45 protein-coding genes (2 of these 45 cut by a window edge) are annotated in these 57671 nt (G+C 45.1%); 43 read left to right on the top strand and 2 right to left on the bottom strand.

Annotated features, from left to right (window positions below; genetic code table 11):
* The 3 genes in view from cdaA to SCB77_RS12795 are tightly spaced (at most 47 nt apart) and all read left to right on the top strand, a layout consistent with a single transcriptional unit that may run on beyond the window.
* A protein-coding gene (cdaA, locus tag SCB77_RS12785; protein ID WP_320182392.1) for a diadenylate cyclase CdaA crosses the window boundary here: on the top strand, window positions 1-159 show its end. It extends 636 nt beyond the left edge of the window; only the last 159 of its 795 coding nucleotides appear in the window; the start codon falls outside the window, past its left edge; the stop codon is at window positions 157-159.
* A 47-nt stretch (window positions 160-206) separates the two neighbouring features.
* Window positions 207-1118 carry a DUF1338 domain-containing protein gene (locus SCB77_RS12790; RefSeq protein WP_320182393.1) on the top strand — a complete coding sequence of 304 codons (912 nt, stop codon included), beginning with the start codon at window positions 207-209 and terminating at the stop codon, window positions 1116-1118.
* A 10-nt stretch (window positions 1119-1128) separates the two neighbouring features.
* The gene (locus SCB77_RS12795) at window positions 1129-4053 is read left to right on the top strand and encodes an FAD-binding and (Fe-S)-binding domain-containing protein (RefSeq protein WP_320182394.1); all 2925 of its coding nucleotides are present in this window, start codon (window positions 1129-1131) and stop codon (window positions 4051-4053) included.
* Window positions 4054-4111: 58 nt separating this feature from the next.
* On the opposite strand, the gene SCB77_RS12800 is transcribed toward SCB77_RS12795, so the two are convergent.
* The gene (locus tag SCB77_RS12800; RefSeq protein WP_320182395.1) at window positions 4112-4960 is read right to left on the bottom strand and encodes a DUF2911 domain-containing protein; all 849 of its coding nucleotides are present in this window, start codon (window positions 4958-4960) and stop codon (window positions 4112-4114) included.
* Window positions 4961-5149: 189 nt separating this feature from the next.
* Between SCB77_RS12800 and SCB77_RS12805 the strand changes: the two genes are divergently transcribed.
* The 31 genes from SCB77_RS12805 (at window position 5150) to SCB77_RS12955 (ending at window position 43358) form a co-directional block, all read left to right on the top strand.
* On the top strand, window positions 5150-6430 hold the full coding sequence (locus SCB77_RS12805) for a replication-associated recombination protein A (RefSeq protein ID WP_320182396.1): 1281 nt from the start codon (window positions 5150-5152) through the stop codon (window positions 6428-6430).
* Between the two features lie 72 nt (window positions 6431-6502).
* Window positions 6503-7051, top strand: coding sequence for a 3'-5' exonuclease (locus SCB77_RS12810; protein WP_320182397.1), 549 nt, complete (start codon window positions 6503-6505; stop codon window positions 7049-7051).
* A gap of 479 nt (window positions 7052-7530) precedes the next feature.
* Window positions 7531-8229 carry a tyrosine-protein phosphatase gene (locus SCB77_RS12815; RefSeq protein WP_320182398.1) on the top strand — a complete coding sequence of 233 codons (699 nt, stop codon included), beginning with the start codon at window positions 7531-7533 and terminating at the stop codon, window positions 8227-8229.
* Between the two features lie 30 nt (window positions 8230-8259).
* Complete coding sequence (rfbB, locus tag SCB77_RS12820; protein ID WP_320182399.1) at window positions 8260-9312, top strand: dTDP-glucose 4,6-dehydratase; 1053 nt, start codon at window positions 8260-8262, stop codon at window positions 9310-9312.
* Window positions 9312-9860 (top strand): dTDP-4-dehydrorhamnose 3,5-epimerase, encoded by a 549-nt coding sequence (gene rfbC, locus SCB77_RS12825; RefSeq protein WP_320182400.1) that lies wholly within the window; start codon window positions 9312-9314, stop codon window positions 9858-9860. Before rfbB ends, rfbC begins: the two co-directional genes overlap by 1 nt.
* A gap of 112 nt (window positions 9861-9972) precedes the next feature.
* Window positions 9973-10821 (top strand): dTDP-4-dehydrorhamnose reductase, encoded by an 849-nt coding sequence (gene rfbD, locus SCB77_RS12830; protein WP_320182401.1) that lies wholly within the window; start codon window positions 9973-9975, stop codon window positions 10819-10821.
* Window positions 10822-10938: 117 nt separating this feature from the next.
* Window positions 10939-11805, top strand: coding sequence for a glucose-1-phosphate thymidylyltransferase RfbA (gene rfbA, locus SCB77_RS12835; RefSeq protein WP_320182402.1), 867 nt, complete (start codon window positions 10939-10941; stop codon window positions 11803-11805).
* Window positions 11806-12203: 398 nt separating this feature from the next.
* Window positions 12204-12680, top strand: a complete 477-nt coding sequence (locus tag SCB77_RS12840; protein ID WP_320182403.1) for a hypothetical protein — start codon at window positions 12204-12206, stop codon at window positions 12678-12680.
* 98 nt (window positions 12681-12778) lie between these two features.
* A complete protein-coding gene (locus SCB77_RS12845) occupies window positions 12779-13288 on the top strand; it encodes an ArsR family transcriptional regulator (protein ID WP_320182404.1) in 510 nt (169 codons plus the stop codon).
* Between the two features lie 5 nt (window positions 13289-13293).
* Window positions 13294-13770 carry an adenylyltransferase/cytidyltransferase family protein gene (locus tag SCB77_RS12850; protein ID WP_320182405.1) on the top strand — a complete coding sequence of 159 codons (477 nt, stop codon included), beginning with the start codon at window positions 13294-13296 and terminating at the stop codon, window positions 13768-13770.
* 110 nt (window positions 13771-13880) lie between these two features.
* A complete protein-coding gene (locus tag SCB77_RS12855; protein WP_320182406.1) occupies window positions 13881-15167 on the top strand; it encodes a nucleotide sugar dehydrogenase in 1287 nt (428 codons plus the stop codon).
* Window positions 15168-15233: 66 nt separating this feature from the next.
* The gene (locus tag SCB77_RS12860; RefSeq protein WP_320182407.1) at window positions 15234-16616 is read left to right on the top strand and encodes a nucleotide sugar dehydrogenase; all 1383 of its coding nucleotides are present in this window, start codon (window positions 15234-15236) and stop codon (window positions 16614-16616) included.
* A 23-nt stretch (window positions 16617-16639) separates the two neighbouring features.
* The gene (locus tag SCB77_RS12865) at window positions 16640-17224 is read left to right on the top strand and encodes an acyltransferase (protein ID WP_320182408.1); all 585 of its coding nucleotides are present in this window, start codon (window positions 16640-16642) and stop codon (window positions 17222-17224) included.
* A complete protein-coding gene (locus SCB77_RS12870) occupies window positions 17205-18650 on the top strand; it encodes an MOP flippase family protein (RefSeq protein ID WP_320182409.1) in 1446 nt (481 codons plus the stop codon). The genes SCB77_RS12865 and SCB77_RS12870 overlap by 20 nt, the downstream gene beginning before the upstream one ends.
* 118 nt (window positions 18651-18768) lie before the next feature.
* Entirely contained in the window at window positions 18769-19881 is a 1113-nt protein-coding gene (locus tag SCB77_RS12875) for a hypothetical protein (RefSeq protein WP_320182410.1), read from the top strand.
* A gap of 106 nt (window positions 19882-19987) precedes the next feature.
* Window positions 19988-20797: a hypothetical protein gene (locus tag SCB77_RS12880; protein ID WP_320182411.1), complete on the top strand. Its 810-nt coding sequence runs from the start codon at window positions 19988-19990 to the stop codon at window positions 20795-20797.
* Window positions 20775-21887, top strand: a complete 1113-nt coding sequence (locus SCB77_RS12885; RefSeq protein ID WP_320182412.1) for a hypothetical protein — start codon at window positions 20775-20777, stop codon at window positions 21885-21887. Before SCB77_RS12880 ends, SCB77_RS12885 begins: the two co-directional genes overlap by 23 nt.
* Entirely contained in the window at window positions 21884-23014 is a 1131-nt protein-coding gene (locus tag SCB77_RS12890) for a glycosyltransferase family 4 protein (protein ID WP_320182413.1), read from the top strand. Before SCB77_RS12885 ends, SCB77_RS12890 begins: the two co-directional genes overlap by 4 nt.
* Complete coding sequence (locus SCB77_RS12895) at window positions 23011-24201, top strand: glycosyltransferase family 4 protein (protein ID WP_320182414.1); 1191 nt, start codon at window positions 23011-23013, stop codon at window positions 24199-24201. The genes SCB77_RS12890 and SCB77_RS12895 overlap by 4 nt, the downstream gene beginning before the upstream one ends.
* Entirely contained in the window at window positions 24194-24799 is a 606-nt protein-coding gene (locus tag SCB77_RS12900; RefSeq protein ID WP_320182415.1) for a sugar transferase, read from the top strand. The genes SCB77_RS12895 and SCB77_RS12900 overlap by 8 nt, the downstream gene beginning before the upstream one ends.
* Window positions 24800-25417 carry an acetyltransferase gene (locus SCB77_RS12905; protein ID WP_320182416.1) on the top strand — a complete coding sequence of 206 codons (618 nt, stop codon included), beginning with the start codon at window positions 24800-24802 and terminating at the stop codon, window positions 25415-25417.
* A 20-nt stretch (window positions 25418-25437) separates the two neighbouring features.
* Window positions 25438-26580: a DegT/DnrJ/EryC1/StrS family aminotransferase gene (locus SCB77_RS12910; RefSeq protein ID WP_320182417.1), complete on the top strand. Its 1143-nt coding sequence runs from the start codon at window positions 25438-25440 to the stop codon at window positions 26578-26580.
* A gap of 143 nt (window positions 26581-26723) precedes the next feature.
* The gene (locus SCB77_RS12915) at window positions 26724-27503 is read left to right on the top strand and encodes a polysaccharide biosynthesis/export family protein (protein ID WP_320182418.1); all 780 of its coding nucleotides are present in this window, start codon (window positions 26724-26726) and stop codon (window positions 27501-27503) included.
* 15 nt (window positions 27504-27518) lie between these two features.
* Entirely contained in the window at window positions 27519-29918 is a 2400-nt protein-coding gene (locus tag SCB77_RS12920; protein WP_320182419.1) for a GumC family protein, read from the top strand.
* Window positions 29919-30174: 256 nt separating this feature from the next.
* The gene (locus SCB77_RS12925) at window positions 30175-31146 is read left to right on the top strand and encodes a nucleotidyltransferase family protein (RefSeq protein ID WP_320182420.1); all 972 of its coding nucleotides are present in this window, start codon (window positions 30175-30177) and stop codon (window positions 31144-31146) included.
* A gap of 210 nt (window positions 31147-31356) precedes the next feature.
* Window positions 31357-31977 (top strand): hypothetical protein, encoded by a 621-nt coding sequence (locus SCB77_RS12930; protein ID WP_320182421.1) that lies wholly within the window; start codon window positions 31357-31359, stop codon window positions 31975-31977.
* 50 nt (window positions 31978-32027) lie between these two features.
* Window positions 32028-32783 (top strand): tyrosine-protein phosphatase, encoded by a 756-nt coding sequence (locus tag SCB77_RS12935; RefSeq protein WP_320182422.1) that lies wholly within the window; start codon window positions 32028-32030, stop codon window positions 32781-32783.
* A gap of 1313 nt (window positions 32784-34096) precedes the next feature.
* Window positions 34097-39922, top strand: coding sequence for a DUF7507 domain-containing protein (locus tag SCB77_RS12940; RefSeq protein ID WP_320182423.1), 5826 nt, complete (start codon window positions 34097-34099; stop codon window positions 39920-39922).
* Between the two features lie 3 nt (window positions 39923-39925).
* On the top strand, window positions 39926-40945 hold the full coding sequence (locus SCB77_RS12945) for a PorP/SprF family type IX secretion system membrane protein (RefSeq protein ID WP_320182424.1): 1020 nt from the start codon (window positions 39926-39928) through the stop codon (window positions 40943-40945).
* 3 nt (window positions 40946-40948) lie between these two features.
* A complete protein-coding gene (locus SCB77_RS12950; RefSeq protein WP_320182425.1) occupies window positions 40949-42880 on the top strand; it encodes an OmpA family protein in 1932 nt (643 codons plus the stop codon).
* Between the two features lie 355 nt (window positions 42881-43235).
* The gene (locus SCB77_RS12955) at window positions 43236-43358 is read left to right on the top strand and encodes a hypothetical protein (protein WP_320182426.1); all 123 of its coding nucleotides are present in this window, start codon (window positions 43236-43238) and stop codon (window positions 43356-43358) included.
* Window positions 43359-43436: 78 nt separating this feature from the next.
* Here SCB77_RS12955 and SCB77_RS12960 read toward each other — a convergent pair whose 3' ends face one another.
* Window positions 43437-43991, bottom strand: a complete 555-nt coding sequence (locus tag SCB77_RS12960; protein WP_320182427.1) for a PD-(D/E)XK nuclease family transposase — start codon at window positions 43989-43991, stop codon at window positions 43437-43439.
* Window positions 43992-46293: 2302 nt separating this feature from the next.
* Here SCB77_RS12960 and SCB77_RS12965 point away from each other — a divergent pair.
* The 9 genes from SCB77_RS12965 to SCB77_RS13005 form a co-directional block, all read left to right on the top strand.
* The gene (locus SCB77_RS12965; RefSeq protein WP_320182428.1) at window positions 46294-47712 is read left to right on the top strand and encodes an exopolysaccharide biosynthesis polyprenyl glycosylphosphotransferase; all 1419 of its coding nucleotides are present in this window, start codon (window positions 46294-46296) and stop codon (window positions 47710-47712) included.
* Between the two features lie 54 nt (window positions 47713-47766).
* On the top strand, window positions 47767-48510 hold the full coding sequence (locus SCB77_RS12970) for a hypothetical protein (RefSeq protein ID WP_320182429.1): 744 nt from the start codon (window positions 47767-47769) through the stop codon (window positions 48508-48510).
* Between the two features lie 24 nt (window positions 48511-48534).
* The gene (locus SCB77_RS12975; protein WP_320182430.1) at window positions 48535-50163 is read left to right on the top strand and encodes a hypothetical protein; all 1629 of its coding nucleotides are present in this window, start codon (window positions 48535-48537) and stop codon (window positions 50161-50163) included.
* Between the two features lie 305 nt (window positions 50164-50468).
* Complete coding sequence (locus SCB77_RS12980; protein ID WP_320182431.1) at window positions 50469-51209, top strand: tyrosine-protein phosphatase; 741 nt, start codon at window positions 50469-50471, stop codon at window positions 51207-51209.
* A 42-nt stretch (window positions 51210-51251) separates the two neighbouring features.
* Window positions 51252-52064 (top strand): polysaccharide biosynthesis/export family protein, encoded by an 813-nt coding sequence (locus SCB77_RS12985; protein ID WP_320182432.1) that lies wholly within the window; start codon window positions 51252-51254, stop codon window positions 52062-52064.
* Between the two features lie 63 nt (window positions 52065-52127).
* Window positions 52128-54491 carry a GumC family protein gene (locus tag SCB77_RS12990; protein ID WP_320182433.1) on the top strand — a complete coding sequence of 788 codons (2364 nt, stop codon included), beginning with the start codon at window positions 52128-52130 and terminating at the stop codon, window positions 54489-54491.
* Between the two features lie 170 nt (window positions 54492-54661).
* Complete coding sequence (locus tag SCB77_RS12995) at window positions 54662-56044, top strand: MATE family efflux transporter (RefSeq protein ID WP_320182434.1); 1383 nt, start codon at window positions 54662-54664, stop codon at window positions 56042-56044.
* Window positions 56041-57027, top strand: a complete 987-nt coding sequence (locus tag SCB77_RS13000) for a nitroreductase family protein (protein WP_320182435.1) — start codon at window positions 56041-56043, stop codon at window positions 57025-57027. The genes SCB77_RS12995 and SCB77_RS13000 overlap by 4 nt, the downstream gene beginning before the upstream one ends.
* Window positions 57027-57671 carry the 5' portion of a polysaccharide pyruvyl transferase family protein gene (locus SCB77_RS13005; protein ID WP_320182436.1) on the top strand. The gene runs 441 nt beyond the window's last position, so the window shows 645 of its 1086 coding nt (coding positions 1-645); the start codon lies at window positions 57027-57029; its stop codon lies beyond the right edge, outside the window. The genes SCB77_RS13000 and SCB77_RS13005 overlap by 1 nt, the downstream gene beginning before the upstream one ends.

The raw sequence follows: 57671 nt of genomic DNA on the forward strand, positions 1-57671 counted from the left end.
TTGCGTCACCGTGCAGCCATTGGTGTTACCGAGGTTTCTGAAGCTATAGCGGTGATTGTTTCCGAAGAGACTGGCGAAATCTCCTTGGCCAAGGATGGCAACGTCAACATGAACCTCAGTTCGGAAGAGCTGGAGAAGTTACTACGGGAAGAGTTGTAAGGATTTTTTCCTTAACTTTATCTATATAAACCTTAAATAGTCGCGTTATGTACTTCGACAAGCAAAAACCTTTGGATATTGTGCTGAATGATCTATTTGCGCATTATCGTGATCATGTAGCGGATGTCAGCAAGATAACCGATGCGCTGTTGGCTAATGCCGTTGTTAGCTCCCAAGATGATATTGTCAACGACCATATCGCATTCCGTACCTTGGGTGTACCGCATTTGGGCATCGCTTCCTTCGAAAAGATTTTTCTGGCCTACGGCTATCAACGGCGAGATCATTATTATTTTGAAGCCAAGAAATTGGATGCCTATTGGTATGCCCCGCCGGAGCCACACTATCCGCGTATTTTTGTGTCGGAGCTTCAGGTTAAGGCCCTCAGCGCAGAAGCGCAAAAGATTATACAGCAATACACCGATCCGATCAATAGTGATCCTGTAGATAGCTTGGCTCTTTCCAATGGCCAGGCTGTTGCGGATTTTCTGCAGCAAGCATTGTGGCCCTTGCCTACGGCCGCCGATTACCAACGGTTGCTGGAAGAAAGCGAGTATGCGGCTTGGGTGATCTACAATCGTTATTACCTGAACCACTACACCATCAGTATTCATGAGCTAAAAGATGGCTATAATACGCTGGAGGAGTTTAATTGCTTCTTGGAAGGCATCGGGGTTAAGCTTAATACCGCTGGCGGGAAGATTAAAACCAGTGCTGATGGCCTTCTTCGGCAAAGCAGCACGGTTTCTGCACTCTATGAGGCCACTTTTTCGGATGGTCGTGCGCTAGAGATTGCGGGAAGCTATGTAGAATTTGCTGAGCGCAGTCCACTACCCGCTTTTCAACATCTGGCAAAGGATGAACTGAAGCCCGAGCACCGTCGTGATGGTTTTGAAACCAATAATGCGGATAAGATTTTCGAGAGCACCTATACCGGGCAGATAAAAGGCGAGCAATAAGCATAGTGGCATGAATGAACAATTGCGCAGCTTGGAAGTAGAGCTGGCGGGCGAGTTGCATGGGGATGCAAAGATGCGTATACTCTATGCCACAGATGCCTCGGCCTATCGCGAGCTTCCCTTAGCGGTTGCCTTTCCGAAGGATGTGCAGGATCTACAATTGCTGATTGCCTTTGCACGGAAGGAAGGTGTTTCGTTGATTCCCCGTGCCGCCGGTACCTCGCTGGCGGGGCAAGTTGTTGGAAAGGGGATCGTTGTGGATGTATCGCGCCATTTTACGGCGATCCAAGAGATTAACAGCGCGGAGAAATGGGTGCGGGTGCAGCCCGGCGTTATACGAGACGAACTTAACCTTGCATTGCAGCCTGTTGGTCTTTATTTCGGTCCGGAGACCTCTACCGCAAATCGTGCCATGATTGGCGGCATGGTGGGCAACAACTCCTGCGGCTCCAATTCCTTGGTCTATGGCAGCACGCGTGAGCATACCCTAGAGATCGAAGCCTTACTTAGTGATGGCTCCGCAGTAACCTTTAAAGCCCTATCCTTTGATGACTTTTGCGATAAATGTAGCCTAACAAGTCTAGAAGGGGATATCTATCGGCATATGCGGTCGCTCTTGGGCGATTACAGCAATCAAGAAGAGATACGTAGGCAATATCCCAAAAAAGAGGTTACCCGTCGGAATACGGGGTATGCCATCGATCTGCTGTTAGCATCTGATCCGTTTACCGCAGGCGCGGATCCGTTTAATTTCTGCAAGTTAATCTGTGGTTCCGAGGGCACTCTGGCTTTCATCACATCGGTTAAGCTTCAGCTCGTGGAAGTTCCACAGCAGCCATCTGTTTTACTTTGCGCGCATTTTAAAACGGTGGATGAGGCGCTCCTAGCGAATTTGGTTGCCCTCCAATATAAACCTTTGGTGAGCGAGTTGATGGATAGCTATATCTTGGACTGCACGAAGAATAATTTGGAGCAACGCGAAAACCGCTTTTTTGTACAAGGCGAGCCGGGAGCCATCTTAGTGCTGGAATATGCAGATGATAGGCTGGAAGCGGTGTATGAAAAAATCGATGTGGTGGAAAAGGCTATGCGCCAGCAAGGCCTGGGGTATCATTTCCCTAAAGTGACGGGCAGCGACAAGAAAAGAGTATGGAACTTGCGCAAGGCGGGGTTAGGGCTCTTGAGCAATACGCCGGGCGATGAGAAGCCGGTGGCGGTGATTGAAGATACGGCCGTTGCCGTGGACGATTTGCCTGCGTATATTGCTGAATTCAACCGTATTTTGAGTGCTCATGGTCTTTATTCCGTGCATTATGCTCATGCGGCCACGGGCGAGCTGCACTTGCGGCCTATCCTCAATCTGAAGACCGAAGAAGGGCGTAGCCAATTTCGTCTGGTTGCTACAGAAATCGCCAAGTTGGTCAAGAAGTATAGGGGTTCGTTAAGCGGTGAGCATGGCGATGGGCGCCTGCGCGGTGAATTTATTCCGTTGATGATCGGTCAACATAATTATGGACTACTGCAATCCATCAAGAAGCAGTGGGATCCTCAGGGGATCTTTAATCCCGGGAAAATTGTGGATACGGCAGCCATGGACAGTTTCTTGCGTTATGATCAGGTAAAACCCTTTCGGCAAGAAATCCCCTCCGTGTTTCGTTATGCTGGTCAGCACATCTTGCAGCATGCCGAGCAGTGCAATGGGTCTGGCGATTGCCGTAAGACCGAGCTTTCCGGAGGAACGATGTGCCCTTCCTACATGGCAACCCGAAGGGAGGAAGATACCACGCGTGCGCGTGCAAATATATTGCGGGAGATGTTGTCCCGATCCGAGAAAGCAAATCCCTTTGATCATCAGGAGATCAAAGAGGTGATGGATCTTTGTCTCAGTTGCAAGGGCTGTAAGGCAGAATGTCCATCGAGCGTGGATATGGCCAAACTCAAAGCTGATTTTCAGCAGGCCTATTACGATGCGAATGGTGTGCCGATGCGCAATTGGTTGATCGGACACGTGGATCGTATGACGCGGCTTGTTGCTCCGGTATCGGGCTTATATAATTGGGCTATTGCACATCCTTTCTTCGGTCGTCAGGTCAAACAGTTCTTGGGTTTTGCGCCGCAGCGCACTTTGCCTGCCATTGCGAAACAGTCACTCTATGCTTGGTTCAGCAAACGCCGACAACAGCCTGCCACGCAACAAAAACAAGTCTATTTCTTTTTTGATGAGTTTACGAACCATCACGAAGTGGAAATCGGGAAGAAAGCTATTTTGCTGCTGGAAGCTTTGGGCTATGGGGTCTTGGCGGTAAAGCACCCTGCTAGTGGACGCGCGCTAATCTCTAAAGGCTTTCTGCGTGAAGCCAAAGAACTTGCAAACGAGCAGGTCGCGCTTTTTGCTCCGCTTCTGCAGGACGACCATTATCTCGTTGGCGTGGAGCCTTCGGCTATCCTCAGCTTTCGCGATGAATATGTGGATCTAGTGGATGAAGAACATATAGGGGATGCCAAGTCGCTAGCTAGACGAGCTTTGACGATCGAGGAGTTTCTGTATCAAGAGCAGGCTGCTGGAGCCTTCACTGTCGATTGCTTTCATGAGGAGCCGAAGCATATGCTGTTACATGCCCACTGTCAACAAAAAGCTTGGGGACTACAGGATAAGCTTGCTGCGCTGTTGCGTTTCCCTAAAAATTATACGGTAGAAGTTGTACCTTCCGGCTGTTGTGGCATGGCCGGTTCTTTTGGCTACGAGCAAGAGCACTATGCGCTTTCGCAGCAAATAGGCGAGTTGGTGCTGTTTCCCAAATTGCGTCAGAAATCAGAAAGTACTGTTGTTGTCGCGCCAGGCACTTCCTGTCGGCAACAAATAAAAGAAGGGCTCGCTCAGCAAGCCCTTCATCCTGTAGAAATTCTATTTGCGGCATTAAAAGCCAAAGGTTAACGGTACGTAACCTAACTTCTTAACGTGTAGATCCTTCAGTATAGGCGTTTTCCGCTTTTTACTTTTTAGCGGCGGTAATCACCTGTGTGTTCAATTTCACATACTCCGCGTTGTTGGCTGCTTTTGCCATCTCTACACCCTCAGTCGCGGTTTGTATAGCTCCAGCTTTATCGCCAGCTTTTAGCTGTATCTGTGCTTTCCAGTATTTGATATGCGGCGCTTTCGTATTGCCTTTGTCAGCCTCATTAGCCCAAGCCAAGGCCTTGTTGATGTCTAGGTTGTTATTAAAGTAGTACTGCGCAGCTTGGAAATAAGGTTTCTTTTCGCCCTTCATCGCTTCGTCGATGGATGCTAAAATTTCCTTCGATTGATCGACCACAATCGGGAAGCTCACTTTAACGTTTTCCCAAGCTAACGACAAATCAGCTCCTTTAGGCGTTACATTTTCAAAAGCCATGGTAAAGGTTTCTACCTTATCGTTCAATTTCTTGGCTTTTGCTGCGAAACGTAAGAAATCTTCCTCTTGTTTGTATTGGTATGCACCCCATTGGTTGGCATTTTTGCTTAATATGATGGTCCAGTCGCCCGTCTTTTTCGGTATGCTGAAGATACCATAGGTACCTGCAGGCACTTTGTTGCCGGCGATGCTTACCTCTTCTTCAAAGGTAATGCTCGGGATGTTGTTGGCTCCTGTTCTCCATACCTCATCATAGGGCTCTAGTCCGCCGAATATCGTGCGTCCGTTTGTGTTTGGACGCTGGTACACCAAGGTTACTTTCTTGATACCGATGCCCTGTTCAATTTTCGTCGTGCTACTGGCTTGTGGTAGTTTGGCTTGTGCCTGTGTTTCCGACAAGCTAACGAAGATGATGCCCGCTGTTAGCAGGGCCAAAAATCTTTTTTTCATGTTGTTCTCTCTATTTTATGTCCCCCAGTCGCTAAGCAGGGTTCCTGTTGCTAAAAATACGTTTTTTTTACACTACTAGTCGCGGCAAGGCAAGTATTGAACAGAAATATGACAGATGCGGATGCTGCGCCATGGCCTTTGCTGCTGCCTGTCAAGAAAAGCACAAATCGAATTGCTTATCTTTGTCTTATGGCAACAGCAATACCTTTAGCAGAACGCATGCGGCCCAAAACCATCGCCGACTATATTGGGCAGCAACATATCATCGGCGAGGGAGCGGTGCTTCGCAATGCGCTGCAGCAGCAGAATATTCCCTCCATGATCTTTTGGGGGCCACCAGGAGTTGGTAAAACGAGTTTGGCCTTCCTGATTGCGGGTGAGCTTAAACGTCCTTTCTTTTCGCTAAGCGCTATACAGTCTGGTGTTAAAGATATTCGGGAGGTTATCGATAAGTCCGAGAAGCTGCGCAACTTCAATCAGGAGCAGCCTATTCTGTTTATCGATGAGATCCACCGCTTTTCCAAGTCGCAGCAAGATTCCTTGTTGGGTGCAGTAGAGCGAGGACTGGTAACGCTGATTGGTGCGACTACCGAAAATCCGTCGTTTGAGGTTATCTCGGCGCTGTTGTCACGCTGCCAAGTTTATGTGTTGGAACATCTCTCCGAGCAGGACTTGCACCAGATTCTCGCGCAAGCTATCGAGCGTGACGACTACCTGAAGCAGCATCCTATCAAAATCGAGGAATACGAGGCGTTGTTTCGCTTGTCGGGGGGAGATGCGCGGAAGTTGTTGAATGTGTTCGAATTGGTGGTACATGCTGCCGTTGCGCAACAGCAGGTAGTGACGAATGATTTTGTGCTGAAGCAGGTGCAGCAGAACATGGCGCGTTACGACAAGACGGGCGAGCAACACTACGATATTATTTCGGCCTTTATCAAATCCATTCGCGGTAGCGATCCCAATGCGGCGGTATATTGGCTGGCTAGGATGATCGAAGGCGGCGAAGACCCGTCCTTTATTGCGCGTCGCCTGCTAATTTTAGCTTCGGAAGATATTGGCAATGCCAACCCCAATGCGCTGCTCTTGGCGAACAATTGTTTTCAGGCGGTCAATGTTATCGGTTGGCCCGAGTCGCGGATTATCCTTTCCCAAACGGTTACGTACCTAGCTTCCTCGGCAAAAAGCAATGCGTCTTACGAGGCGATTAACAAAGCGCAGGCTTTGGTGCGGCAAACGGGCGATCTCTCGGTGCCCCTGCATTTGCGCAATGCGCCTACCAAGTTGATGAAAGATCTAGATTATGGCGCGAAATATAAGTATGCACATGCCTTTCCCGGGAATTTTGTGCAGCAGGAGTTCTTTCCGGATCAGCTTAGCGGCACGCTGTTGTATGATCCCGGTAGTAATGCTGCAGAAATCAAACTGCGGGAGTCGTTAAAGAGTAAATGGAAGGATAAGTACGGCTATTGATCGGGAAGTCAGCAAATAAGGGCAATATCGACATATTCGTTAAATTCACTATATTTGTAGAAATATCACACAATGACCTTTACAGCGATAGATTTTGAACTGGCAACAGCCGTTTATACGAGTGTGTGTGCGGTGGGTATCGTAAAGGTGGTAGATGGCGAGATTGTGGAGCAATTTCATAGCTTGGTGCGTCCACCCGATAACAAGTACATGTGGCAAACAACCCGTGTGCATGGCATTAAGCCGAGAGATACTGCTTCAGCACCCACATTTTTAGAACTTTTTCCGCATATTGAGAATTACCTTCAGAATGCTTATATGGTGGCACACAACGAGAAGTTTGATCGGGAGGTGTTGATGAAAACCATGGCCTATTACGGCTTGGACTATAAAGCGCTAGGGCTAGCTCCAACTTGGGATTGCACGAGTGTCATTTATCGTGCAAAGGGCTTTAAAAAGACCAAGTTGAGCATCTGCTGTCGCATTATGGGGATAGCGCTTAACCATCACGATCCACTATCGGATGCTAAAGCGAGTGCACAATTGTTTCTTTTGCAGGATACCGTGACCAGCGAACTTATTGCCGAGCATTTTCCGGACGACGAGCAACAGGCGAGTTAATTCTTAGGATTTCTCGATCTTGGACAGAAGCTCTATCTCACACTTAGCGTAGCTTCTGAGTGTTTACTTATGAAACAAGCATTGATCTTTTTTAGCTGTTTTTGTCCTATCAAGAGGACGCCGCTAGCGGTCTTGCATCGCTTATATTCGGTAGTAGCAAACAAAATCCCCTGTCAAGTGTTAAAAAAGTAAGTTTGAAAATCCATGGCACAATATGTGGTATAACGCTTATGAATAAGAGATTAACATGTCGGTGCTTTCTATTAGGGCTAGATTGATTAAATAGATAAATGAATTGTAGCGTATTGGTTACATGCTTCGTTTTATTTTTTAGGATAAACGATGTATAATTGCAGTTCAACCTAATTTGAAATAGATACTAACAATAAGAGAGAAAAATGTCATTTTGGAGTAGATTATTTGGAGGAAAACAAAGAAGCAATGAATCGGATGGAAAGTTAGCCTGGATAGGTTGCGATATGCACAATCACATTTTGCCAGGTATTGACGATGGTAGTAAAACGGTGGAAGAATCGTTGTTGTTGCTTCAGGGCTTGAAAGACTTAGGTATATCCAAGTGTATTTCGACACCGCACGTGATGCAGGAAGTCCATAACAATACGCCGGCTAGCATTGCGGCAGCGCATAAGCAGTTGAAAGAAGGGATGGACGCCGCCGGTATGAAGTTCGATATCCAATATTCGGCAGAATATATGATAGACGATCAATTGCAAACGATCATCAGCCAAGACCAAGTTTGTTTGCTGCCCAATCAACATATGCTGATCGAAATGTCTTACCTCGCCGAGTCGAAGGCGCTTTTCAAGACAATTAAAGATATTCAAGAGAAAGGTTATCAACCTATTTTAGCCCATCCCGAGCGCTATAATTACTACCACCAAAATTTTAAGATCTACAAGGAGATAAAAGATGCAGGCTGTCTGCTGCAGCTTAACCTACTTTCTATTTCCCGCTATTATGGCGAGCATGTGAAGTCCGCTGCATTGATGTTAATCAAATCGGGTATGTACGACTTGGTTGGCACGGATATGCACCACGAGCGTCATTTGAATGCACTACGGCAAGTGGCTGTCAGGTATGATAGCTATGCTTTGCTGAAAGACAACCCTATAAAAAATGCGACAATATTTGAAAATAGCCAAAAGCTAGCTATTTAGAATATACTTTCTTTCGGTTATCTTTGGTATATGGAAAAGACCATATGCATTACCGGAGGTGCTGGATTTATCGGATCGCACGTCGTTCGGGAGTTTGTCAAGAAATACCCACACTATCGTATTATCAACATTGACGCATTGACCTACGCGGGCAATCTCGAGAATTTGCGCGATATCGAACAGGAACCCAACTATTCCTTTGTCAAAGCAGATATTACCGATGCGGCCCATATCTTGTCCATCTTTCAGGAATACCAACCAGACGGGGTGATACATCTCGCAGCCGAATCCCATGTTGACCGTTCCATTACCAATCCTACGGCCTTCGTTATGACTAATGTAATTGGAACGGTTAACCTGTTGAATGCGGCGAAAGAGATCTGGAAAGACAACTATGAAGGAAAGCGCTTTCACCATGTTTCTACTGACGAGGTGTTTGGCGCATTGGGCGATACCGGTCTGTTTACCGAAGACACCAAATATGATCCGCATTCGCCCTATTCGGCATCGAAGGCTTCGTCAGATCATTTTGTGCGCGCCTATCACGATACCTACGGTCTTCCTATCGTATTGACAAATTGTTCGAACAATTACGGGCCAAACCATTTTCCTGAAAAACTTATTCCTCTTTGTATACATAATATCTTAAACGAGAAGCCCCTTCCGATCTACGGAGATGGAAAATACACGCGCGATTGGCTGTTTGTGATCGATCATGCCAAGGCTATCGATTTGGTCTATCATCAGGGAAAGAATGGCGACTCCTATAATGTAGGTGGGTTTAATGAATGGCAAAATATTGACCTTGTAAAGGAATTGTGCCGGCAGATGGATGAGAAGCTGGGGCGCGAAGAGGGTACATCGGCCAAGTTGATTGCTTTTGTTAAGGATAGACCTGGCCATGATTTGCGTTACGCGATTGATGCTCGTAAGATCAATCAGGAGCTCGGTTATCAACCTTCGGTTACTTTTGAGCAGGGCTTGTCGATTACAATTGATTGGTTTCTGAATAATGAAGAATGGTTGAATAATGTGACTTCGGGAGATTACCAGGGTTATTATGAAAAGCAATATAAGGGGTAATGAAGATAACGGAGACAAAATTAAAAGGTTGCTTTATCATCGAGCCTACTAAATTTGGCGATAGCCGCGGTTATTTTTTTGAGAGTTTTAACGAACAGACCTTCAATAAGCTTACGAATACACAAACACATTTTGTACAGGATAATCAATCTTATTCTACTCGTGGCGTAATTCGTGGACTGCATGCGCAAGCCGGAGAGCATGCGCAGGCCAAGTTGGTACGTGTGCTAGAAGGTAAAGTAATTGATGTTGCCGTAGATACGCGTCTAGATTCCGAGACCTTCGGGCAGCATGTTGCGGTCGAGCTATCGGCAGAGAACAATTTGCAGCTCTTCGTGCCACGTGGCTTTCTGCACGGCTTTGTGGTGCTCAGCGAAACAGCTACGTTCTTCTATAAATGCGATAATTTTTATAATAAAGCCTCGGAGTGTGGGGTGAAGTTTGATGATCCGGAACTGGGTATTGATTGGGTTGTCCCTGTAGAGGAATTGATTATTTCCGACAAAGATCAAGTGCTTCCGAGCTTTAAAGAGTTGTTCGTTGATTAATGAGTGACGTGGTTACAAAGTGATGAGGTGATGAAGTATAAAGCATCAAGTATTTGTCACGATGTCACCGTATCACTTTGTCACTGCATCACCCTATCACATAAAAAATTACATGAAAATACTAATTACAGGATCTTCAGGGCAGTTGGGGTCGGAATTGCGGGAGCTGTTTGGAGAATCATCGGGGCATGAGCTCTATTTTATGGACAGCAAGCAGCTGCCTTTGGAGCAGACGATGATCATACAAGATATTTTGGGTATGTATCAGCCAGAGCTGATTATCCATGCCGCTGCTTACACCGCGGTGGATAAGGCGGAGTCGGAGCCGCAGCGGGCAGATCAGGTGAATCATCTCGCGAGTGAGGAGATTGCGCAGTATTGCCGCCTCCATGGCGCCAAGCTCTTGGCGATTTCTACGGATTATGTGTTTGATGGCCTTTCGGCCGAGCCTTTGTCTGAGGACGCTCCCGTAGGGCCAATCAGCGTGTATGGTAAAACAAAGTTACTTGGTGAGGCGGCAATCCAGAAATGGGCGCCGGAGTACCTGATCATCCGTACCTCTTGGGTATATTCTACGTATGGAAATAACTTCGTAAAAACGATGATCCGCCTAATGACGGAGCGTGACCGTATATCGGTGGTTGCTGATCAAATTGGTTCACCCACCTATGCCCGAGATCTTGCTACAGCAATTATTCACATTATAGAAACGGGTAACTGGAAAAATGGTATCTTCAACTTTAGCAATGAAGGGGAGATATCTTGGTACGATTTCGCTGTAGCCATTCGTGATTTGAAAGGTTTGGACTGTACAATTAATGCTATTCCTACCGCAGATTATCCCACAGCGGCAGCACGACCAAAGTACTCCTTGCTGGATAAAACAAAAATTAAAGATAGTTTTGGGGTGGAGGTGCCCTATTGGAAAGATAGCTTGGTAGCGATGTTGGGGCGGATGTGAAGTAGTGACAAAGTGATGTAGTGATATGGTAACGAAGTAAAAAAATAGCTTAGTGTTTTAGGCTTTGTCACTTTCATCACCTTGTAACCTCGTCACTATTTTAAAAATAAAACGACAATGAAAGGAATTATTTTAGCCGGTGGATCCGGTACGCGTTTGCATCCCTTAACGCTTGCCGTGAGCAAGCAGCTGATGCCTGTTTACGATAAACCTATGATCTATTATCCCCTGTCAACCTTGATGTTGGCCGGGATAAAAGAGGTCTTGATCATCTCTACGCCGCAGGATCTGCCCAACTTTCAAAAGCTGTTGGGAGATGGTTCGCATTTAGGTTGCCGGTTCTCCTATAAGGAACAGCCCTCGCCTGATGGGCTTGCGCAGGCCTTTATCTTGGGCGAGGAATTTATTGGTGACGACAAGGTAGCGTTGATCTTGGGCGATAATATTTTCTATGGCTCAGGTATGTCGAAGTTATTGCAGTCCTGTGCCTACCCCGATGGAGGGGTGGTGTTTGCCTATCCCGTGCAGGATCCTGAGCGCTATGGGGTGGTCGAGTTTGATGCATCTAAAAATGTGGTATCCATCGAGGAGAAGCCTAAAGAGCCGAAGTCTAATTATGCCGTTCCGGGTATCTATTTCTACGACAATGAGGTGGTGCAGATTGCGAAGGCTATCAAACCCTCACCGCGTGGCGAACTGGAAATTACAGATATCAACAAAGAATATTTAAAACGTGGAAAACTGAAGGTAGGTGTATTCGATCGTGGAACAGCTTGGTTGGATACCGGGACTATAGCTTCTTTGATGCAGGCCGGGCAGTTTATTCAGGTTATCGAAGAGCGCCAAGGCATGAAAATTGGCGCGATTGAAGAAGTGGCTTATCGGATGGGCTACATCGATAAAAGCCAGCTGCTGTCACTCGCTGGGCCATTGATTAAGTCGGGTTACGGGCTTTACCTCAATCGCTTGGTTGAGGGCGCCTAGTAGAAACATCGCTTGAGGCTTAAGGTTTAGCCTTATTAAACCGATTCGAATAATTTTTTAAATACAAATAATAGTGAAGGTTTTTTTGCTTTATTTGTATTTAAATTATTACATATGATAACCAATGTATTAACCGTTTTATTAGCCTTCTCTGCTGTAGTGGTTCTTTTTTTTACCCTACAGCTCCACCTACATCTAAGCCGTTGCCATCGTTTTTCGTCAAAGGACGATTCCCAGTTGCGCATGCAACGGTATCATTATCTAAATCTTAGCCGTCAACGCCAAGTCGGATATGTGCGCTCAAGATCCTTTATTGTCTCCCTTTTGTCCCCTGTTGCGCTATGCGTTTTTAGGGGAAATATTGTTTCTTCGTTGTCTACAATTACACGTTTAGCCCCATGGATGATTTAAACTACGAGATTATTGGCGCACTTGTTCTGCTTGCTGTGCTATTTTTTGGACTCGCTGAATGGATGCGGTATGTTCGATTCAGAAAGTATCTTGCGCTCGATAGCGATGTGCGCTTGCACCAAGCGCCAAATCGCGAGCAGCATGTTGTTACGGGGAGTATCGGCATGGCTATGTCGCGGGCCGATAAAAACGTTAAGGGCTTGCTGGTCTTGTCGTTGTCCTTTCGCAATAGCGCTTTTTCCATTCCATCGGTGGATCAGCTTTATTTTAAAGCCGATAGTGCGCAGTATCTTTCTGTCGGCTTCCGTATACGGCGACATGATTTGCGTCCACTGCGCGGACAACAGGTGAGCATACGCCTGAAAGGTCGGCTGTACCTAAAAAATGGATCGACGAAGCTGATCAAGGCTGTTATTTCGGTCAGCATTCCCAAAGCGGAAGATGCGATAGGAGCCGAAGGATAGTATTTTTCTTTTTCGCTTATACAAAAGCAAGTTTTATTGAATTAATTTGCATAGCTCGAAAAAGTAGAGTACTTTTGTTACTCGCCAATAAGGATACTATGTTAGACGCATTGATAACATCGAAGACCCGCTTAAAGTTGCTGATCAAGTTTTTTGTTTCGGCAAAGAATACCGGCTACCTGCGTGGTATTGCCGAGGAGTTCGATGAATCTACAAATGCGGTTCGTAAAGAGTTGAATCTGTTGACCGATGCCGGTTTTTTAGAGAAGGCGCAGGCCCAACGGAAGATCCTTTACCAAGCGAATACGCAGCATCCTCTTTTTAATCCACTACAGCGCTTGGTGCACTCTTTTCTGGGCATTGATCAGGTAATTGATCAGGTGTTGGAACGCGCAGGTGATGTGGACCGGGTAGTGCTAACAGGCGCTTATGCCAAAGGGCAGGAGTCTGATAGTGTAGATATCGTTATTTTGGGCGATAACTTAAATTCGGCATATTTATTGCAGTTAGCGGAGAAAACTTCGCCCTTGATCAAAAAGAAGGTAACCGTGTCCTTTGTAATGCCGCAGCAGGCAGGCCATATTATCCTATATCAAAAAGCAAGTTGAGTATCATGAAGGAAGAGCAACGAAAACAATCCAATAAGGACTATAATTCAGGTTCGCGTGTCGGTATTACCTTCTCCACTTTTGATCTGCTCCATGCGGGGCATATCATGATGTTGGCAGAGGCAAAGCGGCAATGCGACTATTTGATCTGTGGTTTGCAGATGGATCCTACATTGGATCGTCCAGAGAAAAACAAGCCTACACAGACTGTTGTGGAACGCTATATTCAATTGCGCGGTTGCCAGTATGTGGACGAAATTGTGCCTTACTCTACCGAGCAGGATCTAGAGGATATCCTTCGTTCCTTCAAGCTTGATGTGCGCATCGTGGGCGATGAATATAAGGATAAGAATTTTACGGGCCGTGCGTATTGCGAGGAAAAGGGTATCGAGCTGTATTACAACAGCCGCGATCATCGGTTTTCGAGCTCGGGGCTACGGAGGATTGTGGCGGAGAAAGAGGCGGAACGGAATAGCAAATAGGAATAGGTTTTGTTTGTTAACGACATGTTAACCGTTTTTTTATTTAATAAAAAATTTTTATTTAGACAATCAGTAGAAAGTAATTGCTGAAATTAGAATCATTTATCAATATGAAAAAAATAGCTGTAATAGGTCAAGGTTACGTTGGGCTTCCATTAGCAATAGAATTTTCTCAGCATTTTCCTGTAATCGGATTTGATATCAATGAAGAACGGGTAAATGAATTGAACACAGGTAAAGATCGGACTTTGGAGGCCGATTTGGAAAAGCTGACAAAAGGAATTCAATTAGCGAAAGACACGAAATTCGCGCGAGGTTATGTCAGTTCTAGTTCACTTGATGAACTCAAAACGGCACAAATTTATATTGTAACCGTTCCTACTCCTATTGATCGTTACAATGCACCCGACTTAGGTCCTTTATTAAAGGCCTCTGAGATGTTGGGGAAAGTCATTACTAAAGGTGATATTGTTATTTATGAATCCACCGTCTACCCGGGTTGTACCGAAGAAGATTGTGTGCCTATTTTGGAGAAGTTTTCCGGGTTGAAGTTTAACGAAGATTTCTTTGTAGGATACTCGCCTGAGCGCATCGTGCCTGGTGACAAAGTCAATACGCTGATTACCATTAAAAAGGTTACATCGGGGTCGACACCAGAAATTGCTGAAGAGGTTGACCAATTATATAGAACGATTGTTCTAGCGGGTACACACAAAGCTCCAAATATTAAAGTTGCAGAAGCATCGAAGGCCATTGAGAATGCACAGCGCGATGTTAATATTTCCTTTGTGAACGAACTTGCTTTAATATTTGATCGTATTGGCATAGATACAAATGATGTCCTTGAAGCGGCAGGAACAAAATTCAATTTCTTGAAATACAAACCTGGACTGGTTGGTGGGCATTGCATCTCCGTCGATCCTTACTATTTAGCACATAAGGCTGTTCAACTCGGCTATCATCCAAATGTGATCCTTTCAGGGCGTCGCGTAAACGATTCTGTAGCTGAATTTATAGCATCAAAGGTGGTCAAGTTGATGATCAAAAAAGGTATACAAGTTAGTAATGCAAAGGCGTTGATTTTGGGGGTCACATTTAAGGAAAACTGTCCCGATGTTCGTAACACGAAGGTCGTTGATGTCTATAACGAACTGCGCGAATATGGTGTTGATGTCGATATTTACGATCCTTGGGCAGATGCTGGAGAAGTAAAACATGAATATGCTGTGGATATTTTAACACGATTAGAAAAAGATAAATCATATGATTCCATAATCCTTGCGGTTTCTCACAAAGAATTCTTAAACATGGATTTAGAGTTTGTGAGAAAATCAAATTCCGTTGTGTTTGATATAAAAGCGTGTCTAGATCGAAACTTAGTAGATGCGAGGTTATAAAGATTTCCAAATTTATAACAAAAATATACGGATGTCTTAGATAGGTGAAAAGTTAGTTAGCACTACATGAAAAAAATAAAAAAGATTGCCTGTATCGGCGCAGGATATGTTGGTGGCCCTACGATGTCAGTTATTGCACAAAAAAATGTTGACGTTGAGGTTACTGTAGTAGATTTAAACGTAGCGCGTATCGCAGCTTGGAATGATGGTGATTTAAACCATCTTCCCGTGTATGAACCGGGCTTGGATGATGTTATCAAAGAAGCTCGGGGGCGGAACCTTTTCTTCTCGACAGATGTGGATAAAGCCATTAAAGAGGCGGATATGATTTTTATATCGGTTAATACGCCAACCAAAACCTATGGTAAAGGGAAAGGACAAGCTGCGGATCTTAAATTTATTGAGTTGTGCGCGCGTCAAATTGCTGCTGTAGCCACCTCAGATAAGATTGTTGTCGAAAAGTCGACATTACCTGTTCGCACCGCAGAGGCTTTGAAAAGTATATTGGATAATACGGGTAATGGTGTAAATTTCGATATCCTTTCTAATCCAGAATTTTTAGCCGAGGGTACTGCAGTATCTGATCTCCATAATCCAGATCGCGTACTGATAGGTGGGGAAGATGCTGAAGCAATCGAAGCGTTGGTTCAAGTATATGAGGCTTGGGTGCCGCGTGAGCGCATCCTGACGACTAATCTTTGGTCTTCTGAATTATCGAAACTGGTGGCCAATGCATTTTTAGCACAACGCGTGTCCAGTATCAATGCTATCTCGGAGCTTTGCGAGGTTACAGGTGCAAACGTTGATGAAGTCGCCCGAGCTATTGGACAGGATAGTCGCATAGGTTCAAAGTTCTTGAAGGCTTCGGTTGGTTTTGGTGGATCTTGTTTTCAAAAAGACATCCTCAATTTGGTTTATATTGCGCGTTCTTATAATCTAACAGCTGTCGCCGATTATTGGGAACAGGTTATTTCGTTGAATGATCATCAAAAATCTCGTTTTGCTGAGAAGATTATCCAAACCATGTATAATACGGTCAACGGAAAGCAGATTGCGTTTTTAGGCTGGGCATTTAAAAAAGACACTAATGATACGCGAGAATCTGCAGCCATCTATGTGGCAGATCATTTGTTGGATGAGGAAGCTACCGTTATCATCTACGATCCAAAGGTGTCGGCAGAGCAGATATATAAAGATTTGGATTATCTAGGCACACGATCTGCTGAAGATAATCGTAGACTAGTCAAGGTGGTAGAAAGCCATCATGACGCCGTAAAAGGTGCTCACGCTATTGCCATATTAACGGAATGGGATGAATTTAAAGGGTATGACTGGCAGCAGATTAAAAACGGTATGAAAAAGCCTTCTTTTGTTTTTGACGGAAGGAAAATTTTAAATAAAAAACAATTAGTTAATTTGGGATTTGATTATTACTCAATTGGCGAGTAACTTTATGACATAATCTAAATGTTATGAGGTTTTATAGAGTAATTAGCTCAAAGTTGGGGACTGCGGGCATAGAGAAATTCTTTTTTCTTTTTTTATATCTTATGTTGTTAAAGCATTTGCCTTCATCTACAAATCTATTTTTTGGTGGAGTTTCGAAACAGTTGAGATATTTGTGTTGCAAGCGGATTTTCAAGTACTGTGGTCGTAATGTCAATATAGAAAGTGGTGCTGATTTCGGGAGTGGTTTTGAGTTGGAAATAGGGAATAATTCTGGTATCGGCATTAATTGTAGGGTTCCATCGAATATTCAAATTGGGGATAATGTGATGATGGGACCGCAATGCTACATTTTGGATGCAAATCATAATTTTGATGATTTAGACCAACCGATGATATTTCAAGGACATTCAAAAAAGATGCTCACTGTTATAGAAGATGACGTTTGGATTGGAAGAGAAGTCTTGTTGACACCTGGGCGTGTTATTAGAAAGGGAAGTATAATAGCTGCTCGCTGTGTGCTAACTAAAGACTTTCCTGCGTTTTCTATCGTAGGAGGGAACCCTTCTAGAATTTTAAAAAGCAGACTAAATGAAGGCGAAACAATCTAGAAGTGGATTTGTAGGCGGTACGGTTTGGACTACAATATCTTTTGTGGTTGTAACGATTGTGTATTTATTACGAATATCCATATTAACACGGTACTTAGACAAATCGGATTTTGGCTTAGTTGCGATAGTTTTGATGATTTTAGGTTTCACTAACATTTTCGCAGATCTTGGTGTATCGTCTGCACTGTTGTCGCAAAACAATGTCAACAAAAAAGAATACAGTAGCCTTTATTGGGGAGGAGGGATAATATCTATCCTGCTTTATTTTGTCGTAACTTTATCAACACCGCTGTTTTCGCGGTTCTATAATGAGCCTTTTTTAAATACTTTAATTCCTGTTATGGCCGTTGATTTAATCATTTCGGCAATAGGAAGGCAGTTTGCCGTATTTAAGCAAAAAGATTTTAGATTTAAAGAACTGGCTATTATCAAGATTGTTTCGGAATTATTTTCTCTACTTGTTGCAGCTGTCCTCGCTTACAACGGATATGGAATTTGGAGTTTAGTTGCCTCCATATTAGTCGCTTCTTTTATCAACAGCGTGCTAAATTTTATTTTGGGTATTAAATTGCATCCGCTGAGTTTCAATCTTAATTATTCCCAAACCAAACATCTTTATAAGATTGGCTTTTATCAAGCAGGATCGCAAGTATTGGATTATATATCTTCTCAGATTGATATTTTAATTTTGGGTAAGATGATACCTATGGCAGATATGGGAGTGTATTCAATTATTAAAAATCTTGTTTTAAAAATATACAGTTCAATTAATCAGATTGTTACAAAGGTAGCCGTCCCTATTTTCTCAAAGCTAAAAGATAATACGGTTAAATTTCGTGAAAAATATTTAGAGATTTCATCTGGTATAATGCTGGTTAATACTGTTTGTTATCTCATAATAATGGTGAACAGCTCTGAAACGCTGTCACTTTTTTATGGTAGCCAATACTCTAAATATGCAGACATCTTGCAATTTTTATGCGTTTGGGGAGTGTTTTCATCCATTGTGAATTGCGCTAGTGTGTTGATTGTTATAAGTACTGGAAGAACAGATTTAGGTTTTCGATGGACACAACTTCGATTGTTTTTGAATCCGCTGTTTATTGTTGTTGGCGCCTATTTTGGCGGTATTCTAGGAACTGCAATCGCGCAGGCGATATACTCGTTTATTACCATATTCTTCTATCGAGAGGTGGTTGTGAAAAAAATATTACCCTCTTTAAGTAATCGTGATTTTCTGTTGGTTTTGTATCGCCCTATCCTTCTCGCTGCTACATTTTACTGTGTTTTCTATTTCGCGAGAAATTACGTTCCGTTATATTTGACAATGAATGTTTATTTAAAGTATTCTTTAAGCGCGATAGTAATTGCTGGATGCTATTTTTTAGTTTTTAAAAATAGTATCCGAAATGTTGTTAAACTGTGAACTTCTGATTTCAATTGGAATTTTGTATTAGAATTATCTCCACATGCGATCAATACGATATATAAACGAAAATAAAGTCTCTATACTTCTAGCCCTTATAGTGCTACTTTCCAATCCGATGTGGTTTCTATGGAATGTGAGATTTTTGGTGGTTATCGGCTTATTAGGCTTGCTAATTTTATTGTTGCTGCCTCGGTTGCATGATGACAAGTTTATTACTGGAGTGGCTAGGAGTTCGCCTTTGTCTATTTTGTTCTTTTTATATTTTGGTATCCTCTCCGCATTTATAGGTGGCGTTCAAACATATTTGATAGCAAGTTTTCTAATCCTGTTATTCCACCGCTTATTTACTGAGACTGAAAAAATACGCGCACTAGAAATCCTATCAAATCTTTTAGCGGGAATTATTTTAATGTCATTAGTGCCTTGGCTAGTGCATACTTTTATTTATAAATTGCCCATGTGGGGTGGCTACATCCAGTATTACGATACTAAGGGTATGGATAGCGTAATAGAGAATTATCTCCTTTTCATACAAGTTCAACACGATTTTTTAATCAGATTTTATTCAATTTTTGATGAACCTGGCACATTGGGTACGCTCTGTGCTTTCGTGCTTTACGGTAACCGATATGATTTCCGAAGAAAAACAAATATTATAATCTTAGTTGGAGCGATTACAACATTTTCCATGGCTTTTTATGCCTTATTTTTACTGGGAATTTTTTTGCAAAACCTTACACAAATACGACGTATCGTCATTGCATTAACAAGTTTGGTAGTTCTAACAATCATTGTTTACGCGCTATTTAAGGATAATGAAACATTCCAAACAACCATCATTAATCGATTCACAGATGTTGATTCGTCGGTAGAAAGCCGAGAATCCGGATATTTGGACGAATTTTACAAAGGTTTTCTTCAGAAACCCGAACGAATTTATGGTGCAGGTAGAGGCGTCATGACCGACAATCCTCTGCTATTTAAGGGACAAACATATAAATTTTTCGTTATAGAGTTTGGCTTAGCTGGTGTGGCAATACTTTTGATGTGTTATACTTTTCTACTTAAGAAGTTTGATTTGATGCAGGTGGGGTGCTTAGTTGTTTTTTTGTTATCATTTATGCAACGACCTTTTGCAGCGCAACCTTGGCAAATATTACTTTTTATAATGATTATCGCGGAGTTAGAGAGGCGACGTTTTAAGCAACGAGACGATTTAATAGTTTAGTTTTATGATATTAAAAAAAATTGATAGTTTGTATTCCAAATTGAGGAGAAGAAATAGAATACAGTCTGCATTAAGAGTTATCATCCGTTCTTTAAACAATTTGGTAATGCCAAAGATATTTAAGGCTAGGAGTTCTACAGTTCGACCTTTTGCCCAAAGGCCTGTCGAGAAGGTGATTGTTTCGTTAACAAGCTTTCCGGGTCGCATAAACCGTGTCTGGATTGTAATTGAGTGTCTCTTGCGACAAACATGTATGCCTGATAAAATAATATTGTATCTATCAGTCGAACAATTTCCGAATGGGCTTTCAAGTGTTCCGAAAAATTTACGCAAATATTGTCAAAAGGATATGTTGAAAATAGAGTTTGTATCAGACGATTTAAGATCACACAAAAAATATTTTTACGCACTACAGCAGTTTCCTGAAGATTTGATTATCACTGTAGATGACGATATATATTATCCGGAACATGTCGTCGAAGAGTTGTTAAATCTTCATGTAAGATATCCGGAAGCTATTTGTAGTCTAAGAGCCTATTCTGTTGCTAAATTAGATGGCGAATTACTGCCTTACCGTAATTGGAAAAAGGTTTATAGCTTTCAGGAACCAACTTCTGACCTTTTTCACACGAGTGGTGCCGGCACCCTTTATAAAAAGTCATTTTTTTCTGATGAAGTATTCAACCAAAACGTTTTTAAGAAATTCTGCTTTCATGCTGATGATGTATGGCTTAATATAATGGCTCAAATTCAGGGAACAAAGACAGTTAAAAGCGAATATTTTTCTAATTTGCTCCCAATCAGTTCAAACTCGTTTAAGTTGAGTGAGGGTAATGTGGCTGATGGTGGTAATGACATTCAGCTCAGATCTTTACTTCAGTACTATAATATTAATGATGATGAAATATTTAATTAATTTATGTTGTTCATCCCTATTCGTAGTATACACTATTACGGCATATGCGCAAAGTAAATACAAGATAGCTTTCGATAAACAACTGGCTTCAAATACGATGTATTCAAAAGGTAATATAGGTAAGTTCGCCAGCAGTAAAAATGCCTATAATTTTATGGCGATGGGATACTACCTTGATGCGAATAATATAATGTATACTAAAACCGGAGACATTGAATACCTGAACAATAATTTAAAGATTGTGGAAGCTGTTCTCTTAAACAATAGTGCTTATTCGCAAAATAAATGGTTAGTTAGCGTAAATAAAAACAATCAAAACGTTAATTCAAACGGCCAACAATCCTTAGTTTTTGAGGGTTATTTTTTCAGATATTTAGGTGATTTTTTATTTGTGATAAAGGGTAAAAATCTATTTAAAGAAAAACATAGCAGAATTCAAACAGCCCTCCGTTCAGCATTCGATAAGTGGAATACGAGAAGCCTTAACGGTTATAACGATCAGTCTCGTCTTTTTCACGAACGTCTTCATATCGGCGCTAATTGGGCCGTAGTTGCGATGTACTTGAATATTTTTAATCCAAACAGCTCTTACAAAAAATTTCAGGATGATTTTGATTTTCAACTTAGGAAGGCTTTGAAGATCGTCAACAAGAATGGTCGCGATTGCTATGTTTGGAACAGCACTTACTCGGATAGGTTTACCGGATCATTAAAAAAAATTGCGAAATATACTGCTGAAGTTCAGGATGTTACACATGGTAATCACATTGTTAATTACGTTCTCACGGCAAATCGCCTAAAAAAGGGTGGTTGGGGCGAAGACGATTTAAGAAAATTCTCAAATACCCTAGGTATTTTAATATGGAATGCTTCGACTCAAACATTTTCCGATAACGTTGACGGTAGCAAATCTTCTGCTAGAGAGCTTAGGGGAACCGGTTGGAAGCAATCGGACGGTTGGATGAAGTTGATGGACTTCGATACAGATCTTAGAAAATACTATGAGTCATTTTATAGCAAGAACAAAAATACAATCGATAAATCGTCACTAGGATTACAATTTATAGCAAATTTATACTCTACAAAATGATCTTGCACATATGTAATGACTTTTCAGGCTCAACTGTCTACAAAAATCTTTTTCAGGAGTTAGACGGTCTAGGAATTAGCCAATCGGTTTATCATCCGACAAGGGATAAATACCGCATCAATAAAAATCATATCACTTTTAAAAATGAGGGTTCGCGAATACATTATGATTATGTCTTAAACAAGTCCATAGATCGGATATGGTATCGCCATAAAATCAAGAAAATCGTAAGCGCAATAGAACGGAAAATTGATTTGTCGAAAATCGCGCTTATCCACGCCCACACATGGTATAGTGACGGCGGAGCGGCATATATTCTATCTCAAAAGTATGGAATTCCATATGTCGTTTCCATTAGGAATTCAGATGTTAATATTTTCCATAAGTTCTTATTACATGAACGAGCTTTCGGAAAGAAAATATTGGAAAATGCGAAGGCTGTCGTTACAATATCAGCAGCTTATAGAAAACGTATACTTGCATTGTCGTCGCTTCAAAAAATAAAGGTGGGTCTTAACCTTAAGCTTGATGTTATACCAAATGGTGTAGATCCCTATTGGATAATGAATGCAATGCCATTTTCAAGAAGACAATTAGGTACGGCGATTTCCGCATTATATGTGGGAAAATTTGATTCTGGCAAAAATGTGCTATCCTTGGTGAGGGCAGTTGTAGCACTAAATGCGGTTAGGGCATATAAGATAGTTCTTAACCTTGTCGGCGAAGGCGGCGCGGATCATAAAAAAATTGAAGCGTTTGCAAAACGTTATCCAGACCAGATTATTTTACATGGTAAGATCAGTGAAAAGGAAAAATTAAGAGAACTTTTCAATCACGCAGATTTTTTTGCGATGCCTTCGAAAGGAGAAACTTTTGGACTAGTTTATGTAGAAGCGATGTTATGTGGCTTGCCAGTAATATACACCGAAGGCGAGGGTATTGATGGGTTCTACCCGGATACGATCGGAACAAAAGTTAGGCGTTCCAGTCTGGAGGAAGTTAAGCTGAGACTAGATGAGATGGTTGAAAAATACCAAACTCGATTAATACCAACAAAGGAACTTCAAAACAATCACAATTGGGCGAAAATTTCATTGCTGTATAAAGATCTTTACGAGAAAAAATGAGAATTCTATATATTCATCAATATTTTAAAACACCAGCCGAACCCGGTGGGACAAGATCCTACTGGATTGCGAAAGCCCTTATCGAAAATGGGCATGATGTTACTATGCTTACTTCGTCGGATAGTCAAACAACGGACTTCTACATGAAGACGATAGATAATATAAAAGTAGCATCTTATGCGGTGAAGTACAACCAATCTATGTCTATAAAAGATAGGCTAAAATCGTTTTTAGGCTTCATGTGGCATAGCAGTCGTTATGCACTCCAACATAGCAAACAATATGATGTTATAATTGCAACTTCTACTCCTTTAACGGTCGGCATACCAGCATTATTGGCAAAAAAAATAAAGAAAAAAAAATATTTATTTGAAGTTCGGGATTTATGGCCGGAAGTACCTATACAAATGGGTGCTTTCAAAAATCCGCTGTTGATTAAAGCTATGCGTTTACTGGAAAAAAAGATTTACGTAAATGCTGAACATGTAGTTGCTTTATCTCCGGGTATGCAGGACGGTGTTGTTCAGTATATTGACAAGAGTAAAACGTCGATGATTCCTAACATGTCAAAAAAAGATGCTTTTTGGATCAGGAAAAAAGATATAACCTTATATCCGAAATTGGGGCTAGATCCGGAAAGTTTTAAAGTAATTCATTTTGGCGCTCTTGGTGTTGCTAACGGAGCGGATTATATCATAGAGGCAGCCACGTTGTTAAAAGAAGATCCTTCAATTGAATTCGTGTTTGTTGGAGGAGGTGCTACTGAGGATGATTTGAGAGCGCAATGTAAGATCCGCGAACTCACTAATGTAAAGTTCCTTGGTCGCTATCCAATGGATCGTACATCGGAGATAGTTAACCTTTGCGATGTATCGTTGGTGAGCTTTAAGAACTTACCAATTCTCTATACAAATTCTCCGAACAAATTGTTTGATTCGCTTTCCGCAGGCAAACCCATTATCGTAAATTCTGCTGGTTGGACGAAGGAATTAGTAGAAACATATCGATGTGGTGTTTATGCCGATCCAGAGTCTCCTGCTGATTTAGTATTAAAAATTAAAGCATTGCAAGGAGATTCCGAACTGCTAAAAAAGATGGGAGAGCAATCGCGCTGGTTAGCTGAAAATGTATATGACAAGTCCATCTTAGCTCGAGAATTTGTGAATACCTTTGAGAAATATGTATAAAAATATACTTAAACGACTCGTAGATGTTACGGTTGGACTTGTAACTTTGACATTACTAAGTCCGGTGATAGCTATAGTTGCCATTTTACTTTGGTTCGCTAATTCGGGACAGCCATTTTTCTTTCAATCTAGGCCGGGAAAACATGGTCGTGTTTTTAAGATTATCAAGTTCAAGACAATGAATGACCGAAAAGATGCACAAGGAAATCTGCTTTCTGATGCCGATCGTTTGACGCCAATAGGTGCTTTTGTGCGCAAAACATCGTTGGATGAGATACCGCAATTAATAAATGTATTGAAGGGAGATATGTCGCTAATCGGCCCACGCCCGTTGTTAGTGCAGTATCTACCTTTGTATAATGTTGCTCAAGCACGTCGACACGAGGTTCGTCCCGGGATTACGGGCTGGGCGCAAGTGAATGGCCGAAATGCGATATCTTGGAAGCAAAAATTCGAGTACGATGTATGGTATGTGGATAATATATCATTCGCATTAGATCTAAAGATTATAGGTTTAACCATCAAGAAGGTTTTTGTGCGAGAAGGTATATCGCAAGAAGGGCAAGCGACTACAGAGCCGTTCACAGGCAATGACTAAATGATGGAAAAGCAAGAGTTATTTATTTATGGTGCCAGCGGTCACGGTAAAGTGATTGTCGAAATCGCCGAACGGCTTTCGTATAGTATTATAGGATTGGTGGACGCCAATCCCGAAATAAAAAATTTATTGGGCTATCCCGTTTCTACCTCCGACGATAGTGCAGTCAACGCATTTTGGATTATCGGCATAGGGAACAATGGTATTCGAAAGAAGATTAGTCTTGCAGAGGTCCGTCCTTATATCTCGCTGATACATCCTGCAGCAAATTTGTCAAAACGGACGACAATCGGAGAAGGAACAGTGGTTATGGCAGGTGTATCTATTAACGCTGATGTTTGTGTAGGTAAGCACTGTATTATCAATACCAATGCTTCGGTAGATCACGATTGTAACATAGCGGATTACGTTCATGTGTCACCAAATGCGGCCTTGGCCGGAAATGTTACCGTTGGCGAGGGTACACATATTGGTATTGGAGCGAGCATTATACAAGGGCTAACGATTGGTCGTTGGTGTACTATTGGTGCTGGGGCGGTCATTATTCAGGACGTTCCAGATGGGGCTACCGTTGTGGGAAACCCCGGTCGCGTAATTAAAGTAAATCAAGCAGAATAATTTATAAAGAGGGAGTAATAATGAATGAGAAGATCTGGTTATCCTCGCCGCATATGGGGGGCAACGAATTAAAGTATATACACGAGGCATTCGACGCGAATTGGGTTGCTCCATTAGGACCCAACGTGGATGGTTTTGAACAGGATATTGTTTCTTTTTTAGAGGGAAACGTACAGGTAGCTGCGCTATCTGCGGGTACAGCAGCGTTGCATTTGGCGCTGATTGAGTGTGGTGTTGGATACGGTGACGAGGTCATTTGCCAATCCATGACCTTTTCCGCATCGGCTAATCCCATAGCTTATCAAGGAGCAATTCCAGTATTTATTGATTCCGAGCCCGATACCTGGAATATGTGTCCGCGGCATTTACGCGAAGCTATTCGCGATCGATTTGCGAAGGGCAAGAAACCGAAGGCTATTATTGTTGTGCACCTTTATGGCATGCCCGCAAAGATGGACGAAATTTTACAAGTCGCGAAAGAATTTGATATCCCGGTTATTGAGGATGCCGCAGAGTCTCTCGGATCTTCATATAAAGGGCAAGCCTGCGGTACTTTTGGCCGATTTGGCATCTTAAGTTTCAATGGAAATAAGATCATCACAACCTCTGGCGGAGGAGCATTGGTTTGTCATTCCCAAGAGGATAAAGACAAGGCGGTTTTTTTATCAACGCAGGCACGCGATAATGCGCCACATTATCAACATTCGCACATTGGCTACAATTATCGTATGTCCAATATTTCTGCAGGCATTGGCCGTGGTCAGATGGAAGTATTGACCGAACGAGTAAACGCTCGCCGCGCCATGCATCAGTTTTATACCGAGTTGTTCGAATCTGTAGAAGGCGTAACGGTGTTAAGCGAACCTTCGTCTGATTTTTATTCCAATCATTGGTTGTCTGCTATTGTGCTCGATGCGGAAAAAGTCGGGAAAAATCGAGAAGATTTGCGTTTAGCGTTATTCGAAGATAATATTGAATCGCGACCTTTATGGAAGCCCATGCATATGCAACCTGTGTTCGCAAACAGCCCATATTACGGGACGCAAGTTGCGGAAAAGCTCTTTAAAGATGGTCTATGTTTACCCTCAGGATCTAATTTAAAAGATGAGGAGAAACTACGAATCAGAGAAGCTGTAGACACTTTTTTCCTAACGAAGCCTTAACTATACTTATGGTGGACTCCATAGTTTTCCAACAAAGATTAACTTGTTTCTTTGTTGATAACGCCGTTAAAAAAGTTATTTTTGCTAAGTGTTTATAAATTTGGACGACTTTTTGCTTTTTAACAATCTATAATATAATTTCAATGTGTAAACGTATTATTGGCCTGGGATTATTTTTACTAACCCTGATAACTTCGCTTATTACTTCGTGCGCGAGTCGGCGAGAACTCGTATACTTTCAGCCTGATTCCGTAGATTTGATTTCATCCTATGAATTGAATGCGCCTAAGTTGCAGCCGGGAGACATATTAGCTATTTCAATAACGGCAGATGATATACGTGCTACGCAGCCCTTTAATCAAATATCCCCCTATCAGGGTGTGAACGGGACTATACAGCCGACCAACCCTTTTATTCCTACTTATGCTATTGATGTTAATGGGGATATCGATTTCCCGAAACTCGGCAAAATAAGGATTGCCGGAAAAACTCGTACGCAAGCGATGGATTTTCTGCGTAATGAAGTTAGCAAATATATCATAGATCCTGGTGTGAGCATGGAGGTCCGGAATTTTAGGGTCACGGTGCTAGGCGAAGTCCGTAATCCAGGCACATTCTCCGTAAATAATGACAGAATAACCGTATTAGAGGCGTTAGGATTAGCGGGAGACTTAACAATAAATGGTGTACGAAAAAATGTGCTGGTTATTCGTGAGCAAAATGGTAACAAACGCGAGTTTCGACTAGATTTAACAAAACGAGAATCTTTGAATTCACCAGTGTATTATCTTGCCCAGAATGACGTTATCTACGTAGAGCCCAACGGAGCCCGAGTGCAATCTTCAAAGTACACACAAAATACCTCCGTTTTCGTTTCCATTGGGGGTGTTATAATTTCGGTGATCGCAGTGCTTACCCGTTAACCTAAAATAATCTAAATGAATATAAATTCTACGCAGCAATCCAGAAAGCTTGACTCACAAGAAATTAATGTGAAGCAGTTATTTGAGCAATATACCTACTATTGGAAATGGTTTCTCATAGCAATCATCATCTGTCTGTCTTTGGCATTAATCTATCTCCGGTATGCTGAAAAAATATATAATGTTACTGCGAAGGTTTTGTTACAAGATGATAAACAGGCCTCTGGGGAGTTAGCTGGATTATCCGAGTTGGCTAGTTTGACTGGTGTTGGCTCTGCGTCATCTGCGTTCGTGTCAGACCAAATGGATGTCATGAAATCTAGAAGGATTTTTAGGAAAGTAGTTGAACTAAACCGTCTTAATATAAACTACTTTAGTAAAGGTAATGTCAAGTCTTCCGAACTCTTGGAACCACATTCTCCTTTGAAGTTGGTTATTCTAGAGCCAAGTCATCCTCGTCTTGATTCTGTTTCTTACAATTTTGTTGTGGAGAAAAATGGGAATAAATATAAGTTTAAAGATGATGAGTACGGAAGCCGAGATTATGCACTAGGTAATAAGATTATCACAGCGATTGGTATGATATCGCTAGTCCCACAGATCGGTGATAAATTTGAAAATAGTTTGGAGATTTCATACAGTCCTATCGAAAAGACAGTAGACGATCTTCTGAAAATTATTGAGGTTACGCCAAATAAAGATAAACAGTCTATGATTGTTAATTTTTCTCTTGATTATGCCAATAGAGATAAGGCAACCTTAATATTGAATTCTTTGATAGAGCAGTACAATATTGATGTTTCTTCAGATAAAGCTCAAGTGACTAAAGCAACGTCGTCGTTTATTAATTCGCGTTTAGCTTTAATATCTGATGACTTAGCGTCTGCGGATACTCGGGTGGCGGATTATAAGGATGCCAATAATCTTGTAGACATGTCATCGGAGGCGGAACTTTTTATGAAAAGTGCATCTGAGAATGAAAAAAAATTAGTTGACTTTCAAACGCAATTAAGCTTAGCGGATATGATTAGAAAGGCCGCTGGTGATACTGGCACTTTAATGCCTGCTAATTTAGGAATAAATGATCCTGCAATTCAAGCATCAATCAAAACATACAATGATCTAATATTGGAACGTGAAGACCTTTCTAGATCAGCTACTCCAGACAATCCGGTCGTACAAAACTTGGATAAAAACATTGTTGAACTGAATAGAAATCTACAAATAGCATTAGATAATTATCGGCAGATCCTTCAAGCAAATGTAAATACGTTGATGGGTCAGAAAGATAAGTTTGAAGGTAGATTAGGTCAGTTACCCCGTCAAGAGAGAGGTTTTAAAGATATTTCCCGTCAGCAACAAATTGTCGAATCGCTTTATTTATTCCTGTTGCAAAAGCGGGAAGAAACGGAGATTCAGGCTTCTGCTACCCCTGCCAATCTTAAAATTATAGATAATGCTTACGGATCTGAAATCCCTGTTGCGCCTCGCAAAGCGATTGTATTATTCGGTGCTTTTATATTAGGATTGTTTATACCCTTCATCATAATTTACCTCAAATTCCTGCTCGACAACAAAATCCACTCCCGCAAGGATATCGAAGAAGCCTTTCCGGCACCAATCTTGGGCGAAATTCCATCGTCCGACCATCCTATTGTGGAGGAGAACGACCGTTCGTCTTTGGCCGAGGCTATCCGTATTTTGCGGACGAACATCTCCTTCATGTTGGGGCATAAAAAAGATCAGTCATCCGTGCTATATGTCACGTCGACTACCTCGGGTGAGGGGAAATCTTTCGTGTCAACCAATCTTGCGAAGATACTTGCGATGTCCGGGAAGAAAGTATTGTTGATCGGTGCGGATATCCGCTCACCGAAGGTATTGGATTATTTGGGACTGTCGCATTTGCAGCACACCAATATCGGTATTACGCAGTATCTGATTAATCCGGAGATGTCGGTGTCCAGTATTGTGATCAAAAAACCGGAACCTTATAACTTCGATATCATTTACTCCGGTTATATCGCCCCCAATCCAGCGGAGCTGTTGATGAATGGCTATTTTGCTGATGTAATCGCCTATGGGCGCATGCAATACGACTACGTTATTGTTGATACGGCGCCGGTGAGTTTGGTAACCGATACCCTACTGATTGCTGAGCATGCCGATATGACGATCTACGTGGCCCGTTCGAATTACTTAGATAAGCGCTTGCTTAATGTGCCGAAAGAACTGTATGAAGACGGCAAGCTGAAGAATATGGCCGTTGTGATCAACGACGTCGACTTTAAGCGCGGTTACGGCTATGGTTATGGCTACGGCTATGGCTATGGTGAGGGCACGAAAGAAGTGTCGCTCCGCAAGCGGATCAGTAGGTTTTTTAAAGACCCATTTAATAAAAAGAATAAGCTGTAAGTTTAGCTAATGGAAACACAAAAGCCGATGACATACGTCTATCGGCTTTTGTGTTTTTTACCTACTCGCTGTAACCCCCTCATATCTCCTCCCTAAAGCGCCTAGCATCCTCCTGCCGTCGCTTCGCTACAAATTTTATTTTTATCGAAATCGAGAATTGCCTTGGCATCAAACTTGCTTCATCGATGACGTCAACCACCTCTCGCTTTTTAGAAGCAGGCTTGTGTGTTGGCCAACAAGAAAGAAGTACATACCTATGCAAACAACAAATAGGGCAACACAGCCCATCCTCGTCATTTTGGCAGCCGGCATGGCTAGCCGTTACGGTTCTGCGAAGCAGGTCGATGGATTTGGCCCCAATAACGAGACAATTATAGATTATTCCATTTACGACGCCATCAAAGCCGGTTTTGGCAAGGTGGTCTTCGTTATTCGCGAAGAATTCCTCCCGATTATGCGGGCCAACTTTGATCATAAGTTGCGCGGCAAGATCGAGGTGGCCTACGCTTTTCAAGATTTTAATTTGCAGAAGTTTGGCGTAGATACCTTGGTAGAGCGCGAGAAGCCTTGGGGTACGGCACATGCCGTCATGAGTGCCGAGCAGGAACTCGACCGTCCATTCTGCGTCATCAACGCCGACGATTTTTACGGTTTCGATGCCTTCCAAAAGATGCACAATTTCCTTGTTAACGAAGCGCACGATGAAGAGATGGCCATGGTTGGTTTTCAGATCGGCAACACCCTGTCCGAACACGGCTACGTATCGCGTGGCGTATGCGCGCTCAACGAGCAGGGCTATATGCAGAGCGTCACCGAGCGCACCAACATCTACCGCGGGGCAGATGCCAGTGCCGATAGCATCGTCTACAAAGAAGGCGAGGAGGAGCATCCACTAGCAGAAGACACCTTGGTATCTATGAATTTCTGGGGCTTCACGCCCAAGATCATTGATGTGGCGCGTTCCCTGTTTCCGGATTTTGTGCAGAAAAACAAAAACAACCCCAAAGCGGAGTTCTTTATACCAACCATTCCCGATTATATGGCGAAGATGGGCTTGGCGCAGTTCAAGGTTATCCCTACCTCGTCGCAATGGTTTGGTGTCACCTATAAAGAAGATAAAGCGCAAGTGCGCGACAGCATACAGCAGCTGGTAGCTTTTGGGGCTTATCCAAGCGCTTTGTATGCCCCTGCACGGCAGGTGGATACCGCCCTGTACTTGGAACAATAGCTTTTTTACGAGCTTCAACGGCTTTTTCAGCGAGAGAGCACCATGGAGGAGCCATTTACTGCGCACAGCTATTACCGATAGACGGTAAATAGCTGTTGCAACATTTTTTGAAAACCCACCCTTTTGGGTGGGAAAGTTTACGCCATTGTGCGCTACTTTTGGATTATCATCTACCTACGAAGAACAATGATTAATCTAAAAACGTACAACATGGCTATAATAGATAGTCGGCCAGCCTATTTATCGAAGCTGCGCGACTATTTCCAACAGTCAACGGCATTCCATTCCATTATTGCCGTAGGTAGTATCGACGAGTTTTACGATAACCTGGGGAGGCAAGAAATTGATATCGTACTCTGCGGCCTAACGCCGGCTCTGGAAGCTGTACAGTCTATGTTCAGTGATTTGCAGAGCCGGTCTACAGCCAACAAAATGGTGCTACTCGCACCGCTAGAAGATAAAAACCATATTTTTCAAGGCATATGTTACGGTGCTACGGCATTCCTGCCCGAGCGCTTACCCTTGCCTATTATGGAGCAACGCCTCCTTTTTCACCTGCAAGACAACTATTGGCTCCATGCCGAGCTTGCTCGCCTCATGTTGCGGTACTTCAACCAGCAGTTTGTATGCTCGTCTCGCATCCTGCAACCGCTTTCTGCGATGGAGCAGGGCTTGCTCGAGCTGATCAGCGAGGGCGCCTGCCTGCAAAAGGTAGCCGAAGCGCAGAAAAGCGAAGCCCACGAAGTGAAGTCCCTTATTGGCGGCATCTTCTACAAGCTGCACCTCATCCACCGCAAAGAGCGGGCTTTAATCCTAGAACCTGTTAGCTAGCGTGATGTAAAAACCGAAAATCAACCCTAAACCCCAAATATCTCCCACACATGTTCTCTATATTCAACCGCAAACCCCGCTATCAAGATTTAAGTTGGATGGCCGTCGATATGCACACGCACCTGTTGCCCGGGCTAGACGATGGCAGCACTTCCGTTGCCGACAGCACCGAGATGATCACGCGCATGCACAAGCTCGGCATCGTGCAGTTCTACGGCACGCCGCATGTGCAGCAAGATATCTACCCCAACAGCAATACCGCCATCCTCGCCGCCTATCAGCAGCTGCAGCAAACACCGGCATTGAAGCATATCCATATCGACTACGCTGCAGAGTATACCGTCGAGAAAGCCTTCCTACAACAGGTCATGACCGCTACCGACAACCTCTTGGCGCTGGCCGACAATTACGTGCTCATCGGCATGTCCTACGTCAGCGAAAGCCCCTACATTGAGCAGGTGATCAATACCTTGATCATCAAGGGCTACACCCCGGTGTTGGCCAATGTCGAGCGCTATGTGTACTACCATCAGGATAGCAGTTCCTTAAAGAAATTCAAGGATCTCGGTTGCCTACTGCAGGTCGGTTTGTTGTCTTGCTACGGCTATTACGGTTCGAAAGAGAAAAATGTGGTCAAGAGCCTGCTGGATCACGGTCTGGTAGATCTGCTGGGCACCGACGTGCACTATGAAAGGCATGTCAAAGCCATCGAACACTTTGTCGGCAAGCAAGATCTATCGCCCTACTTCGCGGGAAAGATCAAGAACAAAGAGCTTTTTCTGAACAATCAGGGCATCGACGCGTAATTCCTTAGCGATAGCGTTCGCCGCCTTCAACCTTGCAAAACCAATCCTAATATACAGGTAGCCTCCTTTCGGAACTTTGGTGTCTGTGGTGGGAGACCTTTCCGGCATAAGGACTACCTTTTCTTTGGCACAAGATGTTTCTGTTTACTAAACAGGATGCTTGTGCCTTTTTTTGTCCCGAAGCCCCGGGACAAGGGCCTTACTTTTGTGGGGCAAAAGTTTACGGCTACGCCGGATTAATACTTTTTTGTCCCATGCTGGGACCGGTTTGTCCCTAAGCCCGGGACAGGGGCCTTACTTTTGTAGGGCAAAGGTTTACGGCTACGCCGGAGTAATACTTTTTTGTCCCTTTCAGGGACTGGTTCGTCCCTAAGCCCGGGACATGGGCGATACTTTTGTGGGGCAAAAGTATCCAAAACCCTGTCGCGAATTTTTGTTGCATCCTTGTTGGGCAGTGCAAGGGCAAATGTCTACAGACGCAACAAAAATAAGGCGACGTTGCTGTTAATTAAGGCAGGAGCGGTAATTGTAAAGTTTGATACTTTGTGATAAAGTGAAGAGCTGATAGCGGTGATCTTAAAATTTACCACTACCTTATCGCATTACTCAATACGCATTACGCAATACCATAAATAGCGATCGAAAAGCTACATCATACGGTAACCGTTTAACGTAACTTTTCCAGTCTCCTTCCAAGTGCTGGGAAACAAAGAACATGTTTGGGGAATCGAGCGATGGACAAAGCCTAGAAATCATGTCGGAATCGCATCCAAAGCGATTTCGACTTTATTTCAGCTTTGTCAAACATGTTGCTTTGTGCGGGCCGGACTTGTGCGACAAAGCACCTGAAGGGGACAAAGGCTTTTGAGCACTTTTGGCCTTCAAAAGTGCTGCCCTGCCGCGGCGAGCGGCGGAAAGGGTTGAGGGGGGATAGTGACGAGGCTACAAAGTGACGAGCTGATAGCGGCAATCTTATAATTTACCGCTTCCCTAATCGCATTACGCAATACCCACTACGCACTACACTATTGACATAAATCAATACCTCCTTAATAAATCACCCCAATACTACCCAAAAGGGTGGGGGAAAATCCAAAACCCGATTTTATCTTTGTAGGATAATAGTTGAGTTTTAGTGAATATACAACACGTTTATCATCAAAGATAAACCATGCTATGAAAAACAACCGCCTACTTTGGATAAGCGCTTATGAGTTCAAGGATAAGAGGCGAAACCAAGATTATTAGCTAAAACCCGTGTAATAACAACAAGTGCCGGCAGGTGAGCGTGTCTTACCATGCCTAGATAAAATATGATGTGTACAATCCAACGCGTGGGAAGTTTTTTTGGGGGAAAGCTTACTCTTATCAGCGCATTGGTCCTCCTATATACGCTGCTATGGTCCTTGCCGAGCAGCGCTGCAATACCTGCCGCCACCAGCGTGCAACAATCGGCAGATGTTCGTTTTACGCGCATTACCGATCGGTCGCGGGTCTACACGAAAGTAGGCGATGTCATTGAATACACCGTCAGCTTGGCAAACCGAGGTCCCGGTGCCATCAGCAGCCTGGTGCTCACCCATAGCAAGGCCGAGAATACCCAGCCGATCAGTTTGCCCAATATCGATGTCAATGGGCAGCGCACCTTTATCATCTCCTACAGCATTAGCCAGGCCGATATCGACCGTGGCGCCGTCTACGCCGAGTCCGTCCTTACCGGACGCTATGCCGACAACAGCAGTTTCACCTTACGTTCCGTCGATACCGCGCCGCTGGATCCCAGTAGCCCCGGCACGCCGGCGGCGGATCCCAGCTGCTTAAACTGCACCGTCATCCCTATCGTGCAGTCACCCAAGCTGCAGGTGGTGATGAGCACTGACCGCTCGCGGCGCTATACCAAAGCCGGCGAACTTATCAACTACGTCATTAGCGTGCGCAATACCGGCAACACCAGTCTGCAGCAGCTGCGCGTCCATAGTAAAGATGCCGCAAATACCTTGCTGGGGCAGGCCGTAAGCTTGGCCGTCAACCAAACGCTGACCTTCAGCAGTTCCCACAGCATCACGCAGGCCGATATCGATCGCGGCGTGGTATACCAGCAAGTGCAGGCCAGCGCCAGCAGCAACGGTAAAGCCATCAGCCAGGCCTCTGTCGACGGCAACCCTTTGGGCACCACCGACCCGCTGCGCTCGCCCGACTGTCCCGACTGTACCGTGGCCCCCATCCAGCGGGAATATAAGCTCAACCTCGTCAAAAGCATAGACCGCAGCAAAACCTACCAACAGATCGGCGATGAGCTGCTCTACCAAATCACCCTCACCAATGCCGGCAATGTCACGCTCAGCAATGTGCAGGTCAGCGACAATAATGCCACGCTGCAAGGCAGCGGCAGCTTTGCCAGCCTCTTGGCTGGCGAAACGCAGGTGCTGCAAGCCAAGCGTAGCGTTACGCAGGCCGATATCGATCGGGGCGCAGTGTACAACCAAGCATCTGTTACGGCCAAAGATCCCGAAGGAAACAGCCTTTCCACCATCTCCATCGATACCAATCCCCTGCTGCCGGCCGATCCGCTTTACGATGCCACCTGCCCCAGCTGTACGGTGGTGCCCATTGTGCAGAGCCCCCTGCTCAGCATGGTCAAAACCACCGACCGCAGCCAGCAGCTGCAGAAGGTAGGCGATGTTGCGCAGTTCAGCATCCGCGTGAAGAACAGTGGCAATGTACCCCTGTATCAGGTCAGCATCACCGACCCTTCGGCGGACAACCGCACGGTGGGTAGCATTGCCCTCTTGGCTATTGGCGAAGAGCGCAGCTTTACCGCCAGCCACAGCATTACGCAGGCCGATATCGACCGGGGCGCCATTTATAATGTGGCTGCCGGCACCGCCCGTACGGTTAAAGGTGTTCAAATCAGCAGCCTGTCTACCGACGGCAATCCCCTGCCCAGCACCGATCTCCTGTATGATCCCGCCTGTGCACACTGCACCGTTATCGCCGTGCAGCAGCAAACGCAGGTACAGCTTCATAAAACCACCGACCATAGCCTTGTCTACAGCAAAGCTGGCGATGTTATTGAATATACCGTTGTGGTGCGTAATACCGGCAACACCACCCTCAGCAACCTGCAGCTATCCGGTGTTCGGGGCGAGCAGCGCAGCATAGGCAGCATTGCCGTCTTGGCCGCGGGCGCCACGCGCAGCTTCCGCACCAGCCATGTCGTTACGCAGGCCGAGCTCGATCGGGGTGCCGTCTACAACCTGGCGCAGGTCAAGGCCGTCGATCCCAAAGGACGGGAGATCGTGCAAACATCTACCGATCCGCAGCCACAAACCGAGCTGCCCGTAGATCCCGACTGTCCCGATTGCACCATCGTGCGCCTCAGCCAGCAGCCTGGTATGCAGCTCTTGGAAACCGCCGATAAAACGCTACCCTACAACAAGGTGGGCGACATCGTGAGCTACACCATAACGCTGCGCAATAGCGGCAACCAAACCCTGCGCGATATTGTGCTCAGCAATGAGAAGTTGCAGCTGGCCGATGCCGGCACGCTAGCACAGTTGGAAGTCGGGCAAAGCCATCGTTTCGAAGGTAGCCATGTGGTCACGCAGGCCGATCTAGATCGCGGCGCGGTGTATACGCAGTCCTCGGCCAAAGCCTTGGATCCCAAAGGCAGCAGCTGGGAGCGGCTTTCCGAAGATGGCGATCCGCTGGGCGCCTTAGATCCCTTGCTGGATCCCGCCTGCGCAGGCTGCACGGTGGCACCCATGCAGCAGCTCCCCAAAACCGCCTTTATCAAATCCTACAACCGAACCGAGGTATACAATCAGCTGGGTCAGCAAATCAACTATACCATCCGCGTAACCAATACCGGCAACGTGACCTTACAGGATGTACGCCTGTCGGATACCAATGCCGATATGCAGGATCTGGGCAGCATCGCCCAGCTGGCCGTTGGCGAAACCCGCAGCTTCAGCGCCACGCATAGCATCACGGCAGCCGATATACAGCAAGGCGTGGTATACAATCAGGCCCTATTGAAAGCCGTTTACGGCAGCCTGCCTTACGAACAAACTTCCGTGGATAGCCAACCGCTCAGCTCCGATCATCCTTTGTTTGATCCGGCTTGCCCCAGCTGCACCGTCACGCCGGTAGGCTACCTCGATCGCTTGGTGTTGCAAAAGACCGCCGACCGCAGCCAAACCTACAGCAAGGTGGGCGATGTGATCAGCTACAGCCTGGATGTGCGCAAGGAAGGCAACCGCTCGGTTAACAACCTAGTCATCACTGATGCCAATGCCGACGATACCTATGTAGGCTCGGTGAGCAGTCTTGCCGTGGGCGAAAGTCGTCAGTTTACCGCCAAGCATACCGTCACGCAGGCCGATCTGGATAGCGGTGCCGTCTACAACCAAGCCGTAGCTTGGGCGCGCGATACCGATGGCAACCTCTTGGAAAGCCTCTCGGTAGATGGCAGTCCACTACCCGAAATCAACGATTGGTTTGATCCCAACTGCCCCAACTGCACCATCACCTTGTTGCAGCAAAACCCCGCCTTGCGCTTGCTGAAGACTACCGACAGAACCCAAGTCTATAAACAGGTGGGTGATGTCATTATGTATTGGTTGATCATGACCAATACCGGCAATGTGACGCTCTTCAATATACAGCTTACCGATGCCAATGCCGACGATTCGGCCGTGGGGCGCGTGAGCCGCTTGGAGGTAGGGCAAACGCGTACTTTCTTGGCCTACCATACCATTACGCAGGCGGATGTAGACCGTGGCGCGGTATATAATATCGCCCTAGCCCAAGGGCAGGATCCACGTGGAAAATCCGTGGAGGCGCAATCGGAAGATAACAATCCGCTGGATCCGAATGACCCGACTAATCCCGAGCCGCATCCGGATTGCCCCAGCTGTACCATCACGCCTGTGCAGCAAGAGCCGGCTATCAGTCTTACTAAAACCAGCGACCGCAGCCAGCGCTACAACAAGCCGGGCGATGTTATTCGCTATACCCTTACCGTGACCAACAGCGGGAACACCACCCTAAAAAATATACGCATCAGCGATGCCTTGGCCGATGTGCCCGAGGTCGGGCTTATTGCCCAGCTAGAAGTGGGGCAGAGCCAAAGCTTCACCGCGACGCATACCGTTACGCAGGCCGATGTGGATCAGGGCGCCGTTTATAATATTGCCTATGCCAAGGGCGAAGACCCGGCAGGGCGACCTGTGGAGGCGCATTCTACCGATAGCAACCCCTTAGATCCCAACGATCCGGAGACGCCCGAGCCACAGCCCGGTTGTCCAGACTGCACCGTGACGCCCATCGACCAGCGAGAAGGCCTGCGTATTATCAAGACTGTCGACCTATCGCAGCCCTTCCGTTATGCCGGCGAGCGCTTGGCTTACCGCATTGCGGTGAGCAATGTGGGCAATGTAACGCTACGCAACATTGTGGTCAGCGATGCCAATGCCGATAATCCGCAAGTAGGCAACATTGCCGAACTGGCGGTGGGGCAAACCGTGGAACTAACGGCCTACCATACCATTACGCAGGCCGATATGGAGCGTGGCTATGTCGCCAATATCGCGCATGGCGTGGGACAAAATCCGCAAGGCGAGCCTGTGACGGAAGATTCCGAGTCGGGCAATACGCCGCAGCCGGGCGATCCTACCGACCCTGCCTGCCCACGCTGTACCATTGCGCCTTTGCCTTGGAAAAAGCTGGAGGCTATCGACGATTATTTCCGCGGCATCAATGGCCGCACGGGCAGCACCACCGAAACGGTGTTGTTGAATGATAAGCTAGAGAACGTTGCAGTGGTTGCCGCCGAGCTGCTGCTCACGCCGGGCACGGCTCCTGCAGCGGGCATCGCGATGCAGGCCAACGGCCGCATCTTGGTATCGCCGGCAGTGGCGGCAGGCAGCTACAGCTATCCCTACCGCATTTGCGAAGTCAAGAACCCGTCCAACTGTGCGCAGGCCGTCGCCTATATCGAGGTGCTGGCCACGTTGATCGAAGCCGCTGATGATACCTATACCGTGAATGGCAAGGTGGGCGGCACCACCGCCAGCATCTTTGTCAACGACAAGCTGCATCAGCAGGTTATTGTGCGGCAGGATATTGCCTTGCATAGCGTGCACACCGAAGTGGCGGCGCTACAAATTCAGGCAGATGGTAGCATCCGCATTGCGGCCGGTACGGTAGCGGGCCTCTACGAGCTGCCCTACCGCATCTGCGAGGTGCTCAACCCCAGCAACTGTGCCAGCGCTGTGGCACGGGTGCAGGTGCAGATGGCGCCAATCCTTGCCGAAGATGATCGTTTTCTGCCGATCATAGGCGCCGAGGGTGCTGTTACAGCCTCTGTCTTACAAAATGATAAACTTAATCAGGTCACGCTGCTGCCAGCAGATGTTCGCCTCAGCTGGCTGGATGAAGCTCCGGTAGGACTCGAGCTGCGTGCCGACGGCAGCATCGTGGTGCAGGCGCAGCAGCCGGCGGCGAGCTATCAGCTGCGCTACCGCATCTGCGAGTTGCTTAACCCCAGCAACTGCAGTGAGGCGACGGCCTATATCGAGATTGTGCCCACACCCATCCTGGCGCGCGATGAGCGTATCGCCATCAGCTGGAGCCGCGAAAGCCAGCAGACCATTTCCGTGCTAGACAACGACCTGCTCAACGGCAAAGCCATCGTCTTGGAGGATATTACGCTCTACCCAGGCATCCCGAGCGACGCCGGCCTCAGCATGAACCGCGATGGCAGCATCTTGATCCCTAGTGGACTTCGGCCGGGCAGCTACAGCTTTCCCTACCGCATCTGTGAAGTGCTGAACCCCAGCAATTGCGCGCAGGCGGTAGCCACGATCGAGATCAGCTCGGAGCTCTTTATCCCCAATATCTTCACGCCGGGGAAAAACGATGGCATCAACGATACCTTCGAGATCATCGGTCACAAGCAGTTCGATCGCATCAAGCTCGTGGTCATCAACCGCTGGGGCAACGAGGTCTACAAGAACGATCAGTATAACAACGACTGGAACGGGAGCAACCTCCCCGAAGGCACCTACTATTACCATATTACCACCTTCAAAGGCTCGGAAACCCAAGTGCTTAAAGGTTGGGTGATGATTAAGTAAAGCATGAATAGAACGACATACACCCTATACGGCGCCCTGCTCGGCCTGCTGCTTTTGGCGGCAGGGCAGGGCTATGCCCAGCAGAATATACAGTTTACGCAGTATATCTTCAATTCCATCAGTGTCAATCCGGCCTATGCCGGCTACAAGGAAGAGTGGTTTGCACAGGTGGGCCTACGCAGCCAGTGGACGGGCTGGGAAGGTGCGCCGCGCACAGGTTCCCTGTCGGTAGATGGGGTACTCGATCCGCAGAGCAAGCGCCATGGCGTAGGGCTGCAGTTTACGGCCGATAAGCTGGGCGCGCAGAGTGCTACCTCGGTTTATGCCAGCTACGCCATGCGGCTGCAGCTTGACGATCGGGATGCGCGGCGCCTGGCCTTGGGTGTAGCGGTTGGCGGTACGCAGTATGGCCTGGATGGCAGCAAGCTGCAGGCTGTCAATCCGCAGGACGAGGCCATTCCGCCGGGCTATATGTCCAGCTGGAACCCCGATATCCGCTTGGGCGTTTACTATTCCAGCCCCAAGCTTTATGTGGGCTTGGCCGTGCAGGATCTGTTTGCCAACGGCGATCGCCACGATGCCATGCGCTTTAACCAAAACAGTTTGGAAAGTCTTTACCGCACCAGCAATGCCTATTTGATTGCCGGCGGCTTGATCGCCCTTGAAGAGGGTCTGCACCTGCGACCCAGCTTGCTGGTCAAGGATGATTTTAAAGGTCCCACCTCCCTGGATGTGAATGCGATGTTCATCTTTCAGGGCCGCTTTTGGATCGGTGCCGGCTATCGTACCCGCGCCCGCCTGTTTGATAGGCCCTATTACGATCAGTCGCCCTTGAAGCTGACGGCCATGAATGCCATCACCGGCATCGCACAGATCTACGCCAGCAACAACCTGCGCATCGGCTACTCCTATGACTTTATGATCAACCAAATGCAGGGCCTGCAAAGCGGTACGCACGAGATCACCCTCGGTCTTACCCTCGGCCGCATCCTGCAGCAGATGTTAAGTCCACGGTATTTTTAGAAAATGAAAAAAAACATCCTATACATCATCGCTATCCTGCTCTTTGCCGGGCCTACTATCTCGGCGCAAGAGCAGCTGACGCTGCGGGATAGGGCCGAGGAGCTCTACGAGCGTATGGAATATGCGGAGGCTATTCCTTTGTACGAGCACCTCTTGCAGGTCAAGAAGCCGCGCGTGTTGGATATGGAGCGGTTGGCCTCGGCCTTCCTCTATATCAACGACTACGAGCAGGCCGAAAACTGGTATGCACGCGCCGTGCAAACGCCGGGCCATCGGCCGGAGGCGCAGTGGGGCTATGTGCAGTCGCTGCGACAAAACGGTAAATATACGGAGGCCAAGGTGCAGCTGCTGGATTACCGGCAGCGGCATGGCGACTCGCCCAAGCTGCAGTTAGCCATTCTGGGCTGCGACTCGGCTATACAGTGGATCGCGGCACCCACAGCGCACCGCCTGCACAACCTGCGCGAGGTGAATACGCCGCTGGCGGAGTTTGCACCCTTCCCGGTACAGGATAAGCTCTACTATGTGGGCGAGCCGCGGGGCGGCAGCAAGAACCGCAGTGGCATGACGGGGCAGTCGTACTTGCGCCTCTATTCGGCCAACCGCGATGGGCAGGCCTTGTCCTTTGCCGAGCCGCTCAGCTATGCTTTCAATACGGCGCTGTACCACATCGGTCCGCTGGCGGCCAGCGCGCAGGGCGATACGCTCTATGTCACGCGTACTGCCGTAGGCCGGCAGGCGGAGCGCTTCAAGAAGGATGGGCGCCGCTTTCGTAAGCACAACCTAGAGCTCAAGCTGTATATCCGGCAGGGCGACGACTGGCGCGAGGAAGATTTTCCCTACAACAAGGTGGAGGCCTACTCGGTAGGCCATGCCTGCCTCTCCGCCGATGGGCAGACGCTTTATTTCGCGTCCGATCGCCCGGGCGGCGTGGGTGGTGTTGATATTTGGTACTGCATCCGCGATGCGCAAGGCGCTTGGGGTCGCCCCATCAATGCGGGCTCCACGGTCAACTCGCCGGGCGATGAGCTCTTCCCGGCGATCTTTGCGGATGGCCTCTACTATGCCAGCGATGGCTTCGCCGGCATGGGGGGCTTTGATATCTTCCTAGCAAAGGGCAGTCGCGGCGAATATAGCGCGCGCCACAACCTGCGCTACCCCATCAATACGGCGGGCGACGACTTCGGTATGGCGCCCCTGCTGGTGGAGGCGGAGGACTTTGAGGGCTTCCTGTCGTCCAACAGGCGCGGCGGCCTCGGTGGCGACGATCTGTATACGGTGAAGCTGCAGAAGCCTAGCCGCCGCATCACGCTGCAGGGGCGTGCGCACGACAAGAAGACGCGCGAGGGTCTTGGCGAGACGATGGTGAGCCTCTTCGCCGGCGAAGGCGAGCTGGTGGCGCGCAAGCAGTCTGACGATCAGGGCTTCTTTCAGTTTGAGCTGCAGCCGGGGCAAACGCACTGGGTCTTTGCAGATCATAAGGGCTATATGGCCGACTCCACGCGCTTGGCGCCGATCTTCAACCAGGCGGATACCAGCGTGCAGGTGTCGCTCTTCTTGGCGCCCCTCAATAAGGTGGGCGATAAGATTGTCCTAGAAAACTTGTATTACGATTTTGATAAACACGATATACGGCCGGATGCGGCTTTGGTACTCAACCAGGTGGTGCGCGTGATGCGCGACAACCCGGGCTTGCGCATCGAGCTGTCCAGCCACACGGATAGCCGCGGTAGCGACAGCTACAACATGCGGCTGTCGCAGCGGCGTGCCCAAGCGGCCGTCGACTATATCGTGAGCCGCGGCATTGCCGCAGATAGGCTGCAGGCGCGTGGCTACGGCGAAAGCCGATTGGTAAACCAATGCGCCGAAGGGGTCAACTGCAGCGAACCCGAGCACCAGGCCAATCGCCGCACGGAGCTCGAGGTGATCCAATAATTTATTTGCACAACACGAGTACCCGCCCCTAGGGTGCCTCATATTTTCAAAGTAGGCAAGTCATGGTGCGCCGCCCGGCAATCCATGACTTTTTTTTGTCCCGGCACCCCGGGACCGGGTTTGTCCTTCGCCAGGACCGGTTCGTCCCTAAGCCCGGGACATGGGCGATACTTTTGTGGGGCAAAAGTATCCAAAACCCTGTCGCGAATTTTTGTTGCATCCTTGTTGGGTAGTGCAAGGGCAAATGTCTACAGACGCAACAAAAATAAGGCGACGTTGCTGTTAATTAAGGCAGGAGCGGTAATTGTATAGTTTGATACTTTGTGATACGGTGACAAAGTGAAGAAGTGACGAGGTGATAAGGTTACAAAGTGACGAGCTGATTGCCTTAATCTTGAAGGTTACCGCCATCCTCGTCTACATACAATACTATTCATTGGCGGAAGGGGTTAAGGGAGGGAGTGATAAGGTGACATAGTGACGATTGATAGCGGTCGTCTTATAATTTACCTCTAACCCTTATCGCATTACTCAATACGCATTACGCAATACTATTTCACAACGCTTCAATTTCTGCAATGGAAAGTCCGGTAGCTTTAGCGATATCGGTAACGGAAAGTCCCATTTTCTTTAGTTCTAGGGCTACCGCAACTGCTTTTTCGTATCTTCCTTCTTCTAAGCCTTTTTCTAAGCCTTCTTCCCTTCCTTTCTCAATACCCTGTTGCAGCCCCTGCTCCAACCCCTGCTCCAACCCCTGTTCCAAGCCTTTTTCCAGACCCTGCTTCAAGCCGTTCTCAATCGCATCTGCTAGATCCAGCTCTTGGGTCTCACGGATGGAGAAGGCATCCCATTTGCGTTTTAAACTTACATCATACATATTTCGTTCCTCCTTATTTAATTGTGTGTAGGCAGCGATATCAAATAGCCGCTCAAATATAGGCTTCCGCAGATAGACCGATAGCTTCTTCAACGTAGACATATTCTTCAACACATAGAGCCACCTATCGAGATCCGTCTGTAATTCAGTCTCTTCCTTCTCAAATTTAACCAATTCTATGTAGGTATATCCCAATTGTTTATAAAAACTTTCTCCGTATGTGTATCTACGCAATACCTTTTTGTCCCTTTCAGGGATCGGTTTGTCCCTAAGCCCGGGACATGGGCCATACTTTTTTCAAGATAAAAAAGTATGCAAAAAATCTTTGTTTCATCCATGCGATCTTACCCACCGTCCAACCCACAGCGGTTCACTGCCTGCCAGGCGAAGATGACATTCCAAAATCCCTTTTTATTGGATTTTGGCATATAATCTAATGCCTTCCCTACCCACTAGCCCACGGCAGCAGCCCGCTCGTTCCATCGCTTGATGAAACAAAAAAGCTCCGTTGATCGCTCTGTTTTAAACAGGAGGTGCTCGATCGCATTTTGGAAAGTGACGAGGTTACAAAGTGACATAGTTACGAAGATCACAGCGATAACTTTAGGATTTACCGCGGTCCCTTCTACATACTCTGTACTAAGTACTATTAAAATAGCGATCGAAAAGCTACATCATACGGTAACCGTTTAACGTAACTCTTCCAGTCTCCTTCCAAGTGCTGGGAAACAAAGAACATGTTTGGGGAATCGAGGGGAGGACAAAGCCTAGGAATTATGTCTCCATCGCATCCAAAGCGATGGGGACGTTATTTCAGCTTTGCCAAACATGTTGCTTTGTGCGGGCTGGATCTGTGGGACAAAGCACCTGAAGGAGACAAAGGCTTTTGAGCACTTTTGGCCTTCAAAAGTGCTGCCCTGCCGTGGCGAACGGCGGAAGGGATTTGAGGGGGAATACATTACAATACGAATTAAAAGCTTGCGGTAGCTGGATTTGCCAAACATGTTGCTTTGTGCGGGCTGGATCTGTGGGACAAAGCACCTGAAGGAGACGAAGGCTTTTGAGCAATTTGGCCTTCAAAAGTGCTGCCCTGCCGTGGCGAACGGCGGAAGGGATTTGAGGGGGGATAGTGATATGGTGACGAGGTTACAAAGTAACGAGCTGATGGCGGTCATCTTTATAAGGTACCGTTACCTTATCGCACTACGCACTACTCACTACGCTGTACTAACGGCAAAAAAAGTAAGTGATTTATCACTTTTTCAAAACTATTCTCTTCTTACTCCGTTTAAACAATAAGAAACAATTATCCTTTTGTTAAAAGTTCGGCACGGCATGTAATGCTTTTTAGGAAGTTTTCAAGTACGTGGTTGCAAGAGGCTCTTTCATATAAAAGGGCCACCGAGGCGACCCTTTCACTGCTTATGAAAATTATGTTTCCCGGGGAGAGAAACGATGTGTCAAATTTAAGAATAATATCTGATCAAAATATGCGTAGCATCATAAAATGTTGTAACATTTATATATTTTGTCTCATTTTTTGTATGGCGCAATCGATTGTTCTTTTTTTGGTGCTGCGACGGTTATTTCTATGTCTCGCGTAGATATACGGATTTTGATCCGTCGGATCTGTACCGTTTTTTCTATCCCGAGTTCTGAAAAGCCCACCTATACTTTGGTCTAGTTTTGTAGAAACTCGCTGATCTTCAAAACCTTAAGATTTGTCCCCTGCTTGTCCCCGCCTTAGGCTTGTCGTTATTGATCTTTCGCCTTTTCTTTGTTGCTTCAAAATTTTGGTATGGTACTTGGGCGATTCTGACCTGTAAAATTTAATTTGAATTTATATTGGATACAATTAAGAAAAAAAAGTATTTTTGTAGCCATCAAACTACACGATCGGCCATGCTGCTGGGGCGATCGTTCAAAAAGGGTAACAGCGAACCCGGCAAGATCGTTTACAGGTCAACTGATTTTGCATCCGTTTGTTACAATAATTATCATAAAAAAAATGATTTTCGTTACTTTTCCGCGTTTAACAATGCGTTTTTATTAAGGATAACGTAGATTTAATATAAAATTAGCGAGAATGTAGCATATTGTTTACAAATAATAGCTATATTTGGGTCTACAATTTAAAGATTAACACCGAATGGGGTAAAACCCATGGGTAGTGTACGGCAAAAGCATCAATCTAAGCTAAAATAATTGTGAAAAAGCTGTACTTATGAAAATTTTGAACAAAATTAGTGTTTACAACGACTTAAAACTGAGAAAAAACAGAAAGTAAATTGATTAAAAGATCCTCGTAAAGGGGTGATGGGCAAATGTACGTTGCGGCATGTTAATTTAATATGGACTAGCATACGGACTTTGTGATAGCTTGATCTTGTGCATACAAAAATATGCAGAATAGCCACACTTTTGCCTTGTTTTTAATCTATACGAATCTCGATTCACTTATAAGATTCCACTTTCTTGTTACGCTTGTTTTCGTCTGCATAAGTAAATAATTGAAATAGAATTAATCTTGTAGAATATGCATAGATATGTCCAAAACCGCGTGCTGGCTTTTTTAAAGATACTGCTTGTCTTAACCGACGCTGTATGTTTAAATATTGCCTTTGTAGTTGCCTTCTCGTTGGTAACTGCCTATGGCCTTGTAGACGCAACAGAGGTGATGAGTAGTAACTACTTCTCGCTATGGATGATGTTCAACCTTATTGCGGTCGTTTCGGCGATGTTTTTCAAGCTCTACTCGGATAATACCGTGGAGCGTTTGGAAAATGTATTCCGCATGACGGTGCGCACGGCAGCCACGCTGCTGATCATCTTTAGTGGTTGTACGTTTATCGGCCATGCCTTCTCGGGCGTGTATTACTTCCTCGGGGCGGTCTTCGCCACGGTTTTGTTCTATGCCGCAATCTCCCGATTCTTATTGACGTATGTCTATACCGTGCTACCGCGCCGCCTCAAGTGGAGCAAGCGTGTGGCGTTGATCGGGCACAACGATCACCTTGGTCCACTGGCCGATAGCTTCTCGCCTAACAATCCGTTCTACAGCGTGGATACCATTGAGTATCACGATGCGATGGAGAAAGCGACGAAGGATGAGAAGGTGGCGCAGTTTAAACGTTATTTCGAGCAGGTTTCCAAATTGGGTATACATGATGTGTTTTTGGTGAGCACGCCGGATATGACCAGCTACAGCAAGGAACTTATTATGGCGGCAGATCATCAGTGTGTGCAGCTCAACTTTGTACCGGCGGTAACGGCGAGCATCAACTACGGCAATGAAGCTGCCGAAGCAGTGACTATGCAGTTGCCGGTTTTGCGCTCGCACGAGGAGTCGCTGTCGACCATGGAAAATCGCATCAAGAAACGCTTGGTGGATCTTTTTATCTCCAGTATGGTCATCATCTTTATCTTAAGCTGGTTGGTGCCTATCATTGGTTTGATTATCAAGATACAGAGTCCAGGGCCTATCTTCTTTAAGCAGCCGCGCTCGGGACGTAATAACAAGTCTTTTGGCTGTTACAAGTTCCGCAGTATGGTGATCAACAAGGATTCGGGTAATAAGCAGGCGACCAAAGGAGATAAACGTATCACACCAATCGGGGCTTTCTTGCGCAAGACCAACTTGGATGAATTTCCACAGTTTATCAATGTATTCTTGGGGCAAATGAGTGTGGTGGGACCACGTCCGCATATGCTTTCGCATACCGAGCACTACAGCCAGTTGATTCAGCACTATATGGTGCGTCAATTTGTCAAGCCGGGAATTACAGGCTGGGCGCAGGTAAATGGTTATCGCGGGGAAACCAAAGAACCGGAATTAATGGCCAAGCGTGTGGAATTCGATATCGAATACATGAGCAACTGGTCGGCTATGCTTGATTTTAAGATTGTCTGCATGACAGCCATCAACATGGTAAAAGGGGAAAAGAACGCGTATTAATAAACATGCATAGTAGAAATCCAAATAAATTTAAACACCTATTTAGAAGTAATTATGAACATTAGATTTACTTATTTTGCCATGATGCTGATAGGTTTTCTGACCTTCGCTGCCACCACCGAGGCAGTAGCTGGGGAAGGAGAGCGCGATAGCATCCCGGAGTCGGCCTATGAATCCGGCTACCCTAATCCGTTTGCACTGGGTGTGCACGTGGGAACCACTGGCGTGGGACTCCACATTTATCAGCCCTTGGGCAACCACTTTGGCTTGCGCCTGGGCGGTTCCTTTATGCCTTTCCACACGGATATCGTTGGCAACTACAGCAACCGTGATGTCCGTTCGGATGTTTCGGCCAAGGCCAACAATGTTTCTTTGCTGGTTGGTTGGGCGCCATTTTCGCAGCAACGCGGCTTTTTCCGTTCGTTCAATATCCAAGTGGGCGGTGCGTACTTCTTTGACTTGAGCGGTAAATTAGAATCCCGCTTGGTAGAAGGCTACCGTTATGGGGATATCAATGTACATCCGGATCGCGTAGGAACCATCACCACCAACGTCAACTGGAAAGAAACGGTCAACCCTTATGCGGGTATCGGTTGGAGCAACATTGTGTTGGATAGCCGTTTCTCGGTCAGTATCGACTTGGGTGCCTATTACCTGTCCAAGCCAACGGTAACGATGGAAGCGACCGGTTTGTTGGAAGAGAATGTGAACAACGCGCCTACCATCGAGAACAACATCAAGAACTACCGCTACTTGCCGCGTGTAGAGATTGGTTTCAGCTACAGGTTTTGGAAATAGGAGAACCTTAAAATTATTGTGATTATGAAATTCAGAAAATTAGCGATATATACCTTGGCCTTCGCTCTTGCGGGAAGCGTTGCGTCATGTGAAAGTCCCCTAAAGGACTTTAATCTGCAGATCAGTACAGAGGTGATTCAGCACTATGCTACGCTGCGTGTTGTAAATAGCAGCAATGCCTCTGTTGCCAATGCAACAATCACTTTGGTGTCTGGTGATACACAAGACATTTACAATTTGGATGGACGCAAGGAGTTTAAGCTAGCCGGCGATTTGGTAGCCTTTGGCTTGGATCCGGCGCGCACGCCAACAGCAGCAAATCCTGTTCGTTTCCGCGTACAGATCGCGGCACCGGGCTACACCACACAAATTGTGCCCGTAGCGATTACCGATGCATCTGCTGGTATCGAAACGGTTATCTTAACCCAGCCGGCAAACTTGCCTGATGGCGCTGCACAAATTGTAGAGAATGTGCCTTTGAATTCCAATGGCTCTACCGCTGCGGCGGCTACGGTGGCTGTGGCTTCGGCTACGCCAGGTACTGCCGGTAATGTGGAATTGACTATCCCTGCCGGTACACAGTTTCTTGACGCACAGGGCAACATCCTGGTGGGTTCTTCCGTACGCATCACCATCACCAGCGTCGACGCGAATCACGAGGATGCCATCACCTTACTCCCTGGCGGTAGCCTGGTAGCGGATGAAGTCGTTGTGGAAGGCGGTAATACGACATCTGGTGCATTTGCATCTGCGGGCGTCGTAGATGTAAAAATGTTGGTCAATGGCGTGGCGGTTAAATCATTTAGCCAGCCGATTGGTATCTCGATGCCTTTAAATCCAGGCTTCGTCAGCCCAAGCACGAACCAAGCGCTTTCTACCGGCCATGTCTTGCAAATCTTTAGCAACAGCGATACCGATCGTGTTTGGACTTTTGAAGAAAATAATGCTGCCGTAGGCTCTGCTGCTACCGGGTTCCGTGCCAACTTCAGCACAGATCACTTGACCTTCTTTATGGCGGGTGAATTTGGCGAAGCTTGTGAGGCGGCACGTAGTATTGTCTTCTCGGGCGACTGGATGGCCAACGGTTCTACCTATCCTATTGTGGTAGAAACGTGGTGGGGCGGTCGTGTCCTAACTACCACAGATTACTCCATCAGTTTAAACAATGCCGCTATTGCGATCGATAATGTACCTGCTGTAGGAACATCGATTGTGGTTAAAAGTGCTGCAGGAAATATCTTGGAGCAAGCTCCTTTGGGTGCCTGTGGTGCGGTAACCAATATGCGTCTGCCAAATCCTGGCGATGCAACAGGTACCGTTTCTACACTACAATTGTATGTGCGCTGTCCAGATAAAGTTGACCCGATCACTTTGTTGCCTACATTCGAGATGTTTTATCGCGTAGCAGGTAATGGCGAATACAAATACCTAGGCGCAGTAGACAATGGCTTCCTAAGGACTACTTTGTTACGTACAGACGGCACACGCTACGATTTTAGAGCCGTGTGGAAAGGCCGTGTGAAAACCGTGCAAGGGAAAACGGTAATTGCCGATAATACAGCAACGGTGGGTATTGCCCCTGGCGATATCATCGGTGAAAAAGCAGGCGCAACCAACTTGGCCATATTGACCGAGGAGTGTGGTAACCTGTAATAGCATAAAGAAAACAAAACGCTCGTAGCCGAGCATGCAAGATCTCAAGTGTTAAACTTGTAATTGTAGGGGAATATTCCGGCAGGTCGCTCCTGCCGGATATTTCTTACAATCCGCAAATCCACCGGCGATCTAAAGGAAATGTAAACATCGTCACTTCGCCTGTGTTTATCATCAACCGAGCATTATCAAGGAAATGCAAACAATGTCACGTTGTTTTCATCACCCTATCACTAATTCAAGGCAATGCAAACGACGTCACGTCGCAGACCATCACCTTGTCACTTTGTAACTTGTAACAACACATGTTCAATATCTTCAACAAAAACCGTAACAATACCCTCGAATGGCTGCAAGTGGATATGCATTCCCATATTTTGCCGGGCATAGACGATGGGTGCAAGACGGTGGAAGATAGCTTGAACTTGCTGTCGCGCCTATCGGCATTGGGCTTGGATACCTTTTACTTTACGCCCCATATCTTTCAGGATATGTACCCCAATACCCCCGAAAGTATTGCACGTGCCTTTGGCTACCTCCAAGGTACCGAAGCACAACCGCTACTGGCAGGCTACGCGGCAGAATATATGGTGGATGGGCATTTTGACCATCGCCTGGACAAAGAGGAGCAGCCCTTGGCTACCCTGCCCGGCAACCATGTGTTGATTGAGATGTCCTACATTCAAGAAAGCAAAAGCATTGAAAAGAACATATTCGATTTACAGATCAAAGGATACCAGCCAATCTTGGCGCATCCTGAGCGTTATGTATTTTATCACGAAAATCCTAAAGCCATAGAACGCTTTAAAGACCTTGGTTGCCTCTTGCAGCTGAATGTGCTTTCTGTCTTTGGCTATTACGGTTCACGCGAGAAAAAAACGGCTAAGTATTTGCTCGATCGCGGGCTTATCGACTTCGTCGGCACAGACGCTCACCACGAAAGGCATATTCATATGCTCGAACGCGGCTTAAAGAAGGAGGATATCAAACCGCTCTTTAAGAAGTGCACCATCAAAAATCAGTCTTTGCTCCACTGCAGCACGTAAAAGCGGGCATACATCTACAACTACAACTACAAGCAAAATAACATGAAAGACATGAACCCTAAACCACCACAAGTACGTATAACATGGCTTGCCCTATTAGCCTTGTTTTTTATGGCGAGCTGCGCCTCGGTAAAAAATACCGTTTATTTTAATGATTTACCAATCGACTCCGTTCGTGTTGTCAAAGAAGCCGCCGCGTTTACTGAGCCTGTTATACAGGCCGATGATATCTTAAGTATTACCATCCAAACGATTGATCCGACGACTTCTGCTGTTGCCAATCAATCTGTCGCTTTACAAGCCGTCGGAGCCAGTACTGCAAGTAATGTCGGGAATCAAGTGATCTCTGGTTTTTTAGTTGATAAAGATGGGTTTATTAATATGGCTTTGATAGGAAAAGTCGAAGTTAAAGGTTTAACTACCTATCAGGCGCGTGAACGTATTACGACCTTAGCTGCGCAGTATTACAAAAACCCGGCTGTGCAAGTACGATTTGCAAACTATAAAATCACTGTTTTAGGTGAAGTAATGCGTCCTGCTACCTATACTGTTCCTAATGAAAAAGTCTCTGTTTTAGATGCGTTAGGATTGGCTGGCGACTTAACGATTTATGGCCGACGTGAAAATGTACTCTTGGTTCGTGAACAGAATGGAGTTAAGGAGTTGGTACGTTTAAATCTAAACGATAGTCAAATTTTTCAGTCCCCTTACTTTTATTTAAAGCAAAATGACGTGCTGTATATAGAGCCAGGTAAAGCCAAGGCCGCGGCAAATAACGCTGCGAGAACGCAAACTTTTGCAATAATTGGTTCGATCGTCTCTGTATTGATCATTGCGTTAACTAGAATCAGGTAGTTCAAATTTTATTGATTTTTACACTATAAACATGATCCCTTATTCATGTATTATTAAAGTCGTATGAGTAGAGAAAAAATTGATTGGGAAGAGCTGACAGCTTTTGAAGATAAAAATGCAGACAATAAAGACTTGATTCGTTTTGTCGGTCGTGTTTTGCATAATTGGTATTGGTTTGTTTTATGCGGTATTGTTGGATTAGCATTAGCGTTTCTATATTTACGTTACACAGTGCCAACATATAATATTCACGCAAAATTATTGGTCTCAGACGATAAGAAGGGAGGTCTTTTAGGAGAAAATGCCCTCGCAGATTTGTCCGGCTTGATGGGTACTAAAAGTTCCGTTGATAATGAAGTTGAGGTTTTGAAAACTTCAGATTTAATGAGACAGATGGTTTTGGCTGAAAACGCTTATATTGCCTATTTTAGAGCCGGCAGCGTACGCGATAATCCGACTTTTAGGAGTCCTTATCTGATTAGGCTTTTGAGTTCACCAGATTCTATCATTTCGCCTATTGCATATAAAATAAAAAAAGTTGCAGATGATGAACTCGAATTCTTTAGTTCTGACACAACGTTCAAAGTAAAATTGGGTAAGGCGTTCGACGTCGCAGGTGTGGGACGCTTAACTGCTGAAGTTGTCGATGGAGTAGTTGTCGATGACACATATGGATTTTCTATCACACCCCTGCGGAAATTAGTAGATAGTTACTCAAATTCTTTAACCGTTGAGGTTACGAATAAAAATGTTTCTACAATTGATCTAACATTGGTCAACGAACTTCCTAAACGAGGCGAGCAGTTATTGGCTACCCTAATAGATAAATATGTAGAGCTAAATCTTCACGACAAAAATGTAATTGCAGACTCGACACTTTCTTTTATTAATGCTCGGTTGACAGAAATTACAGAAGAGCTAGCTGGCGTTGAGGACCGGATATCGGGATATAAAAGAAGTACTCAACTTTCAGATATATCCGAGCAGAGTAAGTTGTTACTTCAAAATTCGGCTGATTACACAAAATCGCTCGCAGAGATTGAAACGCAGATGTCAGTTTTGCAAGCGATCATGGATAACTTGAAAGATAAAAATAATCCGCGAGTAGTTCCTTCGTCCATGGCTTCACAAGACCCTTCCTTTGCAGGCTTGATTTCAAATTATAATGAGCTGGTTTTGCAACGTGAGCGGCTCCTTTTAGCAAATACTAACGACAATCCACTGGTACAAAATGTGAACTCACAGATTGCGAATCTCCGAGAGGATATGGTTAGTAGCGTTGAAGCATCGAAGCGTAATTTAGAGTTTGCTAAATCAAAGCAAATACAGATGTCTGGACAAATTACTTCCCAAATTCAACGAGTACCCACAATTGAACGTGGATATATTGATTTGGCTAGGTTGCAGCAAATAAAGCAGGCACAATATATCTTCTTACAGGAGAAATGGGAGGAGACGGCCATTGGTAGAACAGCCAACGTCTCTAATTCCAAGGTGATCGATTCTCCAAAAGCAGAGGAGTTTCCATTTTCTCCCAAGAAGAAAGTCATATATGCATTAGGCTTGATTTTAGGTTTAATCGTGCCATTGGGAACCTTTTATCTTAAAGATTTATTGAATGTAAGAATTAACTCCTTGGATGATGTTCAGGCTAAAACACCTCTGCCAGTTTTAGGTGCTATTGCGCATTCTGTTGACCAAGATCAAGTAGTGGTAACTAAGACGTCTCGTTCGCCGATAGCAGAGCAATTTCGAGCTTTAAGAACGAATTTGGAGTTTGCATTGAATGGTGGAAAGACAATTTTATTTACCTCTTCTATGTCTGGCGAGGGCAAATCGTACGTCGCACTAAATCTAGCGGTCTCTCTAGCATTATTGGATAAGAAAGTGATCTTAATGGAACTTGATCTGAGAAAGCCATCTATTACTTCAAAATTAGGTCTTCCTGCTGGCAAAGGGTTTTCTCACTACGTGGTTCGTCCTGATATGCGTATTGACGAGATAATCATGCCATCTGGTGCTCATGAGAACGTCGATTTGATTCAAGCAGGAGCCATTCCGCCAAACCCAGCAGAGTTACTTGTACAGCCAAGAACACAGGAGCTTATGAAAAAGCTTTTGGAGACGTACGACTATATTATAATGGATGCTCCTCCGGTAGGAGTTGTTACTGATGCTCAATTATTGAATCGATATTCAGATTTATGCCTGTATTTAGTGCGTCAAGGCTATACTTACAAGGAGCAGTTAGTTATTCCAAATGATTTACAACTGAAAGGTAGGATAAATCCCATTCAGCTTATAGTCAATGATGTGCAAGCTAAAGGTGGTTACTATAATAACTATGGTTACGGCTATGGATATGGCTACGGTTATGGTGATTATGGACAAGAGACTAAGAAGAAGTGGTGGAAATTTTGGCGATAATAGAAAATTAAATGAAAAGTCATACTAAGAGAATCATTTCTAACACGTTCTTTCTTTACGGAAAGCTAATATTCTCCGCTGTCTTGACTCTGTATTCTACTAGAGTCTTACTTTCAGGCTTGGGAATAGAAGACTTCGGGATATACAATCTTATAGCCGGCGTTGTTATCATGTTGACGTTTCTAAATGGAGCTATGATTATAACCACACAGCGTTACCTCTCGTTTTATTTGGGAGCTGGGGACACAACGGTATTAAACAAGATTTTTAATACAAGTGTTTTTATCCATTTTATTATAAGTGTATTTATCGTTGTAGTGCTGGAATTACTGAGTTTATTTTTGTTTGACGGATTTTTAAATATCCCATCTAGTAAGAACGTTGATGCTTCATGGTGTTTCCATCTCATGGTAGCCAGTACATTTTTTACTATAAATGCCGTGCCTTACGATTCTTTGATTAATGCGAAAGAAGATATGCTGTTCGATTCAATAAATGGATTAGTCGAGACCTTTTTGAAATTTTTAGCCGCTTGTTCTATCTCTTATTTTTCGAATAATAGATTAATTGTTTACAGTTTGTTGATCGTTGGAATTACTATACTCGTGCGAATTAGTAAATCGGTTTGGTGCAAGATTAAGTATAAGGAGTCGGGAGTCAGCGTTGTCTTTTTGAAAGAGAGATTTTTATTTAAAGAGATGCTATCCTACGCCAGTTGGAATCTTTTTGGGTCACTTTGTTATGTGGCATCAAGTCAGGGGATAGCTGTTGTGTTAAATAGATTCTTAGGAGTTGGAATAAACGGGACTTATGCTATTGCTCAACAAATGAACTCGCAGTTACAATCATTCTCAGTAATCATCGGGAAAGCGCTCAATCCGCAAATTGTTAAAAGTGAGGGTGCCAAAGATCGAAATAGGATGATAAAACTCGCACTACTATCATCAAAAAGTTCTGCAATTCTGTTGCTGTTTATTATTATTCCTTTGATTGCTGAAATAAATGGGATATTAAATATTTGGCTTAAAACAGTTCCACCTCAAACGGCTGCGTTTTGTACAATTATCCTGATAAATGCGTTAGTGAACCAGATGTCAACAGGATTGAAGGCATCTGTTCAAGCTACTGGACAAGTTAAACTCTATCAGTCCGTTGTTGGTACTACGATAATGTTAATAGTACCGCTAGCGTATATACTCTTGAGTATGGGGTATTCAGCGTTTCATATCTTAATATGTATGACCATGATTGAGCTATTTTCCCTGGTTCTTCGCGTGATTATCTGCAACAAGAAAGTTGGAATTAGTTACGGCTTATTTTTGAATGAAGTTTTTTTTCGAGTTGTTCTGGTCGCTATACCACCAATAGTTAGCATTTACCTCTTCACTCAAAATATATTATTTACCGATTATCGGATTCTATATACAGCTTTTATAAATGGAATAGTACTTATAGTTTCGATCATGGTCTTTGGACTAAAAAAAGAGGAGCGTGACTTTATGATGTCGATGTTGAAAGGGAATAGATTAAAAAAAATTAAGGTAAGCATATGAATCAAGTGAAAAATTTATTAGGGAAAGGTGTACTTGTATATCTAAGAGTTCTTAGAATTTACTTTTACGACCTTTCTAGATTTTATCGTCACTCTAATGTGAAGCAATTATTTGTTAGTGAAGATGCCTTTAAAGGGCGTATAACGATTCTATATCATGTCATTGAAAAGGGCTTAACGATGCCCGAGACTCGTCTGGGCTTTGGAATTCCTGTGGTGAATGACTTGATGGATTTGCTGATTGTTTATTCAAAGGAAGGAAAAGACGTAAATATACTAGAATTTAAGCATAGTGCCGCTGTACTGGAAGAGTATTTTTCTTTCCATCAAGAACGGGGTTTTGATTTGCCTAAGGATTTGATAGATAAGTATTTGGATTACCGTAAGGTTGTTAAAAGTGAAATTCCCGCGCGTCAATTAAAATTTACTCGCGATCAATATTTTAAGTCGAAAAATGAGCCATTTGAGCAGTTTGCCTTATCCCGTTACTCTTGTCGCAATTATTCTCAGGAAGAAATTCCGAACGATATATTGGAGAAATGCGTGAAGTTAGCGATGAAATCTCCTACATCTTGCAATAGACAGCTTAATCGAATTTATGTGGTTAAAAACAAAGAAACGAGAGATGAAGTTTTAAAGTTGCAATATGGTAATCGAGGATTTGGTCATCTTGCTAGCACGCTTTTTATTTTAACAGCCAATATTTCTTATTTCCAAGGTGTAAATGATCGGAACGAGTCTTATATTAATACAGGAATGTTTGCGATGTCACTCCTTAATGCCTTACACCATTATGAAATTGGGGCATGTCCTTTAAACTGGAGTGTCGATCATAAAAGGGATCAAGCATTAAGAGAGCTCCTTGGTATTCCCGATAATGAAAGAATTGGGTTAGTCATTTCTTGTGGATTTCTACCGGACCATTTTGAAATAGCCTCATCGCCGCGTTTAGAAGTTAATAACATAGCAAAATTTTTTAATTAATGAAGATAGGAATAGTTACTTTTCATAATGTGTACAATTATGGGGGTATGCTTCAGGCATATGCGCTTTGTCAGTTTTTAAATCGTGATGGCAATAACTGCGTTTGTATTGATTACAGACAACCTGCCTTGACGGCGAAATATAGTCATCGTTTTTGGGATGTTAGAAAATCCATTATACAGAATGTCAAGCACTTAGTAGCTTATTATCTTTTAAAAAGAGATTTTCATAAAGAAAAAGTTTTTAACGGCTTTCTGAAGTCCCACATACCGCTAAGTTCTGAGGTGAATTCGTTGGGCGAATTTGCGAATATATCCAAGGATTTCGATATTCTTGTCAGTGGAAGTGATCAACTCTGGAATCCGATTTTTACGGGAGGAGCATTAGATCCAGTATATTTTTTAGAAACATCAGAAAAGGCGAGAAAATTTGCATACGCGTCTAGTGCGGGTGCTTATCAATATAAAGATGCTGAGCTCAATCAAATTAAATCTTATTTGTTAAATTACGAGCGAATTGCTGTAAGAGAGGAGTTTTTAAAGGATCAGCTTGATTCTGTACATAATGATGTGTCTGTAGTGATTGACCCGACTTTGTTACTTAACAGAGATCGTTGGAGTGAAATAAGGCAGCCGATAGACGGT

The organism is Sphingobacterium bambusae (genome assembly GCF_033955345.1).
In the GTDB taxonomy this organism is placed as follows: domain Bacteria; phylum Bacteroidota; class Bacteroidia; order Sphingobacteriales; family Sphingobacteriaceae; genus Sphingobacterium; species Sphingobacterium bambusae.

Coding starts and splice junctions, on each gene's coding strand:
- SCB77_RS12790 (WP_320182393.1), top strand. CDS start 207: ATGTACTTCGACAAGCAAAAACCTTTGGATATTGTGCTGAATGATCTA.
- SCB77_RS12795 (WP_320182394.1), top strand. CDS start 1,129: ATGAATGAACAATTGCGCAGCTTGGAAGTAGAGCTGGCGGGCGAGTTG.
- SCB77_RS12800 (WP_320182395.1), bottom strand. CDS start 4,960: ATGAAAAAAAGATTTTTGGCCCTGCTAACAGCGGGCATCATCTTCGTT.
- SCB77_RS12805 (WP_320182396.1), top strand. CDS start 5,150: ATGGCAACAGCAATACCTTTAGCAGAACGCATGCGGCCCAAAACCATC.
- SCB77_RS12810 (WP_320182397.1), top strand. CDS start 6,503: ATGACCTTTACAGCGATAGATTTTGAACTGGCAACAGCCGTTTATACG.
- SCB77_RS12815 (WP_320182398.1), top strand. CDS start 7,531: ATGCACAATCACATTTTGCCAGGTATTGACGATGGTAGTAAAACGGTG.
- rfbB (WP_320182399.1), top strand. CDS start 8,260: ATGGAAAAGACCATATGCATTACCGGAGGTGCTGGATTTATCGGATCG.
- rfbC (WP_320182400.1), top strand. CDS start 9,312: ATGAAGATAACGGAGACAAAATTAAAAGGTTGCTTTATCATCGAGCCT.
- rfbD (WP_320182401.1), top strand. CDS start 9,973: ATGAAAATACTAATTACAGGATCTTCAGGGCAGTTGGGGTCGGAATTG.
- rfbA (WP_320182402.1), top strand. CDS start 10,939: ATGAAAGGAATTATTTTAGCCGGTGGATCCGGTACGCGTTTGCATCCC.
- SCB77_RS12840 (WP_320182403.1), top strand. CDS start 12,204: ATGGATGATTTAAACTACGAGATTATTGGCGCACTTGTTCTGCTTGCT.
- SCB77_RS12845 (WP_320182404.1), top strand. CDS start 12,779: ATGTTAGACGCATTGATAACATCGAAGACCCGCTTAAAGTTGCTGATC.
- SCB77_RS12850 (WP_320182405.1), top strand. CDS start 13,294: ATGAAGGAAGAGCAACGAAAACAATCCAATAAGGACTATAATTCAGGT.
- SCB77_RS12855 (WP_320182406.1), top strand. CDS start 13,881: ATGAAAAAAATAGCTGTAATAGGTCAAGGTTACGTTGGGCTTCCATTA.
- SCB77_RS12860 (WP_320182407.1), top strand. CDS start 15,234: ATGAAAAAAATAAAAAAGATTGCCTGTATCGGCGCAGGATATGTTGGT.
- SCB77_RS12865 (WP_320182408.1), top strand. CDS start 16,640: ATGAGGTTTTATAGAGTAATTAGCTCAAAGTTGGGGACTGCGGGCATA.
- SCB77_RS12870 (WP_320182409.1), top strand. CDS start 17,205: ATGAAGGCGAAACAATCTAGAAGTGGATTTGTAGGCGGTACGGTTTGG.
- SCB77_RS12875 (WP_320182410.1), top strand. CDS start 18,769: ATGTGGTTTCTATGGAATGTGAGATTTTTGGTGGTTATCGGCTTATTA.
- SCB77_RS12880 (WP_320182411.1), top strand. CDS start 19,988: ATGCCAAAGATATTTAAGGCTAGGAGTTCTACAGTTCGACCTTTTGCC.
- SCB77_RS12885 (WP_320182412.1), top strand. CDS start 20,775: ATGATGATGAAATATTTAATTAATTTATGTTGTTCATCCCTATTCGTA.
- SCB77_RS12890 (WP_320182413.1), top strand. CDS start 21,884: ATGATCTTGCACATATGTAATGACTTTTCAGGCTCAACTGTCTACAAA.
- SCB77_RS12895 (WP_320182414.1), top strand. CDS start 23,011: ATGAGAATTCTATATATTCATCAATATTTTAAAACACCAGCCGAACCC.
- SCB77_RS12900 (WP_320182415.1), top strand. CDS start 24,194: ATGTATAAAAATATACTTAAACGACTCGTAGATGTTACGGTTGGACTT.
- SCB77_RS12905 (WP_320182416.1), top strand. CDS start 24,800: ATGATGGAAAAGCAAGAGTTATTTATTTATGGTGCCAGCGGTCACGGT.
- SCB77_RS12910 (WP_320182417.1), top strand. CDS start 25,438: ATGAATGAGAAGATCTGGTTATCCTCGCCGCATATGGGGGGCAACGAA.
- SCB77_RS12915 (WP_320182418.1), top strand. CDS start 26,724: ATGTGTAAACGTATTATTGGCCTGGGATTATTTTTACTAACCCTGATA.
- SCB77_RS12920 (WP_320182419.1), top strand. CDS start 27,519: ATGAATATAAATTCTACGCAGCAATCCAGAAAGCTTGACTCACAAGAA.
- SCB77_RS12925 (WP_320182420.1), top strand. CDS start 30,175: ATGCAAACAACAAATAGGGCAACACAGCCCATCCTCGTCATTTTGGCA.
- SCB77_RS12930 (WP_320182421.1), top strand. CDS start 31,357: ATGGCTATAATAGATAGTCGGCCAGCCTATTTATCGAAGCTGCGCGAC.
- SCB77_RS12935 (WP_320182422.1), top strand. CDS start 32,028: ATGTTCTCTATATTCAACCGCAAACCCCGCTATCAAGATTTAAGTTGG.
- SCB77_RS12940 (WP_320182423.1), top strand. CDS start 34,097: ATGATGTGTACAATCCAACGCGTGGGAAGTTTTTTTGGGGGAAAGCTT.
- SCB77_RS12945 (WP_320182424.1), top strand. CDS start 39,926: ATGAATAGAACGACATACACCCTATACGGCGCCCTGCTCGGCCTGCTG.
- SCB77_RS12950 (WP_320182425.1), top strand. CDS start 40,949: ATGAAAAAAAACATCCTATACATCATCGCTATCCTGCTCTTTGCCGGG.
- SCB77_RS12965 (WP_320182428.1), top strand. CDS start 46,294: ATGCATAGATATGTCCAAAACCGCGTGCTGGCTTTTTTAAAGATACTG.
- SCB77_RS12970 (WP_320182429.1), top strand. CDS start 47,767: ATGAACATTAGATTTACTTATTTTGCCATGATGCTGATAGGTTTTCTG.
- SCB77_RS12975 (WP_320182430.1), top strand. CDS start 48,535: ATGAAATTCAGAAAATTAGCGATATATACCTTGGCCTTCGCTCTTGCG.
- SCB77_RS12980 (WP_320182431.1), top strand. CDS start 50,469: ATGTTCAATATCTTCAACAAAAACCGTAACAATACCCTCGAATGGCTG.
- SCB77_RS12985 (WP_320182432.1), top strand. CDS start 51,252: ATGAAAGACATGAACCCTAAACCACCACAAGTACGTATAACATGGCTT.
- SCB77_RS12990 (WP_320182433.1), top strand. CDS start 52,128: ATGAGTAGAGAAAAAATTGATTGGGAAGAGCTGACAGCTTTTGAAGAT.
- SCB77_RS12995 (WP_320182434.1), top strand. CDS start 54,662: ATGTTGACGTTTCTAAATGGAGCTATGATTATAACCACACAGCGTTAC.
- SCB77_RS13000 (WP_320182435.1), top strand. CDS start 56,041: ATGAATCAAGTGAAAAATTTATTAGGGAAAGGTGTACTTGTATATCTA.